Raw genomic sequence first — 57,671 nt, forward strand, 5'->3', positions numbered from 1 at the left:
ACTTTTTTAATTTCAGAGTGAACAGACATAATTTATCTATTTTTAAAAGTTAAAAAGTCGGCCTTGAGCCGACTTAAGTTTTTGTATGATTTATAAAACTACGTGACCGAGTTTCATGAGTTTGTCGTGATTTAAGATCTTGATATTTCTTCCGTCCACTTCAATCAGACTATCCTGTTTGAATTCCGAGATCAGACGGATGGCACTTTCTGTAGCAGTACCAATAATGTTGGCAATTTCTTCTCTCGTTAAGGAGATTTTAATAAAACCTTCAGGATCTACACCCAACTTCTGTTCAAGAAGCAGCAGAATTTCTGCCAGTCTTTCTCTTACTGTTTTTTGTGCAAGGAAAGTAATGGTGTTGGAAGATTCTCCTAATTCATAAGAAATTTTCTGAAGCATTACGAAGGACAGTTGTGGATCTACTTCCAGAAGATACATAAAGATATCTGCAGGTAAGAAAACACATTCAATATCTGTCATTGCTTCTGCTTTGGCCTGGAAGTTTTCCCCGCAAAGCAAAGAACGATAGCCGATGATATCCCCTTCTTTGATAAATCTTAAAATCTGATCTTTCCCGAAAGCTCCTGACTTTGAAAGTTTGGCAGCACCTTTTTCCAGGACAAACACTCCTTTTGGAGTTTCCCCATCCTCGAAAATAGTTTCATGTTTCTGAAAACTCAGTTTCTTTTTGCCATTAATATATTTTTCAAAATCTGCGCTAGAAAGTCTTTCTTTAAATGATTTATCATTAAAAACTCTGGCGAACCTCTCTTCAATTGCTATCTGTTGTTCCTGCGGCATTTTATATGATATTTATCACAAAAATAGAACTTTTTAACGCGATAAACAAAAAAATTTGTTATAATTTTGTAGTTCAATATTTTATGGGGTGAGCGAGAACTGTTTTCATTGTGGTCAAGGTATAGAAAAAGAGAGAATTTTATTTGATGAAAAGACTTTCTGTTGTAATGGATGTAAATCCGTTTACGAAATTCTGAATTTAAATAATTTAAGCAATTTCTATGAGCTTAATAAAGGAGCAGGAATTCGTCCGAATGATGAAAATTCTACTCAATTTGATTACCTGGACACGCCGGAAATCTTCGAAAAAGTGACTGATTTTTCTGAAGGAAGCACCAGCCTTGTTACCTTTAAAATCCCTGTAATACACTGTTCTTCATGCATCTGGCTACTGGAAAGTCTGCATACGTTAAATAAGCATATCAAATATTCTCAGGTTAACTTCACAAGGAAGACTTTGCAGATTTCATTCAACCATAATGATCTGAAATTGAGCGAACTTGCTAATTTCTTAACCAATCTGGGATACAAACCTGTTATCAGTCTTGAAACTGCTGAAAAAAACGTAGACCACCTTGATAAATCTTTGCTGGTAAAATTTGCTATTGCAGGTTTTGCCTTCGGAAACGGTATGTTTCTCGCCTTTCCCGAATACGTAGGAGGAGAAGATTACTGGATGGAACATTACAAGGGGCTTTTCAGAACACTGATGTTCTTACTGGCATGTCCTGTAGTATTTTATTCGGCTTCAGATTATTACAAATCCGCATGGTACGGATTAAAAAATAAAATCGTCAACATAGATGTTCCTATTGTACTGGGAATTTTTGTTCTTTTCGGGAGAAGTATCTATGAAGTGGTGACGGATTACGGTCCGGGATATTTTGATACCCTTTGCGGTCTTCTTTTCTTCATGCTGATGGGGAAAATTTTTCAGAAAAGAACGTACAGTGCTCTTTCTTATGACCGAGACTATAAATCGTTCTACCCAATTGCCGTAACGAAGGTAGACTTTGAGGGAAAACAGGAAAATATCCTTCTTTCCGCAGTAAAAGTAGGAGACAGAATTTTAGTTAGAAATCAGGAAATCATTCCGGTAGATGCGATTCTTATTAACGGAGAAGGAAATATCGACAACAGCTTTATTACCGGAGAAAGTGAAAGCATCAGTAAACAGCCGGGCGATAAAATCTTTGCCGGAGGTAAGCAGATCGGGTCATCTCTGGAGCTGGAAGTTATTAAAGATGTAGACCAGAGTTACCTTACTCAGCTTTGGAATAAAGAAGCTTTCAAAAAACATGAAACCGGGCTGGATACATTGACAAACAGCATCAGTAAATATTTCACATTCATCATTTTAGGTATTGCTCTGGCTGCTGGAATCTATTGGGCATTTATTGATTTGGAGAAAATGTTTCAGGTTATTTCTGCCATTCTGATCATTGCATGCCCTTGCGCACTTGCACTGTCTGCGCCGTTCACTTTCGGTCACATTATGAGGATTTTAGGCCGAAATAAGTTTTATGTAAAAGATACTTTAACGATTGAAAAAATCGCGAAACTTGATACGATTGTTTTTGACAAAACAGGAACCATTACACACAGAAAGAAATCAAACATCAAATACGAAGGATCTGAGATCATCGAATTTGACTCTTTGAATATCAAAACTTTATTAAAAAATTCCAACCACCCGCTTTCAAAATCATTGTACGAATTTATAGAGGTGAACGATGAATATTTCCCTGTAGAGAAGTTTGTTGAAATTTCAGGAAAAGGATATGAAGCCAGTGTAAGAGGAAATCTTTATAAAATTGGTTCAGCACGTTATAATAACCAGGAACCTAAAAACCTTGAAACGGCGGTTTACATTAGTAAAAACGGAGAATACCTGGGTAAATTCATCTTTAAAAACGAGTATCGTCCAAGACTGAAAGAACTTTTCACTAAACTTACCCACTACAAAATATTTATCCTGAGCGGAGACAACTCCTCAGAAGAAAACCAGCTTAAAGAGCTTATTCCTAATTACAAAGGAATGGCCTTTAATCAAAGCCCGGAAGACAAACTGAACTATATCAAATCCCTTCAGGATCAGCATTTAAAAGTGGCAATGCTTGGAGACGGACTTAATGATGCAGGAGCCTTAAAACAAAGTAATGTAGGAATCGCCATTGCTGATGATACAAACAGTTTTACTCCATCTTCTGATGTCATTATGAACGGAGATAAAGTAGTTACTCTTGACAACTATCTGAATGTTTGCAAGGGTTCCATCACGATTGTGAAAATGACATTTATAATCAGTTTTCTATACAATATTGTCGGTTTAAGTTACGCTGTTACAGGGCATATGCATCCGCTCTTCGCAGCAATCATTATGCCAATCAGTTCGATCACAGTGGTTACCTTTACTACAGTTTCAACCTGGATTTTAGGTCGTAAATATTTCAAAAAACAGGCGTAAAAGCCCTTATTTAGACTGATTTTAAATTAGCTGAAATCGGCATTTCGTGATGAATGTCATTATTTTTCACTAAATTTGAACCCCGAAAATAGGTTAATTTTGTTGTCCAATGGATATTCTATATTTAATGATCCTCTGCAGTGTTTCTTTGGCTGCGATTTTCTTGGTCGTATTTATAGTGTATGCCCGAAAAGGACAGTTTGAAGATGATGAATCTCCGGCTGTCAGAATCCTTTTTGATGACGAAAAAGTTGAAGAAAAAGATGAAACCGGCAACAAAAATAAAGACGAAAAAGAAATAGGAGAAAATAATAAAAATTGAGAAAAATAGTGAATAGTTGATATGGAAACACAGAAGTTTAGTTATGACAATAGTATTGTCCGTGCGTTCCTTTATGCGACCTTAGTTTTCGGTCTCATCGGATTTACGTTCGGGCTTACGGCGGCATTAATGCTTTTCTACCCTGAATTACCTGAATTCTTTTTCGGGACGGATGACACAACCATTAAAAGTTTGGCATCTGGTAATATTGAAGGGTTAATAAACACTCATGGTGCATTTGGTTTTGGTAGAATCAGGATGCTGCACACCAATACCGTAATCTTTGCATTCGTTTGTAACATCGTTTACACGGGTATTTATTACTCATTACAAAGATTATTAAAAACAAGAATGTACAGTGACACCTTGTCTTGGCTACATTTCTGGACCTGGCAGTTTATGATCGTTGCTACGTTCGTTACATTCTTTATGGGGATTAATACCTCTAAAGAATATGCTGAACACGAGTGGCCGATCGACATATTGATCGCATTCTCATGGATCATTTTTGGTATCAATATGTTCCTGACTATTTCTAAGAGAAGAGTGAGACACCTTTATGTAGCCATCTGGTTCTACATCGGTACCTGGATTGCAGTAGCAATGCTTCACATCTTCAACAACCTTGAAGTACCTTTATCTTTCACGGGCTGGAAATCTTATTCAGCATATGCAGGGGTAAAAGATGCTATTGTACAGTGGTGGTATGGACACAATGCGGTTGCATTCGTATTGACGACTCCGGTTCTTGGTTTAATGTATTACTTCCTTCCGAAGGCTGCAGACAGACCGGTATTCTCTTATAAACTGTCTATTATTCACTTCTGGTCATTAATTTTCGTATATATCTGGGCTGGTCCTCACCACCTTCAGTATACAGCTCTTCCGGCTTGGGCTCAGGCGGTAGGAACAGGTTTCTCTATCATGCTTATTGCACCATCATGGGGAGGTATGTTAAATGGTCTTCTTACGCTGAGAGGAGCTTGGGATAAAGTAAGAGAAAATCCTATCCTTAAGTTCTTCGTAGTAGCTGTTACCTGTTATGGTATGGCAACGTTTGAAGGACCGCTTTTGGCAACTAAAAACATCAACAAAATTGGTCACTTTACAGACTGGGTTATCGGTCACGTACACTTAGGAGCTCTTGGATGGAATGGTTTCATGGCATTCGGGGTTATCTATTACCTGGTACCAATCATGTGGAGAACAAAACTTTGGTCTGTAAAATTAGCTAACTGGCATTTCTGGTTAGGTACTTTAGGAATTATCTTCTATGCAGTTCCAATGTATATTTCAGGATTTACACAAGGATTAATGTGGAAGCAGTTCAACCCGGATGGAACCTTATTATGGAAAAACTGGTTGGATACGGTAACGGCAATTATTCCTTACTTCAAAATGAGATTCGTAGGAGGTTTATTCTATATCTCAGGATCTATCCTGATGATTGTAAACGTAATTGCTACAGTAAGAAAAGGATCATTCCAGAAAGAAGTTCCTGCTGAAGCTCCAGCGTTGGCAAACATCAGCAAAAACAGAAAAGAAGGAGAAGGTACTCACCTTTGGCTGGAAAGAACTCCTGTATTATTAGGTATCTTATCTTTCATCACGATATCAATCGGTAGTTCAATTGAAATTATTCCAACACTATCTCTTAAGAAAAGTGTACCTACGATTTCTGCGGTAAAACCTTATTCACCGCTGGAACTTGAAGGTAGAGATATTTATATCCGTGAAGGATGTAACGCTTGTCACTCTCAGATGATCAGACCGTTCAGAGATGAGATCACAAGATTCAACGGTAAAAACGGACAATACTCCAAAGCTGGAGAATTCGTATACGACAGACCATTCCTATGGGGTTCTAAGAGAACAGGACCGGATTTACATAGAGAAGGAGGTAAAAACCCAAGTTCTTGGCACTACAAACACATGTATAACCCAAGATCTACTTCTGCTGGTTCTATCATGCCTCGTTACCCTTGGTTAATTGCTACTGACTTAGACAGAACTAAGATGGTAGACAAGATGAAGCTGATGAAGAATGTGTTTGATGTACCTTATACTAAGGCTGAAATCGATTCTGCAGACAAATGGGCTAACAACCAATCGGCAAAAATTGTGAAAGATATCTTCTCTGAAGCTAATGACCTTAAGCAGGCTTATGCTAAGAGACCTCAGGGAGAACTAGAGAAAAAAGAAATTGTAGCTCTTATTTCTTATCTTCAAAGATTAGGTACAGATATCAAAACAACTGAAATCAAAACAGCAAGTAATAACTAAAAAACATTAAAAAGTTCATACTATGATTCCTCAGAACTTTAAAGATATATTATCCAATACTGAAAATGCTGGCTTCTACCAGACACTGGCTCTGATTTTCTTTATGCTGTTCTTCATAGCTTTAGTAATCTATGTTTTTAGCAGACCTAAAAAATATTACAAAGAAGAAGAAGAGGCACCTCTTGGGGATGATGAAGATGACGATTTTAATTTAAAAAATTAAACTATTTTTTATGAAACAAAGAACACCTGTTGTTATAAACATCTTAATAATAATCGGACTTTTAATAGTTTTTTATTATTTATTTGTACAGAGCTACGCGTTCCTTTCTTCACCTTACTTCTGGGGAACTGTTGTGATCGCTGGTATCCTGGCTTACATTCATGGAGCTATCGGAGACCTTATTGAGAACAACAAATTCAAGAAATTATCTCCTGAGGAAAAGGCAGCTTATTTAGCTGAAAAGAAAGTTCCTTATTTCAAAAGATTGTACCAAAGTGCATTCAAAAAGCAATCTGCTTCTGAAGAAAAGGATATCCTTATCGACCACGGTTTCGACGGAATCATGGAGCTGGATAACCAATTACCAAAATGGTGGGTAGGTTTATTCTATTTTGGGACCGCTTTTTGTATTGTATATATTGCAGCTTACTCTTTCACAGACTTCGCTCACCCGTTAAGCGAATATGAAAAAGAATATAAAGAGCAGTTGGCAAGTATTGAAGAATATCAGAAATCTCAGCCTCCTGTAACGATTGAAACAGCTAAGTATTCAGCTGATAACATTGCAGAAGGTAAAGAATTATTCAAAACAAACTGTGCATCTTGTCACAAAGAAGACGGTAGTGGAGGTATCGGGCCAAACCTTACTGATAACTACTGGATCAACCAGCCTGAGAAAACGTTATTCAAAAACGTATTCCATATGGACTGGAATGGTTCTCCTACTAACCCTGCCATGAGAGCATTCGGTAAAAACGGAGAAGTTTCAGGTGCAGAGATTGAGAAGATTGCAGCGTATGTATATCACATCAACCAGGAACAACCACCAGTGACTCCGGCTCAGGGAGGAGCAGCTCCTCAGGGAACTGAAGCACATTGGGAAAAAGAATAATTTAAAAAATTAGAAAACATATGAAAAAAACATAATTTGTTATTAGATTAAAATAGTAACGAATTATGTTTTTTCTTTTTTAAAACCTATTATATATGTCAGACATAGAAGATATAGAAGTACGCGGCGGACAGGGACAGGTTCTGGACCCTGAGACTTACAGAGATTCTATAGGGACAATGGAGCAATCCGGAAAAAGAAAATGGGTCTTTCCAAGAAAACCTAAAGGAAAGTACACCAACTATAGAAATATTGTAAGTTATTTACTATTAATTATTTATTTTACATTACCGTTCATCAAAATCAATGGTAATCCATTGCTGATGTTTAATGTAATCGACAGGGAGTTTTTCATTTTTGGACAGCCTTTCTATCCACAGGACTTTTTTATCCTTACTTTAGGTGCTATTGCCTCTTTGATCTTTATTATTGTTTTTACGATTGCGTTCGGAAGAATTTTCTGCGGGTGGATCTGCCCTCAGACAATTTTTATGGAATCGATATTCCGTAAAATCGAATACATGATTGAAGGTGACAGAAATAAGCAGATGAAGCTGGACAGGCAGGAGTGGAACAGTGAGAAGATCTGGAAAAGAAGTTTGAAATGGACTATTTATGTCATCATTTCACTCATTATTACCCACTTTATGTTTATGTATATCGTAGGATATGAAGAAGTATTTAAAATTGTTGGGGAAGGGCCATTTGCACATCCTACCAATTTTATTGTAATGATTCTTCTTACCGCAGCATTTTACTTTGTATTTGCGTGGTTCAGAGAGCAGGTTTGTACATTGGTTTGTCCTTACGGAAGACTTCAGGGTGTATTGATCGATAAAGATACCATCAATGTTTTCTATGACTTCAAAAGAGGAGAAAACAGAGCAAAATGGAGAAAGGGTGAAGATCGTAAAGCTGCAGGAAAAGGAGATTGTATCGACTGCCACCAGTGTGTTGTGGTATGTCCTACCGGAATTGACATCAGAGACGGACAACAGCTGGAATGTATCAACTGTACAGCATGTATTGATGCCTGCGATGAAGTAATGGAAAAAGTAGGCCTTCCGAAAGGATTGATCCGGTATGCTTCTGAAAATGAAATTGAAAAAGAAACTCAGTTTAAGTTTACAGGAAGAATGAAAGGGTTCTCCATATTCCTGTTACTTCTTGTAGGGTTCTTAGGCTATCTCCTGTACAGCCGTGGTGAAATGGAAGCTAAATTCATAAAACCGGCAGGTAGTACATTCTTCGTAAGAGACGGTAAAATTACCAATACTTATAATTATACCTTCCTTAATAAAACGAACGATAAAAAGATTGTTACCATTAAAGTGATTGATCCGGCACATGGTGAAATTACTTACAGTGCATCAAGCAAGATTCAGGTAGACAGAGATAAAATTTCCAAGGGAACCATCAATATCAGCTTCCCGGAAAATGATATGAAACTCTCTAAACAAAATATTACTATCGGTGTTTACGATATGAAAGGTAAGCTGATTGATTCATACCAGACTTATTTTGAAGGACCTTTTAAACTGCAATTTTAATTAGAAAAAGATGAAGAACTTTAGTTGGGGACATGGTGTTGTAATTGCACTATTAGCATTTATAGTTTTTATATTATCCATGATGTTTCTTTTCCCGAACGGACAGAAGAATTCTGAAATGGTAACCGATAATTATTACGAAGAAGAATTGAAGTATCAGGATGTGATTGACGCTAAGAAAAAAGCAGATGACCTGCAGGAAAAACCTGTATACAGCCAGGATACCAAAGGCATTACCATCACTTTTCCAAAAGAATATAATAATTCTAATACTACGGTAAAATTTGTTTTAAACAGAACCGACGACCAGAATTTAGATATTAAAAAATCTGTACAGCTTGATGCCAGCCAGTCTTTCACCATTCCTGCACAGGTATTGAAAGTAGGAAACTATACGTTAAGATTAAGCTGGACAAAAGATAAAACAGATTACCGAATGGATTATGATGTGATATGGAAATAGGACTTATTGTATCGGCTATTGCTTTAGGCTTTGCTTCCGGTTTTCACTGTATCGGAATGTGTGGCCCTATTGCTTTATCGATGGGATTAACCAAAAAACAAGCTGCCAATTTCTATCTTCAGAACCTTACCTACCAATTCGGAAGAATTTTCACCTACTCATTATTAGGTGCTCTTCTGGGGATTATCGGGCAGGGATTTGAAATGGCAGGATTTCAGAAATATCTTACCATTACTGCCGGGGTTCTTCTGATCATTATGGCTGTATTTTCATTTGGTGGAAAAGATTTTGCTTCAAAAATTCCTTTCCTATCCAAGTTTCTGTACAGTGTAAAAATGAATTTAGGAAAATTACTTCAGAAAGCAGATTACCGTTCAAGATTCTCTACAGGGCTTCTTAATGGTTTTTTACCATGTGGAATGGTTTATATGGCACTTACCGCCAGCCTTGCAGGCGGAGGAATATGGCAGGGAGCTTTATATATGGCTTTATTTGGATTGGGAACCCTTCCGTTCATGTTCGCTATAGTTCTGGCCGGAAATCTCATGAATCAGGCCTTCAGAGTAAAAGTTTTAAAAGCAGTTCCTGTGATTATGATTATTTTGGGAGGATTATTCATTCTAAGAGGTCTTGAGCTGGGAATACCGTATGTTTCTCCGAAAGCAGAAGCTATGACGATTATGAAAGATCCAAATGGAGCTGTTAACTGTCATTAATCCGTATTTTAAATAAACCATGAAGAAAATTATTGTCTTATTTCTGATAGGCCTTTTCACATTGCAGTCCTGCAGTGTGAATTCTGAAATTGTTTATCACAAAGATGCCGCTTCCACTTCTGTCACCGATATCGATACAAAAGAATTTATGTCGGAAATGATGGCAATGACACCGGATTCCTTAAAGCAGAAAGAATTCGGGGAAATGGATAAGCTTCCGACTACCTGGACAAGTATGTATGATCTTGCCAAACAGGAAGGAAAATTGAAAACTGAAAATCCGGATTCGATTCGGATTATGAAAAAGGTCTTCATGAAATCAACAAAGGAAGATCAGAAGCTGGCTGGATTTTCTTTCAAAATGGAGCATTTTACTGCGGAAGATTATCAGGCTCTGAAAAACTTCACGAAAACTGAAAAAATGCCTCTGGATCAGAATATTTACAATAATTGGGACGGAAAGACTTTAACGATTAATACAGATAATTTTAATCTTAAAAGTATTGAAGAGGCTATCAAAACCAAAAGCTCAAAAGAAGAAGCTGAGAAAGTAGCTGGAATGATGATGATGTTTTTCAAAAATATAGGAACTACATTAAAGTTTGAAAATAAAATAAAGTCAATTTCAGGAAAGCATGACTGGGTAACACAGATTGATGATCATTCCATAAGAATAGAATATGATCTGAAAGCTATTTACGATAATGATACAAAACTCAAAAACGCTGATAAAAAGATTATCATCGTTACTGAATAAAACAAAGACCACCGGATTATGGTGGTCTTTTTATTGTTACTAAAAATAGATTAATTTAGTTGATCAAATCAAATCTTGCATATTCCGCAACCTTCTTAGGAAGCTTGATTCCTTCCGGTGTCTGGTTATTCTCCAGCAATGCAGCCATAATTCTTGGTAATGCCATTGCAGATCCGTTCAGAGTATGAACCAGCTGAGATTTACCATCTCCTTTGTAACGGCATTTCAATCTGTTGGCCTGGAATGTTTCAAAGTTAGACACTGAACTTACTTCCAGCCACATTTCCTGAGCGGCACTCCAAACTTCAAAGTCATAAGTCATGGCAGATGCAAAACCTGTATCACCTCCACAAAGTCTTAATACTCTGAACGGAAGTTCAAGATCTGTAAGAATTTCTTTGATGTGTTCTACCATTTCTTCCAGCACAGCATAAGAATTTTCTGGTTTCTCAATTCTTACGATCTCTACTTTTTCAAACTGGTGAAGACGGTTCAGACCTCTTACATGAGCTCCGTAGCTTCCCGCTTCTCTTCTGTAGCACTGAGAGAATGCTGTATTCTTAATCGGAAGATCTTTCTCATCAAGTAATACATCGCGGTAAAGGTTTGTTACAGGAACTTCTGCTGTAGGGATCAAATATAATTTATCTTCATTAATATAGTACATCTGTCCTTCTTTATCCGGCAGCTGTCCGGTTCCAAAACCTGAAGCCTCATTCACAACGTGAGGAGGATTCACTTCTGTGTATCCTTTTTCCACATTTTTATCTAAGAAATACTGAACCAAAGCTCTCTGTAATCTTGCTCCTTTACCTAAATAAACAGGAAAACCGGCTCCGGCAATTTTTACTCCTAATTCAAAGTCGATAAGGTTGTATTTTTTTGCCAGTTCCCAGTGAGGGATTGCTCCTTCACCAAGACCTTCTACCGGATGAGACTGGAAAATGATTTCGTTATCATCCGCAGAAGCACCACTCTTTACCAATTCATTTGGAATGTTGGGAAGCTGATACAGAATATTCAGTAAGTCGTTTTCTTTACCTTCTAACTGGGATTTCAATTCTGAGCTCGACTCTTTGTATTGTGCTGTTTTAGACTTTGCAGATTCCGCTTCTTCTTTTTTTCCTTCTTTCATCAAAAGACCGATTTCTTTCGAAATTTTGTTGATTTCGGAAAGCTGGGAATCTAGTTCAAACTGGATTCTTTTTCTTTCGTCATCGGCAGCGATAGCCTCGTCTACCAACTCAAGATTTTTGAATTGTCTTTTCTTAAGACCTTCTAAAACGCGTTCTTTGTTGTCGCGCAAAAAATTGACTTGTAACATTTTATTTAGATGTTAAATATTAGATATTAGCTTATAATCAGCTAACTGTTGTACAAATTTAAAAATTATTTTGTGACCGTGACAGTATTTATCGAAGTTGGTGCATTGGCCTCTTTTGAAAATACCGGAACTCTGTTATACAAAACTTTTGAAACCTGAAATACCGTTGGGGTATTGCGATACTGAATTTCCAAAGTATCAATCACATTATCGCTTGCATTTGTGCTTTTTGTATACGTAATCTTCATTCTGGAATAATAGGAATTTCCCGTACCTGGTTGATCCGGGCTGATGGAATCCAGTCTTCTTCTTTTGGCTCCAGCCAGATATTCCATATAAAATAATGAATCTGTAGTCATTTTCAATGAAATGTTGATCGGAGCAATATCTTTAGTCCCAAAAATATCATTCACAGAATACCCTGTAAAAGATCCTGTTTTCTTACTGTTCAGCAAATCCTGACCAGCACTGTTCCTGACATAGATATTCATTAACTGATCTATTCTCTGCAAAGAATCATCATCACTTTTACAACTGATCAGTGCAAAAACCGCTACAAGTATACACCAAAAATATTTCATCATAAATACAAAGGTAAAATATTAATCTTTAGGCTCATTCTTTATTTTTCAAAATATTTCTGATACCACAACTCAAAAGTAACCAGCTGCCAGATTTTTACCCAGTCATACTCATGTTCCTGGTGATTCCACCACTCATCAATCACCGCTGCATTAAAGAAGTTTCTCTTTTTTAAACTTTCAAGATTTTCAGTAATAAATTCTCTTACTCTTTTTTCGTTTTTAATGAAATGACTGACAGGAAATGAAAATCCTTTTTTGGGCATATTCAAAACTCCCTGAGGAAGATAATTCTCTGCTGTTTTACGCAATAGAGGTTTATTCTGAATTCCATTAAATCTGATGTTTCCAGGAAGTGATGCTACATAGTCTATTAAACTGTTGCTTAAATAGGGATAACGAAATTCTACGCTGTATTTCATCGCACTCAGATCATCCCGGAAAACATGGTGGGAGGATAGTGAGTATTTCATGTCATATTCAAAATATCCCACATAGTTTTTTGCTTCTGAAAGGTGGTATTTTGAAAGATGTAAATCTATTTTACTATAAATATCCGGGTTTATAAGGCTTTTAATTTCCAGCGGTCTCATACTGATCTGGCTCTGTCTGAAAAAATCAAACATATGATCCTGGGAAAAATAATTTTTTACGCGCTGTGAAAACTTGTCTTTCGTAAAGATGAAAGGACTTATACAATTAAAATTCCTCATGAAAAGCCATCTGTTCAGCTTCAGTGTATGAGAATAACCGGCAAAAAGTTCATCAGCGCCATTTCCGCTTAATACGACTTTAAAATTCTGATCATGTGCATATTTTGCGGCATTGATTAAGACTTCAAAACTGCTGTAAGGTTCTTCAAAGTGCTGGATATTTTCTTTAAGATCTTCCAGCGCTTCTTCGTCACTCACTTCTTTCACCGCATGCGAAACACCAAAATGTTTAGATGCTATAGATGCATTTTTCACCTCGTCTTCAGAAAAAGGATAAGATATGGTGTATGTATTAATATTGGTATTAAAAGATTTTGATTTTGATGCAATTAAAGTAGAATCAATTCCTCCGCTCATCATTACTGCTACAGGAACATCTGCATATAACTGTTCTGAAATACTTTCAGAAAGCAGTTCATCTATTGTTCTTACAGCTTCTTCCTCAGAAATATTTTTTTGAGACGGCGAAGGCAGCTTCCAGAATTTATCTTTGGTGATGTTCTGATTGTTTAAATCAACAGTCATGATGGAAGCTGGTTCAAGGGATAAAATATGCTGAAAACAGGTTTGTGGAGCCAATGTTGTCTGAAAAAGAAAATTCGTATAGACTCCGTCCCAGTTGATTTCAGGCTTTACCAGCTCATTCTTCAGCAATGATTTTATTTCTGATGCCCAAACCAATCCCTGTTCGCTTTGATGGTAAAAAAGAGGCTTCATCCCAACTCTATCTCTTGCTAATATAAGTTTCCGACCGGAAAGATCAACAATACAGATGGCAAACATTCCATCTAATTTTGCAAACGTAGAATTTCCCCACTCCTGATAGGCTTTGAGAATAACTTCAGTATCAGAACTGCTATGGAAAGAATATCCCAAAGACTCAAGTTCTTTTCTTAATTTTTTAAAATTATAAATCTCTCCGTTAAATGTAATAATAATCTGCTCATTCTGTGAAAGCATAGGCTGATGGCCTTTTTCGGACAGATCAATAATGGATAATCTACGGAAACCTAACGCAATATCAGAATTTTTCTCTTTTAGAACCGGAAACTGTTCTTTAATTTTTTGTGTGGAATCGTTCCCCGAAAAAGAAGCTCCCTCTCCGATACTATACATCCAGAACCCTTCATCATCCGGTCCGCGGTGTCTGATGGCCTGATTCATTTCCAGAATATTTGTAGAGGAAATACTTTTATGAAATGAATAATAACCGGTGATTCCGCACATAGTAAAAGATTAATAGATATGTAAAAATAGGAAAAATGACATTATTTTAAGGGGAGCTATCAAGTAATTATTTCTTTACAAATTTTTGCTTTAAAAGCTGTATTTCTTCTTTTGTAATCATATAATCTTTCAAAGTAAACGGAGTAGAATTATAAAACTTTCTGAACAACAGAAAAGCAGAAACAAAATAGGACGACGTAGTGGCAACACAAGCGCCTATAATTCCCCATTTTGGTATCGCAATGAAAGAAAATACAACGGTAACCACAAGGCCTACAATTGATTTGACATTAAGAATTTTCAGTTCTCTTATTCCCGAAAAGTAATGCCCAACCATATCACTTACAGCAATAGCAAAAATTCCCGGTGATAAAAGAAGCATTATTTCCTTGGTATCTTTAAATTCTTTCCCGAAAATCAACTCGTAAACCTGAGAGGGTATGATTATGATTCCCAGCACAAAACCTATCATCAGAAAAAAGGTCAGTTTTAAGGATTCTTTGGTTTTCCCTATAGATTCTTCACTGCTTTTACTATTGACTACATCTGAGTATAAAATCACAGCAATACTGCGGGTAATGGTCCATATCGCTTCTGAGAAAGTAACCCCGATGGAAAATATCCCTACACTCGCTAAACCTTCAAAATGTTCTAAAAAATAAAATGAAAGCCTGTAATTCAAGAACTGAACAAAAGCACTCAGCTGGGTCTTCCACCCATATTCAAACATATTCCTGCCTACATCTTTACAGAATGATATCTGAGATATATTGCATTTTTTAATGATCTCGAAAAAACTGGTAAGAAAAAGAAGTGCAAGACATATAATCTGGGCGAGAAAGTATACGGAAACATCTTTCTTTCCGAACAGATAAACCAATATTCCAATAAATACAATATGTACAAGCTGCTGCAAAACAGTATACATATTGAACCTTTTAATATCCTGTGTTCCAATAAACAAGCTGATATTAGTAGACAAAAGTGAAGAAAAAACGGAAATTCCGATAAGGTACAGGAGATATTCACCCTGAATAGAAGCAATACTGAATAAAAATGGGATTAAAAGACCCGTCAGGAGAGACCACAGATAGGCATACAATAAAACCTTTTCTATTTTAAACCTTGATGCGAAATAAGAAGCACTGCTTCCGGAAAAGATATTGCTGAAAAAACTTACTGCTGCTGCATTGGCCACCACAATAGAAATGGTTCCTTTCCCCTCACTTCCCCACATATTCGTAGAATAGATCACCAGTCCGAAACTCAGGATCAGAATAAAAAAACGTGAGACAAAGGTTTTAATGATAGTAAGCTGCATGATGATTATGGATCAATAGATTTTTTTACAAAATCAACGAAGTTATCTTTTATAAGTTCCCAGTTATATTTTTCTTTAAATTCTTTTCGTGCATTGAGAGTATGGGATCGATACAGCTCCGGATTCCTGATATAATTGATGATAATATCCGAGATTGCTTCTGCATCATGAGGATCAACAAGACTTCCAAACGAAAGCTCTCCCATATGCTCCCTGATCCCTTTCAAATCTGAATAAATCACAGGCTTTCCTGCTCCCATAAAATAAAACAGTTTTATCGGCAGCGAATGATTGTTTTCAAAATTAATTTCCCGAAGATCAAAACAAAGGTCAGCTTCTGCAAACGCTTCTGTAAACTGTTCAAAACCAGTCGGTTTTATAATATCTATATTTTCAAAAGAATAGTTCTTTACTAATGTTCTAAAATACACATCATCACTTTCGTGTATTGCTGCTCCTATGATCAGGATTTTAATATGAAGATCAGGAACTTTTTGACGGAGAAGGTCTACGGCTTTAAAGAAATTTTCAATTCCTTTATCTTTGGAGATCTGACCCGTGTAACATAATGTGATGCTTCCCGGAGTGAGTTTTTTTATACTTTCATTAATATAAACAGAAGCCGGATAATAAGGCAGAATCATTTGTTTTTTAAATCCAAAAAAATAGGCCAAAGGGAATTTCTTGGTGGTTTCACCAAAAATAAAATGCGTACTTAAAAACCCTGCATACAGCTGAATAAGAGTAAATTTCACCGCCTGAAAAATTTTAGCAGGAAAGCGATAATTTTGAAGCATTGACATGGAAGGATACCATTCTGTAACATCATAGATACAGCTTATCCTGTGTTCTTTTACAAACTTCTTTACTGCCACAACAGCCAATGGTTCAGAGCAAATGATACTATCCGGATGAAAAGTATCACAAACTTTACTGAAAGTTTCCATTTTCGTTTTTATACTTTCTTCAAGAACAGCAAAAGATTCTATTTGTATCCCATCGATAAAACCTTTATACTCTGCATATAAGCTGCATATTTTTATTTCATACCCATTATCTCTAAGAGCTTTTGCCTGATGATAAAAAATGCGGTCATCATTATAGCTGTGGGAAGTCGTTAAAAAAAGTACTTTAGGCATTAGTCACTGCTCGAATCTATACAAATATACATTAAAACAAAAAAGTGGAAATATATTTTCCACTTTATGATTATTCTTTTGTATCAGCTTAACAGGGACTATTTTATAGAAGCCGCCCAGCTCTTCTCCAAAGGAAGAAGGAAATGGCTCAAAAAGTCCAGATACGTATTTTTAGAGAAATCAAAAACCTGGATATCACCTGAAAGCTCTCCGTTTCTAAGCTTTGTTTTGAAATCCATTAATTTTAAAGTTTTCACTTCACCATTCTCTACAAAACTTGCTTTCATCCTGTCGAAAAGGCCTAGCTGATATTCTTCGTCAATTTCTCTCATTACCTTCCCTAATGCATCAATGCTGCATCCTGAAGCCATTTCCTTTTCTTCGTCCACACATACGATGATAAACTGGTTCTTTTCAATTTTAAAAGAAGAAGAAAGAGGTTTTCCATGAGCGGCCCATGTTGCAAGGAAATCAAATAGTTTCTCGGTAATGGCTTTTGCTTCTTTTGTTTCGAAAGGTCTTGAAGCCGGATATATAATGACTCTGTAGTCGTTGGTTTCTACAATATTAGATTCTTCGATTTTCATAATGTAAATATTTATTTTTCAAGATATTAAACAATCAATCTTTATTTTACTTTCCATTGAATGCTCCTATCATTGTAAAGACAAAATTACGCAATTTTCCCGAGTTTAAGATCATTGTATTTTTTACTCAGTACATAGAGCATCATAATGAAAACCGGAAAGATAAAAGGAAAGAAGAATCTTAAAGCTGCCGACTGCGGAAAGAAAAAGAATTTTATATAAACATTCACCAGGAAAAGAACCGAAATTATTCTCACCCATGCATCTTTAGAGCACCAGAAGATCACTCCGATCATAATAGCCAGTGATAAAGTGACTTTTTTAAAATAAATGATTTTGATGTAAATAATACTCAGATAGTCCATTAAGCTCACGTCTATCGGGTGTGTAGAAATAATAGGCCTTCTATCGATAAAGGTATCATAAAAAAGATCTTTCCATCCGGGATAATGATAAAACTTAATGATGGCGAGATACATGGCAAGAAGTACGATTCCCTGTGCAATAAAAGAAATATCAATTTTCTTTTCCCGGAAATAATGGAAAAAGAAAACAGTGATAATATAAGTCAGGGTAAATGTAATATAGTCCGGCCGTATAAAGGTAATAGCGAATAGAAGTACGAACATTGCCCATTGGTTCCATTTTTTGAGTAACCCAATCATAAAGATCAGCATAAACTGGAAAATAAACATATCCGGTGTAGAAACCCTCGACATGTAAGTCATTGGTGGCAAAAGCATGGCGGCAATCGTTAATAGTACCGCAAGCCAGTATTTCTTTGGAAACAGGAGTTTCAGAATATAAAATAATAATATTCCTGAAAAAAAATAAGAAATAAGACTGGTAAATAATACGGCCATTGGCGATGATAATCCAAGCTTATAAAAAAGGGTGATCACAAGAATATACCCTACTTTGATCTGAAAATAGGGTAATTGTTCTGTAAAAGATTGGGTATTTTTTACGAAATACTGCCTGGGAATGTCCCATTGATTTATTCCGATAATGTCTGTATAATGTTCTGCTGGAGCCTCTTTCTTGATTTCCTCATAGGTCAGGATTCGGACTTTATCAGGAGAATTCGGAAACTCGGAAGTATACATACATCCCATATAGCCCGGCATATCCCAGTCATATACTCTGTTCTGATAATTCCAGAATGTAAGAAGAGCAAGTACCGAAATGATAAACAAAAAGGAGAGTTTCCATTCCCGCTTCATACGCCTGTATAAGATTACAATTATAAGTCTTCTGCTTCAGCAAGAAGTTCTACGATATCTTTTACGGCTACCTCAGTATTTTTATTAAAATGTTTTACTCCATCCGTCATCATGGTGTTACAGAAAGGGCATCCTGTAGCAATTACCTTAGGCTCAAAAGATAATGCTTCTTCTGTTCTTTCAATATTGATGTCTTTATTTCCTTTTTCAGGTTCTTTAAACATCTGTGCGCCTCCTGCTCCACAACAAAGACCATTGGTTTTGCAACGCTTCATTTCTACAAGTTCAGCATCCAGCTTTTCAAGAAGCATTCTTGGCGCTTCATATTCGTCGTTGGCACGTCCCAGATAACATGGATCATGGAAGGTAATTTTTTTCCCTCTGAATGCACCTCCTTCAATTTTCAGTCTTCCTTCCTCCATTAAAGTTTTAAGGAACTGAGTATGGTGAACTACTTCAAAGTGTCCTCCCAGGCTGGGATATTCATTCTTCAGGGTATTGAAACAGTGTGGGCAGGCCGTTACAATTTTCTTTACTTCGTAAGCATTCAACACTTCGATATTGGTAAGCGCCATCATCTGGAAAACGAATTCGTTTCCGGCTCTTTTTGCAGGATCTCCGGTACAGCTTTCTTCCTGTCCCAGAACGGCAAATTCAACGCCTATTTTGTTTAATATCTTACAGAATGCTTTTGTAATTTTTTTGGCACGGTCATCAAAACTTCCCGCACATCCAACCCAAAATAAAACTTCAGGGGCTTTTCCTTCGGCAGCATATTCTGCCATTGTTTTTATATTGAAATCCATTCTAAATCAAATTTATCAATATACCAATGTAACAGTTTACCAATGATTGTTACATCGTTACATTATTTACATTGTTACATTAATTTTCGTTTGCCCAGTTCAGACGGTCTGCCTGATTGTACTGCCATGGAGCAGCGTTGTTTTCCACGTTCGTCATCATCAGGTTCAGTTCCTGTGGAGCAGCAGACTGTTCCATCACCAGGAATCTTCTCATTTCAAAAATAATGGAAAGCGGGTCAAGCAATACCGGACAGGCTTCTGTACATGCATTACAAGTGGTACAGGCCCAAAGTTCTTCTTTTGTGATATAATCGTTCAACAGTTTTTTACCGTCATCTACGAATTTTCCGTTTTTATCGATGTTTCTTCCTACTTCTTCCAATCGGTCTCTGGTCTTCATCAGGATCAATCTCGGAGAAAGTTTTTTACCGGTAATATTAGCCGGACAAACAGAAGTACAACGTCCGCATTCTGTACAGGAATAAGCATTCAGCAATTGTACCTGGTTCAGATCAAAAATATCTTCTGCCCCAAATTTGGAAGGAACGTCGGCTTCAGCTCCTTCAGCTGGTGTAGCGTAAGGATCTGCATTAGGGTCCATCATTAATTTGATCTCCTTTGTTACAGATTCAAGATTGTTGAATTTTCCTTTTTTCTCAAGATTTGCATACCATGTACTTGGAAATGCAAGAATAATATGTAAATGCTTTGAATAATAAAGATAATTCATGAAGAAAAGAATCCCTACAAAGTGGAACCACCAGGCAGCTTTCTCTGTGAACATCAAAAATCCGTTATCAAAATTGAAGACTTCCAAAAACGGAACCAATGTCATTTCACTGATCGGGAAACTTCCATGTACTGGTAAAACTCCTCTTGACTGCAAAATAAAATCTGAGGCATTCATTTTAAAGAAAGCCATCATCAGGGCAAATTCGATGATAAGAATCCAGTTGGCATCTTCTTTCGGCCATCCGAAAAGCTCCTTCATTGTTAATCTTTTAACCCCGTAAAAGTTTCTTCTGATGAAAAATATAACTACACCTATTACAACCAGAAGTGCAAGCACTTCTAATGTAGCTGTAAAGAAGCTGTAGAATCCGTGTCCCAAAACCGAGGCCAGAAAACGGTGGGTACCAAACAGTCCATCAACAATTATTTCAATGAGTTCAATATTAATGATGATAAAACCAACATAGACAAAAATGTGTAAAATTCCTGCGATAGGACGTTTTACCATCTTACTCTGTCCCATGGCCACATTAGCCATGATACTCCAGCGTTCAGATTTTCTGTCACTTCTATTGATTTCACGACCTAGCCTGATATTTCTGTAGATCTTCTGCAGGCTTTTGGCAAACAGCCCGAACCCGGCTACTAATAAAATCAGGAAAATAATGTTATCGATGTACTGCATAAGGCGTATTAGTCTTTGTTATTTTTACCGAAAACCGAGAAGTTGATATATCTCTTCGGATTCGCTTTCATATCTTCGATTAATGTATTCAGATTGGAAGAAGCTGAATTCAGGTTGTTGTACAGTTGATCGTCCTTCATCAGTTTACCTAAACTTCCTTCTCCTTTATCAATACCTCCAATCACCTGATTCAATTTTCCTACTGTAGCATCTAAACTTGCAATGGTAGCATTCAACTGTTTAGTGTCGATACTTTCTGCAAGATGTCCGTATTTATCTAGTGTTACTTTTCCGCTTTGCATAGTAAGACTTGCATCATCCAACACTTTTTGCAGTTTTGGATCATTGTGTCCTACAAGCGTATTTACACTTCCTGCTGTGGATTGTAATGCTCCTACTGTTTTATTAAGGTTGGCTAGTAAAGCTTTTATTTCGGCTCTGTTCTGAGCATCAAAAACCTGATTGGCATTCGCCATTAAAGAGTCTACTCTATGTAAAACCACCTGTAGCTGATCTTTTACCGGACCTACCTGCGAAGAAAGACTTCCCAGCGTTCCCAGCTTGAAAGCACCTTTTAAAGTGTCACCGTCTTTTGCAGTCGGCCCACCATACATAAGGTTTACTCTCATTTCTTTACCAGACATTAATCCCGGCTCAAAGATCTCCAATGATGAGTTTTTTGAAAATTCGAATTTATTGTCGACGGTAACTTTTACGACAAAATTAATTTTTCCATCTTTTGAGGTGATAGGAATAATTTTATCTACCTGCCCTACTTTCAGACCATTAATAGAAACTGCCGCAGACTGCGCCAGACCTTCTACATTGTCATATTTTGCGTAAAATATATTGTCGGTAGTAAAAAGGCTTTTCCCTTTCATAAACTGAAACAACACCACAAAGCCTACGATAGCTAGAAGTGCAATCACACCAGCTTTTAATTCTTTACTGAACTTCACTTGCTAATTTTTTTCTAATAAGCAAATATAATACATTTTAAATAAATCTTTTCCTTTATTATTCTGCCATAAATACAAAAAAAGCGACAAAAAATTTTGCCGCTTTTTATATCATTGAAATGAATTTCTTATTGTTGCTGATTCCCCAGCTTGTTCCAGATCTCGATTCTGTAATCTTCGATATCTGCATTATCCTGAAGACTCTTCATCCAAGCCTGTCCGAACATTCCAGCACTTCTCTGAGTAAGAGATTCTGTAAACTGCTTAAGATCTCCAGGCTGCTTGTTTACAGTTTCTGATTTTTTGATCAGAACATAAACTCCTGTTCCCCCTTCAACCGGGTTAGAAAGTTTACCTTTTGCAACACCGAACGCTGCACCGGCAACTTTAGGCTCCATAGCCCCTGCTACAGAAGGATTCAACAGATTCACCTGAGCTGATTGTTTTGGAGCTGCAAATAATTTGGCAATCTGATCTAAGCTTGAAGCTTTTGCTGCTGCAATTTTATCAGAGATTTGTTTTGCTGCCAGTTTATTTTTAACGATAACTTCAATCTGATCTCTTACAGATTCAGGATCTGCAAGACCTGCTTCCTGTTTTCCGTTCAGATATACTACAATTTTATCACCTGTTCCGTCTACTGTAAATAATTCAGTATCTCCTTTTTCTCTTTTCTTATCAAAAGCCCAGGTAAGGATATCAGCATCTTTTTCAGTACCTAAGCCCTGAAGCTGACCTTCAAATCTTTTTGCTGCTTTTGGATTGGAGAATTGGTAGTTTCCTTTTTTAGCAATGTTCACAAAATCGTTGAAAGATTTTCCTTGAACCTGCTGAATGAATTTTCTTGAGTTTTTATCTGTTTCAGCTTCAGTAGCATCTGAAGGTTTGATTGCTTTCACAAGGTTAGCAACTTTATACCCCATTGATCCTGATTTCTTATCTTCAATATTGATGATATGGTAACCGAATTGTGTTTCTACTACCCCTGTAGCTCCTTTAGGATTGTTTGCAAGATAAGCAAGGAATTCAGGAACGAAAGGCGTCTCTGGCGTTGTCCATCCAAGGCTACCTCCCTGAGCTGCAGAATTCGGATCACTTGAAAGTTTAAGGAATTCTGTAAATTTAGCTGGAGTAGCTTTTACAATAGCTCCAATAGAGTCTGCCAATTTCTTAGCCTGCTCTTTGGTTCTTGTTACCCCTTCACCTGCAGGGCTTCCTTTGAATGCAATAAGGATATGTCTTGATAAAGTAGAATCTGAAGGTCTTTTACCTACCAATTTAGAGACTACATATACATCTTGTTCTTTATAAGGACCAAAAGTCTGACCTACAGCTGCTGTTGTGATCTGATCTTTGATTGTTGGAGGCAATTGTGCAGGATTCAGATACTGAGGATTGAATGGTGCATCAGAATTTGCTGCTACAAACATAGAATCGTTTTTAGTATTCTGGAAGTTTTCAGTTCCTCCACTAGCATCCGTACCTCCTGAATATAATTTTGTAATTTCTTTCAGAGCTGCTGCATCATCTGCCGCACTAGGTTTAGATGGGAAAAATACAATACCGATATTTCTGCTTGGCTCAGCTTTGAACATTACAGGGTGCTTCTTGATGTAATCAGCAAGATCCTGTGTGGTTACATTGATCTTTGTTTTTTGAAGATAAGCTGCGTAATCTACCTTTACAAAGTCGATATCTGCAAGCTGATCTCTCTGCTTCATCAATTCTTCAGCTTCTTTCTTACCTGTAGTAATCCCTGCTGAAATATTGGTAAACACCTGTCTCGCCATTAGTCTGTACTCGATTGTCTTTCTTGTTTTCAACCATTGAGTATATCCCTGAGGATTAGTGTTTTGTAATGTTTCAATTTCTTTTTTAAGCTCTTGAGTTTTAAAGTTACCTTTCTCATCAAAGAACTGCTGATTCTGAGCAAACATCTGATCGTACTGGATTTGATTCCAGAAATAATCATCAGTCATTTCAAAGCCCAGTTTCTCAAACTGCTGTTTGATAAGTTTAGATTGTACAAGTAACTGCCAAGCCTGCTCTTCAAGACCGTTTTTCGGACGACCTTGCTGTTCAGCCTGCTGCTGCAGCACGAAAAGCTGATCATTGAACTCTTCGCGGGTGATTTTCTCACCGTTTACTTTTCCTAAAACATCAGGATTCTTACCAAAAACCTTGTCGATACTATCGGGGTTCACCAGGAACGCCAAAAGCGCTAAGGCTATTACTCCCATTAAAAGCCAAGGCTTACTCCTAATCTGTCCTAAAATTGCCATTTTATAAATTATAGTTTTTTATCAGTTTGCGAAAATACACATTTTTAAGAAATTACAGAAACAGAACTGCTTTATTTTGATTTTTAATGCAAAGATTATCTAAAAAAGGAAATTTTGACCGTATTTTTAAGTAAAAAACAAATGGCATAAGTATTGTGCATTTTTAGAATATTATAATATACCACACGTTTTCAGAGTATATTATAAAAAATTCCTTTAACGATAAAAAACGAAAATGACAATTTGTCATTCGATTGACTATGACAGAATTTGAAGATATAAGTTTAGAAGAAATGATCAGTGACGGATTTGATATCGTAACTGAAGAAATCAATCTTTCCGACTTCGCAGAGACTGATAAAAATTCCGAACAGAAAATATTCCCTATACTTCCTGTAAGAAATATGGTAATGTTCCCCAACGTGGTAATTCCTATTACAGCAGGGAGAAAGACCTCTATACAGCTTCTTGAGGAGGCACAGAAAAACGGAGATTTTATTGGAATTGTAAGCCAGAAAAATTCGGATCTGGAACAACCATCCGAAAAAGATATATATACTACCGGAACTCTGGCAAAGATTATTAAGATTATTAAGCTTCCCGAAGGCAATATTACAGCTATTACCAAAGGATTTCACAGATTTAAGATTAAAAAAATCATTGATACACGGCCTTATTTTAAAGCTGAAATATCAAAATTAAAAGACACCCAGCCTAAAGACCGTGAAGAATATGAAGCATTGCTGGAAAACATCAAGGATCTTGCCTTAAAGATCATTGAACTGGATCCTAATATTCCTAATGCCGCCAACTTTGCGATCAAAAACATTAACAATAATGATGATCTTCTGAATTTCATCTGCACCAATGCTAATTTCTCTTCAATTGCAAAACAAAAGCTTCTTGAAGAGAAAAGTCTTATGACAAGAGCCAACCAGTGCTACGAGCTGATGCATGAGGATTTCAGAAAACTGGAACTGAGAAACCAGATTCATCAGAAAACTTCAAAAGATTTAGATAAGCAACAGAGAGAATATTTTCTGAATCAACAGATCAGAACCATCCAGGAGGAACTGGGCGGCGGACCTGAAAGTGATGTTGAAGATCTTATTGCCAAGGCTAAAACAAAAAAATGGAGCCAGGAAGTAGAAGACCACTTCCAAAAGGAAATCAGCAGACTTCAACGTCAGAATCCCAATTCCCCGGACTATAATGTACAGAGAAACTATCTGGATTTCTTTACAGATCTTCCATGGGAAACCTATACAAAAGATATTTTTGATATTGCAAAGGCTGAAAAAGTACTTGACAAAGCACATTTCGGTCTGGAAGATATCAAGAAAAGAATTCTGGAGCACATGGCCGTTTTAAAATTAAAAAACAACATGAAATCTCCTATCCTGCTATTGGTAGGGCCTCCGGGTGTGGGTAAAACTTCTTTAGGAAAATCTATTGCAGATGCTTTAGGAAGAAAATATGTAAGATTGTCATTGGGAGGACTTCATGACGAGAGTGAAATCCGTGGACATAGAAAAACGTATATCGGTGCTATGGCGGGAAGAATTTTACAGTCCATCAAAAAATCCGGTACTTCAAATCCGGTAATTGTTCTTGATGAGATTGATAAAATCGGACAGGGACTTCATGGGGACCCGAGCTCAGCACTCCTAGAAGTTCTTGACCCAGAGCAAAATAAGTCTTTCTATGATAATTTCCTGGAGATGGGTTATGACCTTTCAAAAGTAATGTTCATTGCTACTGCCAACTCACTTTCAACCATACAGACTCCTCTTTTAGACAGAACCGAAATTATTCAGATTGCCGGCTATACTTTGGAGGAAAAGATTGAGATTGCCAAAAGACATTTGATCAAGAAACAACAGGAGGAAAATGGTCTGGATGCAAAATCATTCAAACTTGGAAATGCAGAACTCAAACATATTATAGAAGCTCATACTTCAGAAAGCGGAGTGAGAACTCTGGAAAAAAGAATTGCAGCCATTGGAAGATGGGTAGCACTACAGACTGCTTTGTTAAAGGAGTATGATCCAAAAATCTCAGTAGAAAAAGTAGATGAAATTCTTGGTGTTCCAAGACCGAAAAGTTTATCTGAGATCACCGGAGTTCCCGGTGTTGTAACAGGTCTTGCCTGGACAAGTGTAGGAGGCGACATCCTTTATATTGAAAGTATTCTAAGCAATGGCAAAGGAGCGTTAACGATGACCGGAAACCTGGGAACGGTAATGAAAGAATCGGCTACTATTGCCCTGGAATATATTAAAGCGAAGCATGATGAACTGGGGATTCCACAGGAAGATCTGGATAAGAAAAACATTCACGTACACGTTCCTGAAGGAGCAACACCTAAAGACGGACCTTCTGCGGGTATTGCAATGCTGACATCAATGGTTTCCTCATTTAAAAACAAGAAAGTAAAACCTCACCTTGCAATGACGGGTGAAATTACTTTAAGAGGAAAAGTACTTCCTGTAGGAGGAATCAAAGAAAAGTTACTTGCTGCAACAAGAGCAGGAATCAAAGATGTTATTCTTTGTGAGGCCAACAGAAAAGATGTGGAGGAAATCAAAAAAGATTATCTGAAAAATCTGAGAGTACACTACGTCAACAGAATGGAGGAAGTCATTGACATCGCCATTGAAGAATAAAATAACTTACAACATATTAACTTCTCAATAAAGAAACACGCTCTGGTATCCGGAGCGTGTTTTCTTTTTATAAAAAAGCGTACAATTTTATCGGCTGGAATAAAATTTGCAACAACAGAAGAAAATCCCGGAGAGTTGAATAAAAAATTTTTCAATTCAGATGGGTTTTCTTATTTTTATTCCACACTGCAGATTTTTAGATTATGAATTTTCTTAGACTTCCTTTCCTTGTCAAGCTTACACTCGTGGTGGTTTCCATCATTGGTCTTGGTTATCTACTGGCATTGGGACAGAGCATTTTAGCTCCGTTTTTCCTGGCATTCCTCATGGCCATGCTGTTTTTACCGGCTGCCAGTTTTATGGAAAAAAAGTTGAGATTTCCGAGATCTATGTCTACGATGACTTCAGTATTTATTATGCTGATGATTTTAGGCGGAATTATTTATTTCTTTACCAATCAGCTGTCTGACTTCAGTAAGGATCTACCACACCTTAAGGAACAGTTTACTACAGTTTTTAACAGCCTCCAGCATTGGGTTTCCAAAACATTTAATGTGAAAGTGGATGAACAGGTGGATTATATCAACCAGGGATTAACTAAACTGCTGTCTTCTTCGGGAGTCATTTTAGGATTTACTTTTGGAATATTTTCAACCGGATTCGGCTTCATTATATTTTTCACCCTGTTTTTTATCTTTATTTTAAATTACAGAAGACTTTTAAATAATTTTATCGTTACTGTTTTCAACGAAAGACATAAAACAAGTGTACAGGAAGCTGTAAACGAAATTAGAATCATGACCAAGAAGTATATCTTCGGGCTTTTTCTTCAGGTGATTATTGTATCTGTTCTTACTTCGGTCCTTCTTACGATTCTGGGAGTAAAATATGCTATTCTTTTAGGAGTTTTGACCGGGCTATTAAACGTCATTCCCTATCTGGGAATCTTTATTTCTCTGTTAATTTCCTGCTTTATAGCATTCGCCACTTCTACTCCATCAACATGTATATACGTTGCTTTGGGCTATATTGCCATTCACGCTGTAGACGGAAATATTGTCCTTCCATTTGTAGTAGGTTCCAAAGTAAAAATCAACGCTTTATTTTCTTTTATTGGTATCCTTCTGGGAGAACATCTTTGGGGAATTGCAGGAATGTTCCTGTGCATTCCAGCGATTGCGATTATAAAAATTATCTGTGAAAGAGTAGACGATCTAAAACCTTGGGGAAGATTGCTAGGAGAAGAGCCCAAACCTCATAAGAAGAAAAAAAGCTACAAAATTTCCAAGAATATCACTTTGAAGGAAATGGACTAGAATATGAGTAATGAGTAATAAGCAATGGGGACTCATTGGTATACTCGTAACTTTAAATAAAAAGACTGCCTCTTTCGAGACAGTCTTTTTTATATTATTTATGGAAGAGCACACAAAGGACTCATTCCATTTGGACACGTTTCCGTACAAAGAATATAAGATTGGCTGTCAGGACAATATCCATAAGAAGGTCCACTAGGATCTCCACCCGGGCCACCTAAACAAGGATCACCAGGTGGAATTTTACAAGGACATCCTATAGGTCCTATATCACATTTTCCAACACCTCCGCCTCCTTGGATTTCTCTCAAATCCGTACGGTTTAATTTTTTAAGATTTTTCAACATAATAGTATTAGTTTAGTTTGAATATCAAATATAAACAATGAAATTGTCCAAAACACAACATTAACCTATCATTAACATTAATTATACATTTTTTATAAAAATACAATCAAAGAATCCTATTTTTATTTTACATTTGATATAAAATCATCAATCATGAAAGTAATAAAATTCATCTTATGTCTGCTTTTCGGGCTTATGTTTATTAATGCCGGATTAAACAAGTTTTTCAATTATATGCCCATGGAGAAACCCACTCCTGAGCAAATGAAACTTTTCGCTGCTTTCGGAGAAATCAGCTGGCTGATGCCTTTAGTCGGGATTGTAGAAGTCATTGGCGGGTTATTATTTATTTTCCCAAAAACAAGAGCATTAGGTGCCATTGTTATTTTACCTGTCATGGTAGGAATTGTCACGCATGTTTTCACAATGGATAAATCTCCTATGGGAATGGGTATTGCCGGAGTAATGTTTCTGATCAATCTTTGGATGATTATTGACAACAAGGAAAAATATAAACATTTAGTTTCATAAGGCGGCAGATGATAGGTTGCAGGTTGCAGCACCTACAACCTATTACCTGCCATCTGCTACCTGTCACCTATACGAAAGCACTGAAACCTGTTATCGATCGTCCTACGATGAGCGAGTTGATTTCTTTTGTTCCTTCGTAAGAATAAATGGCTTCTGCATCGGCAACAAACCGGGCCACATCGTACTCAAGCAGAATTCCGTTTCCTCCCATTACTTCTCTTGCTCTGGAAACAATGTCTCTTGTTCTGAGAGTACAGAAAACTTTGGCTAAAGAAGCATGTTCGTCTTTCAAAATTCCTTCATCCTGCATTTCAGACAGTCTGAAAACCATGGTCTGCATGGCGGTAAGATTAGACAACATTTCCACCAGATGTCCCTGAATCATCTGGAATGAGGCAATAGGTCTTCCAAACTGTTCTCTCTTTCGGGTATAATCCAAAGCACTTTCGTAAGCTCCGCGTGCACAACCTGTGGCCATCCATGCTACTCCAGCTCTTGTCATTCTCAGTACTTTACCTGTATCTTTAAAGGAATTGGCATTCTGCAGACGGTTTTCTTCGGTAACGAGACAGTCTTTTAAGGTAATCAATCCGTTCTGAACAATTCTTAACGCCATTTTTCCTTTGATCTTTTCTACGGAATATCCCGGATTATCTTTTTCAACAATAAAACCTTTCACTTCTCCGCTATCCAGATCTCTTGCCCAGATAATGATCAGGTCAGCGAAAGTAGCATTCCCGATCCATTTTTTCTGGCCATTAAGAATCCAGCCTTCAGGTGTTTTTTTACAGGTCACTGTAAGTCCGCCTGCTGCTCCTGATCCAACTTCGGGCTCCGTAAGTCCAAAGGCACCAATTTTTTCAAATTTCTGCATCTGCGGAAGCCATTTTTGCTTCTGTTCTTCCGATCCGCAGATATAAATAGAACCCATCGCCAGTCCGGATTGTACACCGAAAAAAGTGGCAATAGAAGCATCTACTCTTGCCATTTCCATCGCAATAACACCTTCCATCAGGAAAGGCATTCCCGGACAGCCATAGCCTTCATAAGTAACACCACAAATATCCAGTTTTTGAAATTTTGGAATCAACTCAAAAGGAAATTCATCTCTGAGCCAGTAATGATTGACCAGAGGTTTTACTTCTTTTTCCATGAATGCTCTTACTTTCAGCTGAATTTCACGCTGTTCCGGAGTAAGAGTATGGTAGATATCATAAAAATCTCCGTCAATGGGCGGAAGTTCTTTCTTTTTCTTTTCCGGATCAAGCATTTTCATAAGCCCGGAAAGCTGTTTATCATCCAGTTTTGAGAAATTTTGCATCAGTTTTGGCAAGTCTACTTTTTGAGAAATGGCGCTCAGCTGATCAAAATCTATAGATGTGAATAATCCTATTGCGTTTCTGATTTTGGAAAAAGTATTTGACATAGTGATAGATTGTAGTTTTGGTTTGTAAAAGATAAGCAAAAACTGCTCCGAAAGCAATGATTAAGACTCCAGCCTATTTTACAAAACACTAAATTTCAACTTATTATAAATGAAAATTTTATTTACAAGCTTTTTACTTTTGATTTTCAAATGTTACAAAATATCCTGGCTGAACTTTGACTCAAGCAAAACAACAAAAATCAGCGCTATGAAAACCACTTACATTAAATTATCTCTGTCAGCTATACTTTTATTAGGAATTTATTCATGTAAAAAAGGAGAAGTAGCTTCAACAGACCTTGAAGCATATGCTACAACAGATTCTGCTTCTGCTATTGTTTCCGACAGTATTTCATCCGTTGCAGAAATGAAAGTAAAAGACAAACAGTTCATCAAAACAGCTGATGTGAACATGGAAGTAAAAGATGTGTATAATGCAACGATTGCTATTGAAAAATCGGTTCAGGAGCTTGGAGGATTTGTTACCAATAGTAATCTTCAAAGTAACGTTGTTTCTGAAAACACCTACAACACATCCAATGAAAAGGCGATGCTGGTTAAAAAATACCAGACAGAGAACAGAATGCAGGTTCGTATTCCTACGGAAAAACTGGGAGAATTATTGACAGCGATCAATACCAATAAATTATTTCTTAATTCAAGATCCATCAATGCTGAGGATGTTACGGCCAACATCAAGTATTCTGAACTGGAAGGAAAGAGAAATCAAAAAACTTCTGAGAACATCAGCAAGCTGAAAACAAATAAAGATAAAGTAACGCTGGATGATGAGAATATGTCTGAAGGAAATCTTCAAAAGCTTTCCAGCATGAACATGACGGATGATCTGAAATACAGCACGATTGACATTTACATCAAAGAGCCTCAGTTGCGTATTGCAGAAATTGCTGTCACCAACACCACAAGTATTGATAATAAGTATAAATACAATTTCATCTATGATGCTAAAGATGGCTTTGTATACGGTTTTTATCTGATTCAGAGAATTATTGTGGGGCTTATCAATGTATGGCCTCTCGTATTAATTGCTGCTGCAATCCTCTATTTTTTAAAAAAAAGAAAAATTTCAAAACCTGATTATTCAAAAAATCAGGAATAAAAAAACTATCCTAACCAATTGGTTATCATCATAATTTTAGATTTTACAGCCTCCTGTTTTCAGGAGGTTTTTATTTTTTTTGAAAAAAAACTGTAACGATTGTAATGCCTGTTTTACCTACTATTTAAAAGAACAGAAAATCAAAAAAATACTATGAAAAATTTTATCAAACTTGGATTTGCAGCATTATTGTCATTGAATTTCATAACGTCCAATGCACAAGATAAAAGCAGCAACAAAGAAAACAGCCTGCTTTGGGAGGTTTCCGGAAACGGTCTTTCTAAGCCCTCTTATATTACCGGGACTTTTCATATCTTATGCAGTAAAGATTTTGAGATTAAACCTAAAGTACTGAAAGCTCTTGAGAGTTCTGAAAACCTTGTTATGGAAATCAATTATACAGATCCCGCTGAAATGATGTCATTACAGAAAATGTTTAAAGCAGATAAAAAAATATCGGATCAGCTTTCACCTGAAGAAGCTAAAGAGCTGAATACGATTCTCGGTAACTATGGAACAGACCTGAAAAGTATTGATTCTTCAAGCCCGCAGGCGCTTTATGCATTACTTTCCACTAAAGCCATTCCATGTCCTCAGACTGAAGTAAAACTTTACGAGATGGAACTTCTTCAGAAAGCAATGAAAGATAAAAAAAGCATCAAAGGACTGGAAAAAGTAGAAGATCAGATGAAATCCATCAATGAAGCTTACGACCTGAAGAGCATTATTGCTCAACTTAAAATGGACAAAGAATATCAAATATTATTCAGACAGATGATTGAAGCTTTTAAAAATGAAAATGCAGAATCCCTTTACAGTCTTTTTAAGGATGAAAGATTTATGAATGCCCAACAGGAAAAGGCCATGCTTACCAACAGAAATCAGAACTGGGTAAAAGTAATGCCGGACATAATGAAAAAAGAAAGTTCTTTCTTTGCTGTCGGTGGATCTCATCTTATGGGTAAAAACGGAATTATCCCTCTTCTTCGGGCCAAAGGCTACACCGTAAGACCTGTATCAAGCTTATAACTATAACCAAACCATGAAACGATTTTGAGCAATCCAACTGAATCTGCTTTTTTAAAGCTTGTCAACCAGCACAAAGGTATCTTATACAAAGCCTCACGGATCTATGCAGATTCTGTAGAGGACCGGGAAGACCTTCAGCAGGAAATCCTAATCCAGCTTTGGAAGTCCTATCAGAACTTCAAAGGTAACAGTGAGTTTTCTACCTGGATGTACCGGGTTGCTATCAATACTGCCATTACCTATTTAAAAAAAGAAAAACAGAGATCCGGTAACCATACGGATGCTCCTCATCATTTTGAAGTTCAGCAGGAAGATTATAATCCCACCAAAGACAGGCAACTGGAAATTTTCTACAGTGCCGTTCAGGAATTGAATCCTTTGGAAAAAGCCGTCATATTTTATTTTATGGAAGGGATGTCACATAAAGAAATCGGAAACAATTTAGGTCTCAGTGAAGGTAATGCCCGTGTAAAACTCAACAGAACAAAAGAAAAAATACAGCAAATCATAAAAAAGTCAGGTTATGAATTTTGATCAATTAAAAGAACAGTGGAATAAAGAAGACAGTGATGTCCATATTCCTGATACCATAAAGCAATTAAAGGAAAGCAAACACCCTATAGAAAAAATCCAGAAAAATATGAAAAGAGAGTTCCCTATGCAGATTCTTGCGATCATTCTCATAGCTCTTTTTCCCCTTCAGTTTCAGTTTCCTTCTTCACAGTATATTATTTATTATGTGTCTTATACCGTGATGGTTGTCATATCATCCTACTACCTGTTAGGATTTTATAAATTCTACAAACAGACGGAACTTTATACAGGAAACACCAAAAACAGTCTTTGGAAAATATATCATGAACTCCGGCTGAATATGGAACGATATCAGTCTTTCGGATTTTTATTACTTCCTCATTTTCTGGTAACAGCAGGATTGGTGATTTACAATGCGATGGAAAAACAAGGAAAATCTCTGGCAGAACTTACAACTTCTCATCAGCAGGGATTAATTATCGCAGTGCTCATCGGAACTTTAGCCATCATAACAAGTATCGTTGTGTGGACAAAATATATCTACGGAAGAAGTGCCAAAGAACTTGAAAATATTCTGAACGAAATGGATGAATAGCATTGAAAACTCTTATCACAAAACACATTTTACAAAACCTCAGGCCTGTTCTGAGGTTTTGTTTTTTAAAAAATCGTTATTTATCTTCTTCAAATTTATCTGAGGTTTTATTTTTCCGTAAATTTGCAGATCAGAAATAAATCATTATGGATGATTAACCATTTTCATCCGATACATGATCTTCTGAATGATAAAAATTCTGTAATATGCTATCAAAAATAAATCCAACACAAACCAACAGCTGGAAAGCACTTGACGAACACTTCGGTGGAAATGACTTTGATCTTAGAACTCTCTTCCAATATAACCCGAACCGTTTTAACGAGTTTTCCCTGCAAAAGGACAACTATCTTTTTGATTATTCTAAAAACCTGATCGATTCCAGAACCAAGGATCTTCTGTTACAATTGGCAGAAGAAAGCCAGTTAAAAGATGCTATTTCCAGAATGTTCTCCGGAGATAAAATCAATGAAACTGAAGGAAGAGCTGTTCTTCACACCGCATTAAGAGATTTTTCAGACCGTGAAATTCTGGTGGATGGAGAAAATATCAAACCACAGATCAAAAGAGTTCTTGAGCATATGAAATCTTTTTCTGAGAAAATTATTTCAGGAGAACATAAAGGTTTTAGTGGAAAAGAGATCACAGATGTAGTCAACATCGGGATTGGAGGATCGGATTTGGGTCCTGTAATGGTTTGTTCGGCTTTAAAGCATTTTAAAACAAGATTAAACGCTCACTTTGTTTCCAACGTGGACGGAAATCATATCGCAGAAGTAGTAAAAGATTTAAATCCTGAAACTACTTTATTCATCATTGCTTCCAAGACTTTTACAACTCAGGAAACAATGACGAATGCCAATTCAGCTAAAGACTGGTTCCTGAAAGCAGGAAAACAGGAAGATGTTGCGAAGCATTTTGTGGCTTTATCTACTAATATTGAGGAAGTTAAAAAGTTCGGAATCGCAGAAGAAAATATTTTTGAGTTCTGGGACTGGGTAGGCGGAAGATATTCTCTTTGGAGTGCTATCGGATTAAGTATTGTTCTTTCTGTAGGATATGAAAATTTCGAGCAGCTTTTAAAAGGTGCTTTTGATACAGACCAACACTTCCAGACTGCAGAATTCTCTGAAAATATTCCTGTATTAATGGGGCTTCTGGGAATCTGGTACCGTAATTTCTATGCAGCAACTACTTATGCCATCTTACCTTATTCTCAATATCTGGACAGATTCGCTGCGTATCTTCAGCAGGGAGACATGGAAAGTAACGGAAAATGTGTAGACAGAAATGGTGAATTCGTAGAATATGAAACGGGGCCGATCATCTGGGGAGAACCTGGAACCAATGGACAACATGCATTCTATCAGTTAATCCATCAGGGAACAGAATTGATTCCGGCAGATTTTATTGCCTATGCAAAAAGCCCGAATCATGTTTCTGATCACCAAGACAAATTATTAGCGAACTTTTTTGCTCAGACTGAAGCACTTGCCTTCGGAAAACTGGAAGAGGAAGTAGAAGAAGAGCTTAGAAATTCCGGAAAATCTGATGAAGAAATAGACAGGCTGATCAATTTCAAGGTCTTCCATGGAAACACTCCAACTAACTCTATATTATTCAAGGAATTAACTCCTTTTTCATTAGGTCAGTTAATCGCCCTTTACGAACACAAAATTTTCGTCCAGGGAGTAATCTGGAATATTTTCAGCTTTGACCAGTTTGGAGTGGAATTAGGAAAAGTATTAGCCAACAAAATCCTTCCTGAGCTTGAAAATAATGAAGCAATAAGCTCTCATGACAGCTCAACCAACGGATTGATCAATTACTATAAAGAAAATAAATAGTAAGTAAAAAGAAAGTAAAAGTAAATCTATAAAGTAAAAAAGTAAAAATGGCAGAAATTCTTGACGGACTTAAAGTATCCAAGGAAATTAAAGCGGAGATCAAGGTTGAAGTAGAAAAGATTCTCGCAAGCAAAAGAAGAGCTCCGCATTTGGTGGCTATTCTTGTAGGAAATAATGGAGCTAGCAAGGCCTATGTAAACTCTAAAGTAAAAGACTGTGAGGAAGTAGGATTTCAATCCAGCTTAATTAAATTTCCAAGCACTGTTTCTGAATCTGAACTATTGGAAAAAATTGACGAGCTTAATAAGTCTAAAGCAGTAGACGGATTTATCGTTCAGCTGCCTTTACCGGATCAGATTGATCAGGAAAAAATCATCAATGCTATTGACCCTAGAAAAGACGTGGATGGCTTCCACCCGGAAAACTTTGGAAAAATGGCTCTTGAAATGGATACTTTCTTACCGGCAACTCCTTTCGGGATTTTAACATTATTGGAAAGATATAATATTGAAACGAAAGGAAAAGACTGTGTCATTATCGGAAGAAGTAAAATTGTAGGAAGACCAATGAGTATTTTGATGGGAAGAAAAGATTTCCCTGGAAACTCTACTGTTACCCTTACACACTCATATACGAAAGACATCGAAGAATATACAAGAAAAGCAGACATCGTCATTACCGCTTTGGGAGATCCGCATTTCTTAAAAGGAGATATGATTAAAGAAGGAGCTGTAATCGTGGACGTGGGTATTACAAGAGTAGACAATGATTCTCCAAAAGGATATTACCTTGCAGGTGATGTAGATTTTGACAGCTGTGCTGCCAAAGCAAGCTGGATCACTCCGGTACCTGGAGGAGTAGGCCCAATGACAAGAGCGATGTTGATGAAAAACACCATCATTGCTTACAAAACTTCGGTCTATAACGACTAATTTAAAATGAATAAAGAAGAAGATATTTTATTAAAAGAAGGTAAAATGCTCCCTGTGATGGAGCATTTTTACACTTTACAGGGAGAAGGAGCACATACCGGAAAAGCCGCCTATTTTATCAGGCTGGGAGGTTGTGATGTAGGATGTCACTGGTGTGATGTAAAAGAAAGCTGGGATCCGGAACTCCACCCTTTGATGAATGCAGAAGAAATTGCAGAAACAGCTGCCAGACATTGTAAAACAATAGTGCTGACCGGCGGTGAACCTTTAATGTGGAATTTAGATATCCTGACCTCCAAACTAAAAGAACTAGGATGTACAGTACATATTGAAACTTCAGGAGCGTATCCTATGAGCGGGCAACTGGACTGGATTACTCTCTCCCCTAAGAAAACAGGACTTCCTAAAGAAGAGATCTATCAAAAGGCCAATGAGCTTAAAGTCATTATTTTCAATCAGCATGATTTTACTTTTGCTCAGGAACAAGCTGCAAAAGTTTCCGAAAACTGTAAACTTTATCTTCAGAGTGAATGGAGCAAAAGAAACGACATGTATCCTAAGATCACAGATTTCATTCTGGAAAACCCTGAGTGGCAGGCTTCTGTTCAGACTCACAAATATCTGAATATCCCGTAAAAAAGTGTAAATTAGCCGTGCTTATCCGCTATAATACCGATAGATGCAGAGAATTCGATACTCTAGATACCTGAAATCAATCATTATGTTGCTTGACCTCATGGTTATTGCATCTATCTTCATATTCTTTTTTATAAGCAGAAACGAAAGCTTAAAATACAATAAAGAAACCTGGTACCAGAATAGTTTTTCTCTCATTCTGTTGTTTTTGTTCTGGGTGCTCCTTAGCGGTAGGACAAAAATATACAATATCCCGAGAAACCTTACTTATACCCTGTTTCTTGAACGGCTTTTAATTCATTTCCTGTTTTTTATACTGGGAGTGCTGCTTATAGGAAAGGTAAGTAAAAATGTGTTTTTCAATTCGGATATTTACTGGCTTTCACTTTACCTTTTTATTTCTATTTTTCTGGTTAAATCATTAGTGTATTTTGCCATCAAGTATTTACGATCTCTTGGTGCCAATTACAGGAATGTTATGTTTTTGGGAGATGAACATTCTACGGAAATTCTGAAGAATATCTTTACAGAACGTAAAGATTATGGATACCGGATATTTGAATACGAACATACCGGGGTGAAGATCAGTGAGCTGGTGGCTTTCTGGAAAAAGAACGGAATCCACACTTTGTTTTTATCTATGGAAAACTCCTATGACGAAGCGATGGAAAATGAAATTTTCAGACTGGCCGAAGATCATAAGATTCACATTTCACTGATTCCAAGTATCACCCAAAGTGATTTTTTCCTTTATGACCTTGGATATATACAGACCCAGCCGGTACTTAATCAGGCCAGGTACCCGTTAGATTATTATTCTAATTTCCTGATGAAAAGGACATTTGATATTTTCTTTTCTGTTATTATATTGGTCTTCATCTGCTCTTGGGTATTTCCAATCATTGCGATTTTAATTAAAACAACTTCCAAAGGACCTGTTTTTTTCTTTCAGAAAAGATATGGCTTTCATGAGGAGGTTTTTAGTTGCATTAAATTCAGAACAATGGTTGTGAATGATGAATCTACCACCAAAACCACCTCAGTAAATGATTCCAGAATTACCAAAATAGGTAAATTTTTAAGAAAAACAAGCCTTGATGAACTTCCTCAATTCATCAATGTGCTGAGAGGAGAAATGTCTGTGGTAGGCCCGCGTCCTCACATGCTGGCTGTCGACAATTATTACAAACCTAAAATCGGCAGATACAGCCTGAGAAGTATGGTAAGTCCTGGTATTACCGGTTTAGCACAGGTGAACGGACTGCGAGGTGACTTCGGAAATGTGGAAGTAGAGATGAAAAAAAGAGTTCTTGCTGATGCATTCTATGTAAGAAACTGGAGTTTCGTACTTGATCTGGTTATTATTTTAAAAACCGTTCTATTGGTTATTGGAGGAGATAAAAATGCAAAATAAAGAACAGGATAAGATAATATTGAAATAATTTTAACACAAAACCAAGCTTTGGTCTTATTCTTGACTGTAGCCCAATTAAATAAAAAAGTCTAATTTAGCAGTATGTTAAAAAAGTTTTTCACAGCAATAGGGGAATATATTATCCTCTTGGGAAAATCCCTGCAGAAACCTCAGAAAATGAGGGTTTTCTGGAAGCTGTTCATGAGAGAAATTAATGATTTGGGAGTAAATTCTTTCGGGCTCGTAGTCTTCACTTCTATTTTCGTGGGGGCTGTAGTTGCTATTCAGATGTTCAACAACTTTGATGCTTCTTCTTTTCCTATTCCTACTTCATTTGTAGGATACGCTACAAAGGCTGTATTGGTTCTGGAATTTTCGCCAACCATTATCAGTCTGATTCTTGCGGGTAAAGTAGGGTCTTATATTGCATCCAGTATTGGAACAATGAGGGTTTCCGAACAGATTGATGCTCTGGATATCATGGGAGTAAACTCTCCGAATTTTCTGATTTTCCCTAAAATTGTTGCCTGTGTTCTCTTTAACCCTCTTCTTATTGCTATCAGTATAGTATTTGGTATCGGCGGAGGATATATTGCCGGAATTCTGACCGGAAACTGGACCGAGAACGATTATATAGTGGGAATCCAAATGTATATGCCCAATCTGTTTATCTATTATGCATTTATCAAAACAACTGTTTTTGCCTTCATCATTGCCACAGTACCTTCTTATTTCGGATATAACGTAAAAGGAGGATCATTGGAAGTAGGTAGAGCCAGTACACAGGCGGTAGTATGGACAATGGTATTCATTATCATTTCCGAATTAATTTTAACCCAATTAATATTAAGCTGATGATTGAGGTAAAAGATCTTAAGAAAAGTTTTGGAGATGTTGAAGTATTGAAGGGAATTTCAACTTCATTTGATAAAGGAAAGGTAAACCTGATTATTGGACAGAGTGGTTCAGGAAAAACTGTGTTTTTAAAAAGTTTACTGAATGTATATATGCCTTCATCAGGAGAAATTCTGTTTGATGGAAAAGATATCAATACGATGACCAGAGATGAAAAACAGCATCTCCGTTCAGAAATCGGGACCGTCTTTCAGGGAAGCGCATTATTTGACTCTTTAACTGTTGAAGAAAACATTATGTTTCCTCTTGACATGTTTACCAATCTTACCTACAGAGAAAAAAAGAAAAGGGTTTTTGAAGTAATAGGAAGAGTACACCTTGATAAAGCTGAAAAGAAATATCCTTCTGAAATTTCAGGGGGAATGCAGAAAAGGGTTGCTATTGCGAGAGCAATTGTAAACAATCCCAAATATTTGTTCTGTGATGAACCCAATTCGGGACTTGATCCCTATACATCAAAAGTAATAGATGATCTTCTTTACGAGATCACAAAGGAATACAATACCACAACCATTGTCAATACCCACGATATGAACTCTGTAATGACGATTGGCGAGAAAATTGTATACCTAAGACTGGGAATCAAAGAATGGGAAGGCAACAAAGACATTCTGATTACTGCAGGCAATAAAAACCTGATTGACTTCGTTTATTCTTCAGAACTGTTTAAAGAGCTGAGAGAATATTTACTTGAGAATAATAAAACGATTGAAACGACAAATACAAAAATAGACGATAATGAAAAAGGTACTTAGTATAGCGTTATTAGGGTTTTCAATGTGGGCTTCTGCACAGATTTCACTGGCAGGTAAAGCCAACTTAATTTTTCCGACAGGCTCTCCTTCATGGTCCAATATCAAAGGAACAGTGAATGATGCAATTGAAGGAACAGGTAAAAATAATGTAGGTTTCAACGTTGGGCTTTCATTAAAAGTAGGTCTTCCTACTTCATTGTTTGTGATGCCTGAAATCTATTACACTCACTTCAAAAATGAGTTTACAACAGAGAACACTACTTTTGATGTAAAAAGCAACCGTATCGATGTTCCGGTTCTTTTAGGATATAACCTTTTAGGGAATATGCTGGGCGTTTTTGTAGGACCTGTAGGAAGTTTTAACTTAAATAAAGACAATACTTACAACGATTTCAAAGAAAATGCTAAAAATGATTTTACTGTAGGATACCAGTTTGGTGCACAGCTTGAAATCAAAAAACTTATTGTAAATGCAAGATATGAAGGTGCTTTCAGTAAAGACGAAAGAAATTTCATCAACAGAGTTTCCGGTACGGAAATCAGATATGATAACAGGCCTAATCTGTTTATGGTAGGTTTAGGATATAAATTCTAATTTAATATCGAAAATAACAACTTTAAACCCTCAAATTTAAATTTGAGGGTTTTTATTTTGTGCTTCAAGCTCAGCCTGGCGTTTTGCAATTTCTGCCGCTTGTTTTTCAAGCTCTTCTTTGTCTTTCTGCAGCTGTTTGAATTCTTTTCTTTTCTGTTCCGCTTTGATAGCGCTTCCTTTACTTACATATCCTACCATTCCTCCAATGATAAGTCCTATACCTATTCCTGCCATTATTCCCATAATGTGGGAAATTTTTATTTGTTCTACGGCAAAATCGGTTGTCAGATAGAAAAGTAATGCAGAAACTGCTAAAAGTATAAGTCCGGTAATTGATAAACTCTTCATAATATTGTGTTTAGGTGTTTATAAAAAAAGCCTTACCAAATTTACTAAAAATTTAATAAGGCTTTACTCAAGATTAAAATTCTCATTATAATTTTCCTCCCGCAGCCTTATAATATTCTAAAGCTTTCGGAAGATCTTTATTGATATCTGAAATTCTTGTTTCCGGGCTTGGGTGGGTAGATAAGAATTCAGGCTGCCTTGCTCCCGAAGAAGCTGCTTCCATTCTGTTCCAGAAAGGAATGGCTGCTCTTGGGTCATATCCGGCCATAGACATCAGATAAAGTCCCATTTCATCTGCCTCAGATTCCTGCCCTCTTCCGTATTTCAGTAAAGCCACTTGCGATCCGATAGGATATACCTTCTGGAAAACACTGGCCCATTGCGCATTGGAGATGGTTCCTCCCAGGATTGCACCTCCGTACTGGGCTACCATTGCCTGAGAAATCCTTTCGTTTCCGTGGCCTGCCAATGCGTGGGAAACTTCATGTCCCATTACAACGGCAAGTCCGTTATCGTCTTTTGTTACCGGCAATATTCCGGTATAAACTGCTACTTTACCGCCAGGCATACACCATGCGTTCAGCTCGTTGCTCTGCAATAGATTAAACTCCCAGCTATAGTTGGCAAGATCCGCTGATCTTCCAATACTCTGATAATATCTTTCTGCTGCATTTTTGATTCTGTTTCCTACATTTACCACTCTCTTTGCATCTGCCGTACCGGTAATCACTTTACCTTTAGACAATGTCGTTCTATATTCCTGTGAAGACATTGTTAAAATTTCCGAATTGTTGGCCAGTTGTAAAGAAGATCTTCCTGTAATCGGATTTGTAGTACAGGCAACAGCCGACAGAGCAATAGCTCCCATTCCTAATAGATGTGTAACTTTCATAGTTTGAGTGTTAATAATTCAACCTTAACAATTTTTATTCCAAAATATTTCTTAAAGAAAATATTTGCATACATTTTGCTGTTTAAAATTAATAATTATCTCATTATGAAAAAGTATATTTCTTTACTGATGATTTTTGGATTCCTGTTCTTATTTCAGAGCTGTGCATCACAAGGTTCATTAGATTCGAAAACAGTGGATACTTTAGTAAATTCCCAGGAGTTTACCTTCTATGCACAACGAGCCAATCCTACCAATTATGATGTTATCAATGTCATGAACTCTATGCCCAATGCTACTGCAACGAGAATGCTTAATCTGAATGGAGATTATACCATTGATGTAAGTAAAAATACACTGGATGTGGTACTGCCTTATTTTGGAAGGCTTTTCAATCCAACTTACGGAAGTACAAGTGATAACAGCTACAGATTTACCTCAAAAGATTTTACGGTAACTAAAACTCAGAATAAAAAGGGAACCTGGACTTTAAAATTCAAGCCTAAAGATGCAAGAAATGTAGATGAAGTGAATATAGAAATTTTTAAAAATGGTAAAGCCTTCGTATCGATGAGAAGCAGCGACAGGCAGCCCATTACTTATGACGGATATATTTCAAAAACTGAAGTAAAACAGGAAAAAGAGAAGCTTTAATCCTTTAATCCCTTTTTTGATCAGATAAAAATTTTTCAACAAATAATTTTGCTTCAGTACTTGGATTGGAAACCATGGCTGAAGCATTTTTTTTGTGCATATGATAAGCTTCCTCTACCGAATTGCTTTTTTTCATCAGGGATAAAATATATTCCTGGACCCAATATTCGAATCGCTTTTCAGCCTGCTGAACACGGATTTCTTCAAAACGGCCGCTTTTCTTTTTGAGATCAATAAATTCAAATATTTTATCGTAGACATCCTGCAGTCCTTCGTTATGAAGAGCAGAGCCTAATAGCACAGGGATCTTCCAGCCTTTTTCTTTAGGAGGAATAAAGTCCAGAGCTCTTTTCAGTTCAAGCCTTGTATTTTTTGCTTTCTGAAGGTTATCCAGATCCACTTTATTGATAAAAATAACATCCACCATTTCCATGATTCCTCTTTTTATGCCCTGAAGTTCATCTCCGCCTCCAATGATTTTAAGGAATAAGAAAACATCGGTAATATCAGCAACCAGTACTTCTGACTGTCCTACTCCAACGGTTTCTATTAAAATATAATCGTATCCTGCAGCCTCGCAGATCATCATGGTTTCAAAGGTAGTATTGGCTACTCCTCCCAAAAACCCGGAACTTGGGGAAGGGCGTATGAATGCATTTTCTTCTTTGGCCAGTTCTTCCATTCTGGTTTTATCCCCTAAAATACTTCCTTTGTTGATTGCCGAGCTGGGATCTATGGCCAAAACTGCCACTTTTTTACCTTGGGCAATAGCCAGGCGTCCAAAGTTTTCTATAAAAGTAGATTTGCCGGCTCCTGGAACTCCCGTTACTCCTACTCTCACAGAGTTTCCGGTATGAGGCATAATTTTCTTCAAAAGTTCTTCTGCCTGTACCCTGTGCTCTGCTTTTTTACTTTCAACCAATGTAATAGCTTTTGCAATCAGGCGCTTGTTTCCTGATTGTATTCCCTCTATTAATTCTTCTGTAGAAAATTTCATTGATTCAAAATTAATAATTAAAATGGGAATGGTCAATAGCCTATTCATAATGATGAGTTAAAAGACATCAATTATCTTCATTTGTAATTCCCTATCTCGTATGAATTCAATTTTTATTTCTTCTAAATTAAAACTAGAACACCCTGTATCAAAGGCTTAAGGAATTTATTACATTTGTTATATCTCAAAAAAAGAAACATGAAAAAACTCATCGCTGCGGCTTCGTTTACCGGTATTCTACTGGTTTCCTGTACGCCGAAAGCTGCTACCTCTACTGCTGCTGCAGGAACTTCAACGTCTACTGCAGAACAGATTGCTCAAGGGAAAACTATTTTTGAAAATTCCTGTGGAAGATGTCATAAATTGCCGGATCCTGCTTCACATACACCTGTACAATGGGTAGGAATCATGAATTCTATGGCTCCAAAGGCAAAACTGACGGATGAGCAGCACCAATGGGTTTATGATTATATTGTTTCTGTAAAGAAGTAATTCATCAAACAAAAATAGATATGAAAAAATTCATTTTAACAGGTATCGCGGCATCAGCATTTCTGGTATCGTGCGGACCAAAAAGTGTGGCTGTAACCGGGCCAAAGTATACCTCATCTGAGCAGCTGGCGCAGGGAAAGACCATTTTTGAAAATTCCTGTGCAAAATGCCATAAATTGCCGGAACCAACAAAACATGACGACAAAGGGTGGATCAACACTTTAAGCAGAATGGCTCCAAAGGCTAAGCTTACTGATGACCAGCATCAAATGGTGTATGATTATCTGATTTCTGTGAATAAAAAATAAGCTTTCTAAGGAAAGCTTATTTTTTATTCACCCAATTGGTACCTGCTGCTATCTTACGATAAGTTTTTCAACCTGAGACTGATTCCCCTGGCTGATATGAACCATATAAACTCCTTTTTGTAGCCCTTTTACAGAGACAGCTTTCTTCGACCCTGATTCTCTGGAGTCCGTCAATACTAATTTACCAGACATATCAAACATCGTAATTTTAACTTCTTTAAGGGATTGCTCTATATTTCCTACGAAAAATTCATCATAAGCAGGATTTGGGAATACAATAAACCTGGATCCTGTTTTTTTAATTTCCTGAGTCCCCAAAGCTGTGCTGCATTCAGCGGGTATCGTAAAGTCTTCTACCTGATCATTAGCAACCGTTTTGGAGCCTGCGGATGCATTCACCCCAAGTCCTCTTCTTGCAAATACATTCCAGATCAGGCATTTATCATTCCCTCCATTTCCTATTACATCAGCCTGCAGAATAGCATCCCTTCCATCAATAAAAGTGGGGCTGCACGGCTGCAGTTTAAGCCCATCAATGACAATCTGAAGAACCTTTGCATTTCCGGAAGTATTGCTGGCCAGTAGATCATTATTGTATCCATATTTTTCGATATACTTCCAGGCCAGGTCCCAAAGCATTGTTGCCCATATAAACCCTATCTGATGGACTTCTGTATTTGTATTTGTTTTTCCGTAAGTATAATTATTAATACTAAAATCAGGAGAATATTTCGCTAATCTGTTGCCATTTCCTGTTATAGGCTCGTTTTTCGTGTAAGTTGAATGTCCTCTGGGAACAGCTGAAGTGTCTCCGGGTCTGGCAGTCACCATAAGCCCAAAGAAATCAGACCAGCCTTCACCCATCTGCTCTGTGCTGTTGGTAGATGAGAGACAACTGTATCCCTGCGCGGTCATTCGGTTGGATATTCCATGTCCATACTCATGGGCCATAGTGCCATTATCAAAACATGCATTCTTGAAACCACTATAATCAAAATTAAGAGTTACATTAATTATATTTCCGTTGTTCAACTGCCCGGTCAAGTATAAACCTTCTGTTTTTCCTATACTGATAGTAGGAATGGTGACCTGTCCTCCATAAGTACCTGCCGCCAATGAATTTGGTATATCGGAAGAAGGTTTATACATAATGACACCCAGAGCTCCTGCGTTCTGTGCGTTGAGGGCTTTAAGACTATATTCACAATTAGCAGCTGTGATGACTGCAATTTTATTGGTCAGGCTTCCGACGGCCGGTGCAGTACAGGCATCAGCAGGTACCGGAATAGCAAGATCTCCTGTTACGGGAGCTTGATACAAAGGGCCAAACGATGCTCCGGCTGTCATTACTTTAGGTCTGCTCGCAACAGAAGCAGGAGAATTGTACTGATACCTTACTACGGGGTCATCTGCTGTTTGCAGCCTGTCATATAGATACATCTGCATTCTACCTGCCTTCACCTGTGGCTGTCCGTTGACAATTTTTTCATAGCCAGGGCTAAAATTGGCATTGTTAAGACCGCTTCCGTCAAAAGCTTCTGCATTAACAGCATCTCCTCCCATACCGCCATTTCCAAAATTATTGGTCTGGAAGTTTCTGGCAGATTCTGTAAATCCGAATTTATAAAACAGATCATGCATTTTATTATTCATATAAAATAAATTGGTGATAGCAGCATCTTTATAGGTGAAGGGATTATCATATCTTCCGTCAGCAAAAGGAAAATCAAAAATACGTGAGCTTCCGCCGTCCGGAGAGTATCCCGCTGTATTGGTATCATTCTGATCAGAATATGCGTAAACATTATTTCCCCGTGTTATGGTATAGCTGTTGGTTCCGTCAGAATGCCAGCCTTCGGGAGATGCTGTAAGATCCCATGGGTTACTGATTATAGAGCGGGCTCCAAATGTAGGAGCCTCTACCGGTAACGGAAACACGTTATAAGATGCATTATCCGGAACCTGCTTTCCGGGTATTTTTATATATTCCTTTCTTTCAGCGGGTGCCATATATGCCAGGTGAGACATTGCCGGTTCTTCAGAACTATTATCTTCATACTCAGCTCCCTCAAAACGACAACTCACTGTCATATTATCTTTAGTGAGTATTTCACCTGTATTTGCGTCAGCTATTACATGCCATACATCGGAAGAATTCTTGTCAGAAACAAATAATTCTTTTGCAAGTTTGTATACCTTATTATTCTCGAAGTAGACATCATCAGAGTAATTTATTTCAGAAATATCTTTCAGCCCCAGCTTACTTTTGATAAGATCATCTGAAAATTTTGCAGTGATATTTTTATAGCTATCAACAACAATATTCCTCTTAAATTCATTTTCTCAGAAATAATTTTATTTTCCCTGATAACTACTTTTCCCATAGCGTTATAGACTCTAAGCCCATTATAGGTTTGCTGCACATCTACAATTCTGGCTCCAAGACTTTTGGAAAGATCTTCGTTCAGAATAATAATTCCTGATGCATCACTTTTACTCTTTTGTGATATCTGCCCGTTATTGTGATAATACTCCTGAATAAGTTCCGAAGAATTTTGGCCACAAACATTTTCGGAAGCAAAAAATGCTGCCACCGAAAACGGTACTAGAAAAAAATTTTTTTTCATATTTGTTTTTTTAGGTAGATAAATATATAAAACACTACCTGCTAACAACTTATAAAAAAAATAAAATCATGAAAAACATCGATATCTCGATATTTTTGATTTTTTTTAATCATATTATTTATTTTTTTAAAGTTTTTGTTTTATAATTTTAACTTTTGAAGGCGCTCATTTTTTAATAAATGCATACATAATCAGCTATTTTTATCAAAGAAAGGAGATTTATTTAGTCTCCTCCTTCTTTTTAATCCTTCTAGCCGGCATTTTACCTTCAATCATCTTTTCTCTATCTTCAAGTACTTCAAGTGCTGCCCGGCTGTAAGCAAATTTCTTAGCTTCTTTAAGGGTCGCCACAGCCTGTTTGTACTCAAAGTTTCTTTCATGAAGAAAAGATTGGCAGTTCAGAATTTCTGATTTGTCAATACCTTTTAATTTCAGAGCAAAATCAATCAGTTTTTCTGCTTCTTCATAATCTTCATTATTCAAAAGACATTCAATATAATATTTGGGAGTATTGATATTCCCGATATTACTTTGCATGGCTTCATTAAAGTACTTCTTTGCTGTTTCATAATCCTTTAATTCTTCAGAATATACTCTTCCCATCAGACAAAGGCTGTCTGCATCTTCAGGTTCATAAGATAACGCGTAGTTCAGTGCATCCATGCATTCAGAAAGATTGAATGGAAAATAGTCTAACGCTTCAAAATAATATTTGCTTTTAGTTAAGGTCATTGTTGTAGTTTTTAAGTTCATTTTTCAAGGCATTCCTTTGTTTTTTGAATGTCCTGTCTTCATAATTCTTTTTAAAATCTGTTCCTGAAAATGTACGAACCGGATTTCCACGTTCCACCTGTATCTGCATAGACCAGGTTTCTTTCAGCTTTCTTTCCAACTGTTGAATATAAACCGCCATTACCTTTTCTTTTAATCTGATAACCGATAACTTTTTATTTTCAAGTTGTGAGCGGGAATCCTGCACAAAAACAGTTTCTTTCGTGGGAATATGAGTGGCGCGTACAGCAGTATTCACTTTATTTACATTTTGCCCTCCGCTTCCCTGACTCCTCGCAGTCTGAAATCTGATATCTTTTTCATTGAAATCAATCATTTTAACATTTTCCAATTCAAAAATTCCGATAAACCAGTTGCTTCTTTTATGCAGCTTCCTGAAGGTACTTTTTCCAATCCAGCAAATGCTTCCCAGCCAGCTTTTCAGAAACGGGTTTACATCTTTTCCTTTTAAAAGTACAGTTACTGATTTTAAGGTCAGATTTTCATCACCGCTTTCACGATGAATGATCTCATACTCTATTGTATTTTGTTTTGCCTCTTCAAGAAAGGTCTTCAGGACCTTGGCTACCACCCACTGGCATTCCAAAGGACCTCTTCCTGAAGTGATCTGTATTAATTTTTCCATTTTTTTGTTACATTTTACTAAACCTTACCGGTTTTTGAAACCTGTAAGGTTGTAAAGTATTAGATTAATTACCTGTCCATTCTCACAATTCGTGGCTGGAATGTTCCCAGGATGTCTACCAGCTCACTCTGTGCATTCATCACTTCATTGATGTCTTTGTAGGCCATTGGTGCTTCTTCAGCATTTCCACCCATCAGTGTGACATTTTTCAGCTTCAGTTCTTTTTTGATATCATGCTGGGTGAAAAGGCTTCTGCATTCCCCTCTTGAGTGCGCTCTTCCGGCTCCATGAGAGGCAGAGTTCAGCGATTCCGGGTTTCCTTTTCCACGAACGATAAATCCTTTCGCCGTCATGGATCCGGGAATCATTCCCAATTCATTCTCATTGGCAGGAGTGGCTCCTTTCCGGTGAACAATCACTTCTTTTCCGTTATGGATTTCTTTCCACGCGAAGTTGTGATGGTTTTCAATTCTGGCTTTTACTCTTCCACCGACCGCTTTCACCAGCCTTCTGTGAATATCATCGTGGCAGGCTGAAGCATAATCTCCGGCAAGGTTCATTGCCGTCCAGTATTCCAATCCCAGGTGGGTACTGAGGTCCAGCCATGCGAAGTTTTGTGCTTCTTTTGGTAATGGACACTGTTCTGTTGCCACTCTTGAGTAATACTGGGCTATTTCAGCTCCAAGACCTCTTGAGCCGCTGTGAGAAAGTATTCCCAGATATTTTCCTTTAGGCAGGCCAATCTGTTCATCTTCTTCGGTGATTTCCACTTCCCCGAATTCTACGAAGTGATTTCCTCCGCCTGAGGTTCCCATCTGTTTGATGGCTTTTCCCTTTAATCTTCTTAAGATCGGGATCATATCGAATGTATCTCTGTCGAAAATCTCGTGATCTATGTGAGATTTATGGGTCTCATACATTCCGAATTTTGTATGTTCAGCAAGCGCTTTTTCATACTTATCTCTCGCTCCTTCAAGATATGAAACGGGCGTATCCAGAATACTGAGGCTCATTCTGCAGCCAATATCCATTCCTACTCCATAAGGGATTACTGCATTTTCCACCGCCAGAACTCCACCGATAGGAAGGCCGTAACCACTGTGGGCATCTGGCATTAATGCTCCCTGAGTTGAAATTGGCAGCTTCAAGGCAGTGTATAGCTGATTTTTTGCCTCCTCTGAAATGTTAGTACCAAAAATCTGAAATGAAGCCCGCTGGGAATTCAGCATCCGCTTTTCAGTTTTTTTGGATGAAAGCAGGGTTTCTGCAATCTGTCCGAAGGTGAGATCTTTTTCAAATTCTTCCGGATTCAGCAGGATTTCCTTTAAAAGAGATTTTACGTGGTTAATATTCTTCGTTGCAAAATTTCTTTTCATGACTTCCAATGCTACGTTTACGCTTTGATTATTTGGATAGCCCAGTTTTAATATATCTTTTCCTTTTAGTTTTAAATTTCCCATTGTTTTTGTTTTAAATAACAGTAGGACTTATAAGTCCTGTAAGCTTTCCGCAATCTCTGTTGCAGACATTTTGCAGGTAGCATATTTCCTGCTTTTAATAAGTGGAATATCTTCTCTTTTGCTTTTCCATGAAGATGACTTACCATACATTGTTTTGTTGATAATTCCTACAATTTTATGCTGCCCTAAATAATCGTCCAGTTCTGCACACTCTTTTTCCAATTCAAAGTTTACAGGTTTATAATGGGTGATCATATTAGGTCTTGTACGCAGTGTAAACCTCCATGGTTCAATAAATTCGTAGTAAGGAACATAAGACTTCCGGGCCGGGCAGTATTCTTCCTGTTTCAAAAAATACTGTCTTTCTCTTGCTGTAAGTCCCAGCTTCGGGTCATTCCAGGAATATGAAGAAATATGCTGGAGTTTCTGTACTCTCTCTACATATATTCTCCGCCCGAATTTTCTTTTCTTTTTTAAAAACCGGCGGCTTTCCGAATACATGTAGGTATTAATTTTCTTCAGTATTCCTTCAAAGAATTCTCCGTCTTTGGATCTCATGACATCTTCTCTTACCACAAAGAATCTTACAAATCCTCTTTGATAAGGTTTATCCAAAAGAATCCATGGGGTATTTCGTCTGATTTCCCAAAGTTCTTCACTACGTCGATATTTTTTTCTTATCTGCTTTTCTACATCTTTTCTAATTGCTCTTTTTCTGCTTCTCACACTTCTCAGGCGGGAGAACAGAAGATTATCATTTTCCATTGTTAACAGAAGCCTTGTGTGAGATCTTAATTTTTATCTCACACAGCTTTTAATCAACTAAAATACTAGTTGAATGGATTAATAATAGACGAAATAGTTCTGAGGAATATTTCTCATCTTATTTTGCCTTTAATGACACTAAAAAAGATTTCGGGGAAACTTGAAGTTTGAAATATTGCGCAATAAAAAAACCCGAAATCTCTACGACTTCGGGTTTTGATATTTCATTGTACTGTTATTCTAAGAATGTACCAAACCGCGAAGCCTTACCACCATAAGTGGCAATCCAACTGTAGAATTCTGTTTAGTTCTGAACATTGCTTCGTCGTTTTTTATTGGTTAAACTTGATTTTCAGGTGCAAATATAGACATTTTTCTGAGAATCAAAATATTTTTTAATAAAAAGACTGGTTATTTCTTTAACCAGTCTTTTATTTATTGTGAAATTAATCTTTTGAACCCAGACTATCCATTTCGTCATCCATTCCTTTCACCTGATTGGAATGATAGACTCTTTCTGATCCGAGAAAGTAAAGATTATGTCTTGCTTTGGCAATGATACCATTATATTCATCCTCAGTCATACCCTCCGGAATGCTGTCTCTTTTTTCTGAAGGTTTTCGGTAGACTTCAAGAGCTCCATATTCATTTAATACTTCTTTGGCTGCTTTTGCCTGTTCAAGATTATCGGTATAAACAATAACATTGCTTCTGCCTACACTGTGTTTACGGTAAGCGTCCAACATTTCTGCATCGTGAGCAAAAACATAGTCAAAAAAATCCTGTGTCTGTTTATCTTCCTGATACTGATCAACAGACATACCACTTTCTACTCTGGACTTTGAAATAATGATGTTTGCTTCGTCAAAGCCTTTTTCTTTTAATCCTTTTTTAATTCCCTCTGTATCTACAGTCACCGGAAATACTGAAACTACTGTATAAGCCATAATGAAATTTTTTCATTAAACTATACAAAAGCCATGCAAGTTATTCTCTACAAATAATTAATTTAGGAATTTTTCCAGAATTTCTACGGCACATTTCGGCAGGTTGGTTCCGGGCCCGAAAATAAAATCGGCACCGTTGGCATACAAGAATTCATAATCCTGTTGTGGAATTACTCCACCTACAACGATGGTAATATCATCTGCTCCCAGCTTGGATAACTCTTCCACCACCTGCGGAACCAGTGTTTTGTGTCCTGCTGCCAATGAGGAAACTCCTAAAATGTGAATATCATTCTCCACAGCCTGTTTAGCAACTTCTTCCGGGGTCTGGAATAAGGGAGCCACATCCACATCAAATCCCATATCGGCAAATGCGGTTGCCACTACTTTTGCACCTCTGTCGTGGCCATCCTGTCCCATTTTGGCTACCATTAGTCTTGGACGTCGTCCTTCTTCTTCTTCAAATTTCTGAGTCAGGGTAAGGGCTTTTTCAAAGTATTCATTTTTACCGGCATTCATTGCGTATACACCAGAGATTGTTTTAATATTTGCTTTATATCTTCCGAAAGATTCTTCCATGGCATCACTCATTTCGCCAAGGGTAACTCTTCTTCTTGCGGCTTCAATACATAATGCCAGAAGGTTTCCTTTTCCTGTTTTTGCGCTTTCACGGATGTCATTAAGGATTTGTTCCACTGCTTCTGTATTTCGTTCTGCTTTGATGGTATTCAGTCTTTCGATCTGCTTTCTGCGAACTTCTGTATTATCAATATCTAAGATTTCTATCTGCTCCTGTTTCAATGAGGATTTGAATGAATTCACTCCGATAATGAATTCTTCTCCGCTATCAATCTTAGCCTGTTTTTTAGCGGCAGCTTCTTCAATTCTCATTTTTGGAATTCCGGCTTCGATAGCTTTGGTCATTCCTCCTTCCTGTTCTACCTCATCAATGTACCTCATCGCTTCTTCAATCATTTGCTGAGTAAGGCTTTCCACCAGGTTACTACCTCCCATCGGATCTACCACATCACATATTCCGCTTTCCTGCTGAAGAATGATCTGCGTATTTCTTGCAATTTTTGCTGAATAATCGGTGGGAAGTGCAATGGCTTCATCCAGTGCATTGGTGTGGAGAGACTGTGTTCCTCCTAAAGCCGAAGACAACGCTTCAATAGCTGTTCTTGTAATATTATTGAAGGGTTCCTGCTCTGTCAGAGACCAGCCGGAAGTCTGAGAGTGGGTTCTTAATGCCAGAGATTTCGGGTTCTGAGGATTAAACTGTTTTAAAAGGGTTGCCCAGATATATCTTGCAGCACGCATTTTAGCAATTTCCATGAAATGATTCATTCCGATTGCCCAGAAGAAAGATAATCTTGGGGCAAAATCGTCTACATTCATTCCTGCTTTGATTCCTGTTCTTACGTATTCAAGGCCGTCTGCCAGTGTGTACGCCATTTCAAGTACGGGTGTAGCACCAGCTTCCTGCATATGGTATCCGGAAATAGAAATTGAGTTGAATTTCGGAATGTTTTGCGAGGTATATTCAAAAATATCTGCGATGATCTTCATAGAAGGTGCCGGCGGATAGATGTACGTATTTCTCACCATGAATTCTTTCAAAATATCATTCTGAATGGTTCCTGAAAGCAGCTCCTGTTTTACTCCCTGCTCCTCTGCCGCTACGATGTAGAAAGACAAAATTGGAAGTACCGCTCCGTTCATGGTCATGGATACTGAAATCTGATCCAGTGGAATCTCATTGAAAAGAATCTTCATGTCTTCTACAGAGTCGATGGCAACACCTGCTTTTCCTACGTCTCCCACCACCCTTGAATGGTCAGAATCATATCCCCTGTGTGTGGCCAGGTCAAATGCTACGGAAAGCCCTTTCTGGCCGGCTGCAAGGTTTCTTCTGTAAAAAGCATTGGATTCTTCAGCTGTGGAAAACCCGGCATACTGACGAATCGTCCATGGCTTCTGAACATACATGGTGGAATACGGCCCTCTCAGATAGGGAGCAATTCCTGGTGAAGTCTGCGTTAATGATTCATCTTTTACATCTTTTTTTTCATAGGATGATTTGAGTTCAAGGCCGTCTTTTTCAAAATTGTAAATCTCTCTTTCCTGAGGTGATACACTAAAATCCGGGTTTTTCACAGAAATTGTCTTTCGCATTCCAATTATTTTTGTCCCCGTAAAGTTAATTTTTTTGAACGAAACATGAAACTTCTGTTAACATTCTGTTTTTCTTGATTTTAGCAAAAGAAAAAGGCCAGACATTTGTCCGGCCATTCTTATTTATAAATAGTGTGCTTATTTTTTGATAAGCTTCGTATTGTAAGTATTTTTGTCATCTTTTATTGTGATCACATACATCCCTTTGATTAATGAAGCAACATTAATTCTTTGTCCGTCAATCTGACCTTCCTGAGCTAATCTTCCGTCAGCAGTATAGATTTTATAATCTGCTTTTCCTTTCAGATTTTTCACTTCTACGAAAGTATCTGCAGGGTTCGGATAGATTGAAATCTCAGTTGATTTTACATCTTTTGTTTCATTTACAGCAAGGGTTTCTGCAATTTTTACAGTAAAGTCTCTGAAGCCTCCAGTAGAAATAACTCCTCCTCCCTGTACCGGAACTGATGAAACACCACATGGTCCTGTGGCTGCATTAAAGAATGTACTTGCAACTCTCATTCTCAATGATTTATCGCCTGCATATGCAGTTGCGGGTACAGTAAATGTAATTGTTCCATCATGGAAGCTAAGCTGGTTTGCTGCATTGTATACAGGGACAGCTGAATGAGATCCTACTTTTTCTGTAGATTCAAAAATTCCATTTCTATTATAATCGATCCAGATTTCAAGGAAGTCACTGTATGTACCCAAATCATGCCCTAAATTTCTAAATGAAGCTGTATACTGGGTTCCTTTTGTTAAATTAATTATTTTCGTTGGATCATCACTGAAATCAAGATAAGTTTTTGCTGCAGTGGCTAAATTACCTGAGAAATAGGCAAGATTAGATAGGTTAAGCTGAATAAGACCGCTATAATATGGGGCATTCAGGTTATTTCCCCCTGTACTCATCAGACAATAATCTGCTCCTGTAGTTAAACCTTTTGTTTTAAATGCATAGTTTGCTGAGAATGTTCCCGGAACACTATTCACAACAGCCGCAACCTGAGCTTCATAATTAGTTTCATCCTCTAAACTACTTAATAAAACAGAGTTTACAGAGCTTGTTGTATTCTGCCAGTTTGTTTCTCCTACTTTTCTATAGTTAATAGAATAAGTAGCTCCAGGCACGTTATTCCAAGACAATCTTGCTGTAGTTTTTAAGATTTCAGAAGCTAAAGCAGATACTCCTGTAGGAGCTGCTGTAGTAGATGTAGGGGCTGTGCCTACAGTTACTTGTGGAGATACTGCATAGAATACGTTTCCTATAGCTGAAATTTTTAATTTGATTGCTCCTGTCAGATTTGCAGGCATCTGTACTGTATAGGTTCCTGTATTTGGAGTGGAAGCCACTAATTCTGTCCATGCAGATCCATTAACAAGGTCTGTAGTATACTCAATCTTTACATTACTTGCATTATATGGTGCGGCATTGGTATTGGCAACATCCCAGGTAATTGTATTTGATGCATTATTGTATAGGGTTGTCGAAGAAGTAATTCCATTAAATTTAAATGGTCCGTCATTTCCTACAGTAAGGGTTGTTTCTGAAGATACAAGCATTGGTCTCAAAGCATTTTCATCTCTAGCAGTTACCGCATAGTGAAGTATTCTCGGTATGTAGGAAACTGTTTCCCAGGTAGCTTTATTAGTAAGTTTTCCAGCCATTACAAGTGGTAAACTCGGGAAATATCTTCTTCCGCTTGCTGTTCCGAAGAAAGATCTTGCAATCGAGCCTTGTGCATTGTATCCCCAACCACTGTCTCCGGAAATAGAAGCAAGATTATTGACACTGTCATATTGCTCCCAGGTATATTTTATTGCATCGCCTTCAGCATCGGTAGCAGATGCATCCAGGTAATAAGGAGTACCCTTTGGAATAGTGTATGCTGTAAGGGCTGCAATAGTAGGTGCTGTATTATTTGTAATATTTTCAGATGTCCCACAAGTGGTCTTGGCGTCTAAGCTATTAAGAATCTGATTAATTGAAGAATAATGGAAATAAGCATCCGAATTAGCCTGTACATTGTCCTGAGTAATTCCGGCATATCCCATAATTGTTGTTCCTCCACCCGGCTCAACATTTACACCAGAACCTTCCGTAGCATGTGAAAAGGTATGGTTTCCTCCAAGCTGGTGTCCCATTTCATGCGCAACATAATCAATATCAAAAAGATCTCCTGTTGGATTGGTATTCTGTGTAAACGCAGATCCTTTTGCTAATGAAGTAGCTGTAGCAGGATCTACACATGTAGATCCGATAGATCCGGCATTTCCGTTACCACCGGCAGCATTGAATACATGCCCCATATCATAATTCGCATTCCCTACTTGAGCTGTTAAGGTTTGCTGAAGCTGTAAGTTTAAGTTTCCAGTATAAGGGTCTGTTGCAGGATCTGTATATATAATGTTAGGAAGATCCTGAATAATCAGTTTAATTGCAAAATCTTTTTGAAAAACGCCATTTACACGGGTTATAGTAGCATTCATCTGAGTAACGGTATTGGTTACTCCACCAGTCGGATCAAATTTCTTTGTATATTCTCCCGTAGTAGAGAGAGCCAATCTGTAAGTTCTGAATTTTGTACTTGCCGGTCTGCTTGTAATTCCTACATTAGAAAGATTTTTTTTTCCGAAGGCTTCTAATGATTTAATATCTTTGAAATTTTTCTCTTCGGTAGTACATTCAAAACCATGATCTGCCTCTGTTCTTTTTGTTTTATAGAAAACACCATACACCTGCTTATCAGCAGTAATAGGCTCTATAAACTGAAACTTCCCGTCTTTGATAATCATCGACTGCATTTCGGTAGGTGCAGTACTGAATCTTACATATTTGCCAGGATCATCAACCCCTACTCCTACATAAGATCCCAGCTGATATCTGTCTGCCATGGATTTCTCCATCACAGGATCACTATATACAGCAAATTTTTCAATTTTTCCTTCTGCTGTAGGCAGAGATACGATCACAGCCTGAGCTCCTTTACCTGTTTCTACAGCATCTTTCAGAATATTTCTAAGAGACTGTAAATCAAATCTGTAAGCATACTGAACTTCGACTTCTTTTCTGATCTCTGATGTTCTTTGTGAGGCAGGTTCCCACCTCTGCGCATTAAGGCTGGATAGCCCAGCAGCCAATGCACAAACCAGTAAAATTCTTTTTTTCATAATTACCTAATTAGTTTAGAATTAATAAACTTTAAATATCCGCCTTAAAAATAAGAATTATAAACATAACAACATAAAAAAAACAGTCAATTTTAAATAAAATCGACCGTTTGTTTAAATATTTTACTTTTTTAAAATTATTTCTTTATTCCCATCTCAAACAATGCAAATGATATAAGATCTGCATTTTCACTGATCACCTGATCTGTAGATCTTCCGGCGCCGTGTCCTGCATTCTTTTCAATTCTTAAGAGAATAGGGTTTTTACATGCCTGTTTTTCCTGAAGCTCTGCACCAAATTTGAAAGAGTGTGCCGGAACAACCCTGTCATCGTGATCACTTGTGATAATCATTGTGGAAGGATAACAAGTTCCTGCTTTTACATTGTGTACCGGAGAATAAGATTTAAGGTATTCAAACATTTCTTTACTGTCTTCTGCAGTACCGTAATCATAAGACCATCCTGCTCCGGCTGTAAATTTATTATACCTCAGCATATCCAGAACTCCAACTCCGGGAAAGGCTACTCGGGCAAGATCAGGCCTCATCGTCATTGTCGCTCCTACCAGTAATCCTCCGTTTGATCTTCCTGACAGCGCCATGTATTCTTTTGAAGTATACCCTTTACTTTGAAGATATTCTCCGGCAGCGATAAAATCTTCAAAAACATTTTTCTTCTGCTGTTTAGTCCCGGCATCGTG

54 protein-coding genes (2 of these 54 running past the window's edge) are annotated in these 57,671 nt (G+C 37.3%); 26 read left to right on the forward strand and 28 right to left on the reverse strand.

Going from position 1 to position 57,671, the window contains the following annotated elements:
• Positions 1 to 29, reverse strand: partial view of a 3-methyl-2-oxobutanoate hydroxymethyltransferase gene (gene panB / locus AC59HC_RS09705; RefSeq protein WP_110009902.1) — the 5' end (the start) only. It extends 787 nt beyond the left edge of the window; the window shows 29 of its 816 coding nt (coding positions 1-29); the start codon lies at positions 27 to 29; the stop codon falls past the left edge of the window.
• A 61-nt stretch (positions 30 to 90) separates the two neighbouring features.
• Complete coding sequence (locus AC59HC_RS09710) at positions 91 to 804, reverse strand: Crp/Fnr family transcriptional regulator (protein ID WP_047424695.1); 714 nt, start codon at positions 802 to 804, stop codon at positions 91 to 93.
• An 88-nt stretch (positions 805 to 892) separates the two neighbouring features.
• On the opposite strand from AC59HC_RS09710, the gene AC59HC_RS09715 reads away from it, so the two are divergent.
• From AC59HC_RS09715 to AC59HC_RS09755, 9 genes are all read left to right on the forward strand, one after another.
• Positions 893 to 3,271, forward strand: a complete 2,379-nt coding sequence (locus AC59HC_RS09715; protein WP_429812180.1) for a heavy metal translocating P-type ATPase — start codon at positions 893 to 895, stop codon at positions 3,269 to 3,271.
• A 109-nt stretch (positions 3,272 to 3,380) separates the two neighbouring features.
• The gene (ccoS, locus tag AC59HC_RS09720) at positions 3,381 to 3,593 is read left to right on the forward strand and encodes a cbb3-type cytochrome oxidase assembly protein CcoS (protein ID WP_110009904.1); all 213 of its coding nucleotides are present in this window, start codon (positions 3,381 to 3,383) and stop codon (positions 3,591 to 3,593) included.
• A 21-nt stretch (positions 3,594 to 3,614) separates the two neighbouring features.
• Positions 3,615 to 5,876 carry a cytochrome-c oxidase, cbb3-type subunit I gene (gene ccoN, locus AC59HC_RS09725; protein WP_076595424.1) on the forward strand — a complete coding sequence of 754 codons (2,262 nt, stop codon included), beginning with the start codon at positions 3,615 to 3,617 and terminating at the stop codon, positions 5,874 to 5,876.
• Positions 5,877 to 5,898: 22 nt separating this feature from the next.
• Entirely contained in the window at positions 5,899 to 6,099 is a 201-nt protein-coding gene (locus AC59HC_RS09730; RefSeq protein ID WP_002983870.1) for a cbb3-type cytochrome oxidase subunit 3, read from the forward strand.
• Between the two features lie 10 nt (positions 6,100 to 6,109).
• Positions 6,110 to 6,991, forward strand: coding sequence for a cbb3-type cytochrome c oxidase N-terminal domain-containing protein (locus tag AC59HC_RS09735; RefSeq protein WP_062676011.1), 882 nt, complete (start codon positions 6,110 to 6,112; stop codon positions 6,989 to 6,991).
• Positions 6,992 to 7,086: 95 nt separating this feature from the next.
• The gene (gene ccoG, locus AC59HC_RS09740; RefSeq protein ID WP_227942647.1) at positions 7,087 to 8,541 is read left to right on the forward strand and encodes a cytochrome c oxidase accessory protein CcoG; all 1,455 of its coding nucleotides are present in this window, start codon (positions 7,087 to 7,089) and stop codon (positions 8,539 to 8,541) included.
• 10 nt (positions 8,542 to 8,551) lie between these two features.
• Positions 8,552 to 9,004: a FixH family protein gene (locus tag AC59HC_RS09745; protein WP_227942648.1), complete on the forward strand. Its 453-nt coding sequence runs from the start codon at positions 8,552 to 8,554 to the stop codon at positions 9,002 to 9,004.
• A complete protein-coding gene (locus tag AC59HC_RS09750; RefSeq protein ID WP_227942649.1) occupies positions 8,995 to 9,720 on the forward strand; it encodes a sulfite exporter TauE/SafE family protein in 726 nt (241 codons plus the stop codon). The genes AC59HC_RS09745 and AC59HC_RS09750 overlap by 10 nt, the downstream gene beginning before the upstream one ends.
• Positions 9,721 to 9,739: 19 nt before the next feature.
• Complete coding sequence (locus tag AC59HC_RS09755; RefSeq protein WP_429812172.1) at positions 9,740 to 10,477, forward strand: hypothetical protein; 738 nt, start codon at positions 9,740 to 9,742, stop codon at positions 10,475 to 10,477.
• A gap of 55 nt (positions 10,478 to 10,532) precedes the next feature.
• Here the strand turns inward: AC59HC_RS09755 and serS are convergent, their stop codons facing one another.
• The 11 genes from serS to AC59HC_RS09810 form a co-directional block, all read right to left on the reverse strand.
• On the reverse strand, positions 10,533 to 11,801 hold the full coding sequence (serS, locus tag AC59HC_RS09760) for a serine--tRNA ligase (RefSeq protein WP_110009911.1): 1,269 nt from the start codon (positions 11,799 to 11,801) through the stop codon (positions 10,533 to 10,535).
• 65 nt (positions 11,802 to 11,866) lie between these two features.
• Entirely contained in the window at positions 11,867 to 12,385 is a 519-nt protein-coding gene (locus AC59HC_RS09765) for a hypothetical protein (RefSeq protein WP_496558502.1), read from the reverse strand.
• Between the two features lie 38 nt (positions 12,386 to 12,423).
• Positions 12,424 to 14,322 (reverse strand): asparagine synthase (glutamine-hydrolyzing), encoded by a 1,899-nt coding sequence (gene asnB, locus AC59HC_RS09770; RefSeq protein WP_496558503.1) that lies wholly within the window; start codon positions 14,320 to 14,322, stop codon positions 12,424 to 12,426.
• Positions 14,323 to 14,389: 67 nt separating this feature from the next.
• Positions 14,390 to 15,643, reverse strand: a complete 1,254-nt coding sequence (locus tag AC59HC_RS09775) for an MATE family efflux transporter (RefSeq protein ID WP_202839998.1) — start codon at positions 15,641 to 15,643, stop codon at positions 14,390 to 14,392.
• A 5-nt stretch (positions 15,644 to 15,648) separates the two neighbouring features.
• Positions 15,649 to 16,782 carry a glycosyltransferase gene (locus AC59HC_RS09780; protein ID WP_202840000.1) on the reverse strand — a complete coding sequence of 378 codons (1,134 nt, stop codon included), beginning with the start codon at positions 16,780 to 16,782 and terminating at the stop codon, positions 15,649 to 15,651.
• 98 nt (positions 16,783 to 16,880) lie between these two features.
• A complete protein-coding gene (locus AC59HC_RS09785) occupies positions 16,881 to 17,369 on the reverse strand; it encodes a hypothetical protein (protein WP_202840002.1) in 489 nt (162 codons plus the stop codon).
• Between the two features lie 86 nt (positions 17,370 to 17,455).
• Positions 17,456 to 18,592, reverse strand: coding sequence for a glycosyltransferase family protein (locus AC59HC_RS09790; protein WP_496558504.1), 1,137 nt, complete (start codon positions 18,590 to 18,592; stop codon positions 17,456 to 17,458).
• A 20-nt stretch (positions 18,593 to 18,612) separates the two neighbouring features.
• Entirely contained in the window at positions 18,613 to 19,398 is a 786-nt protein-coding gene (locus AC59HC_RS09795; protein WP_047428861.1) for a (Fe-S)-binding protein, read from the reverse strand.
• 79 nt (positions 19,399 to 19,477) lie between these two features.
• A complete protein-coding gene (locus tag AC59HC_RS09800) occupies positions 19,478 to 20,815 on the reverse strand; it encodes a 4Fe-4S dicluster domain-containing protein (RefSeq protein ID WP_429812165.1) in 1,338 nt (445 codons plus the stop codon).
• Positions 20,816 to 20,823: 8 nt separating this feature from the next.
• Entirely contained in the window at positions 20,824 to 21,774 is a 951-nt protein-coding gene (locus AC59HC_RS09805) for an MlaD family protein (RefSeq protein WP_062676024.1), read from the reverse strand.
• Between the two features lie 128 nt (positions 21,775 to 21,902).
• Entirely contained in the window at positions 21,903 to 24,056 is a 2,154-nt protein-coding gene (locus tag AC59HC_RS09810) for a SurA N-terminal domain-containing protein (protein WP_429812161.1), read from the reverse strand.
• 260 nt (positions 24,057 to 24,316) lie between these two features.
• Between AC59HC_RS09810 and lon the strand changes: the two genes are divergently transcribed.
• Together lon and AC59HC_RS09820 are read left to right on the forward strand one after the other, a co-directional pair.
• On the forward strand, positions 24,317 to 26,722 hold the full coding sequence (lon, locus tag AC59HC_RS09815; RefSeq protein ID WP_496558505.1) for an endopeptidase La: 2,406 nt from the start codon (positions 24,317 to 24,319) through the stop codon (positions 26,720 to 26,722).
• 203 nt (positions 26,723 to 26,925) lie between these two features.
• Complete coding sequence (locus AC59HC_RS09820; protein ID WP_496558506.1) at positions 26,926 to 28,038, forward strand: AI-2E family transporter; 1,113 nt, start codon at positions 26,926 to 26,928, stop codon at positions 28,036 to 28,038.
• Positions 28,039 to 28,136: 98 nt separating this feature from the next.
• Here AC59HC_RS09820 and AC59HC_RS09825 read toward each other — a convergent pair whose 3' ends face one another.
• Positions 28,137 to 28,385, reverse strand: coding sequence for a bacteriocin-like protein (locus AC59HC_RS09825; protein WP_062676028.1), 249 nt, complete (start codon positions 28,383 to 28,385; stop codon positions 28,137 to 28,139).
• A gap of 153 nt (positions 28,386 to 28,538) precedes the next feature.
• On the opposite strand from AC59HC_RS09825, the gene AC59HC_RS09830 reads away from it, so the two are divergent.
• On the forward strand, positions 28,539 to 28,916 hold the full coding sequence (locus AC59HC_RS09830; protein ID WP_202840016.1) for a DoxX family protein: 378 nt from the start codon (positions 28,539 to 28,541) through the stop codon (positions 28,914 to 28,916).
• Positions 28,917 to 28,983: 67 nt separating this feature from the next.
• On the opposite strand, the gene AC59HC_RS09835 is transcribed toward AC59HC_RS09830, so the two are convergent.
• Positions 28,984 to 30,342: an acyl-CoA dehydrogenase family protein gene (locus AC59HC_RS09835; protein ID WP_343639330.1), complete on the reverse strand. Its 1,359-nt coding sequence runs from the start codon at positions 30,340 to 30,342 to the stop codon at positions 28,984 to 28,986.
• A 208-nt stretch (positions 30,343 to 30,550) separates the two neighbouring features.
• Here AC59HC_RS09835 and AC59HC_RS09840 point away from each other — a divergent pair, with 208 nt between their 5' ends.
• The 11 genes from AC59HC_RS09840 to AC59HC_RS09890 all read left to right on the forward strand — a co-directional run bounded on the left by AC59HC_RS09840 (position 30,551) and on the right by AC59HC_RS09890 (position 40,714).
• Entirely contained in the window at positions 30,551 to 31,462 is a 912-nt protein-coding gene (locus AC59HC_RS09840) for a DUF4349 domain-containing protein (RefSeq protein WP_496558507.1), read from the forward strand.
• 153 nt (positions 31,463 to 31,615) lie between these two features.
• The gene (locus AC59HC_RS09845; RefSeq protein ID WP_496558508.1) at positions 31,616 to 32,491 is read left to right on the forward strand and encodes a TraB/GumN family protein; all 876 of its coding nucleotides are present in this window, start codon (positions 31,616 to 31,618) and stop codon (positions 32,489 to 32,491) included.
• 24 nt (positions 32,492 to 32,515) lie between these two features.
• Positions 32,516 to 33,025 carry an RNA polymerase sigma factor gene (locus AC59HC_RS09850; protein WP_496558509.1) on the forward strand — a complete coding sequence of 170 codons (510 nt, stop codon included), beginning with the start codon at positions 32,516 to 32,518 and terminating at the stop codon, positions 33,023 to 33,025.
• The gene (locus AC59HC_RS09855; protein WP_202840025.1) at positions 33,015 to 33,620 is read left to right on the forward strand and encodes a hypothetical protein; all 606 of its coding nucleotides are present in this window, start codon (positions 33,015 to 33,017) and stop codon (positions 33,618 to 33,620) included. Before AC59HC_RS09850 ends, AC59HC_RS09855 begins: the two co-directional genes overlap by 11 nt.
• A gap of 206 nt (positions 33,621 to 33,826) precedes the next feature.
• Positions 33,827 to 35,467: a glucose-6-phosphate isomerase gene (gene pgi / locus AC59HC_RS09860; RefSeq protein ID WP_343639321.1), complete on the forward strand. Its 1,641-nt coding sequence runs from the start codon at positions 33,827 to 33,829 to the stop codon at positions 35,465 to 35,467.
• A gap of 47 nt (positions 35,468 to 35,514) precedes the next feature.
• Complete coding sequence (locus tag AC59HC_RS09865) at positions 35,515 to 36,399, forward strand: bifunctional 5,10-methylenetetrahydrofolate dehydrogenase/5,10-methenyltetrahydrofolate cyclohydrolase (RefSeq protein WP_034692667.1); 885 nt, start codon at positions 35,515 to 35,517, stop codon at positions 36,397 to 36,399.
• Positions 36,400 to 36,405: 6 nt separating this feature from the next.
• Positions 36,406 to 37,035 carry a 7-carboxy-7-deazaguanine synthase QueE gene (locus AC59HC_RS09870; RefSeq protein WP_110009928.1) on the forward strand — a complete coding sequence of 210 codons (630 nt, stop codon included), beginning with the start codon at positions 36,406 to 36,408 and terminating at the stop codon, positions 37,033 to 37,035.
• Positions 37,036 to 37,078: 43 nt separating this feature from the next.
• Positions 37,079 to 38,449, forward strand: coding sequence for an exopolysaccharide biosynthesis polyprenyl glycosylphosphotransferase (locus tag AC59HC_RS09875; protein ID WP_496558510.1), 1,371 nt, complete (start codon positions 37,079 to 37,081; stop codon positions 38,447 to 38,449).
• Positions 38,450 to 38,551: 102 nt separating this feature from the next.
• A complete protein-coding gene (locus AC59HC_RS09880; protein ID WP_110009930.1) occupies positions 38,552 to 39,304 on the forward strand; it encodes an MlaE family ABC transporter permease in 753 nt (250 codons plus the stop codon).
• Complete coding sequence (locus AC59HC_RS09885; protein ID WP_002983922.1) at positions 39,304 to 40,119, forward strand: ABC transporter ATP-binding protein; 816 nt, start codon at positions 39,304 to 39,306, stop codon at positions 40,117 to 40,119. Before AC59HC_RS09880 ends, AC59HC_RS09885 begins: the two co-directional genes overlap by 1 nt.
• Complete coding sequence (locus AC59HC_RS09890; protein WP_202840036.1) at positions 40,103 to 40,714, forward strand: outer membrane beta-barrel protein; 612 nt, start codon at positions 40,103 to 40,105, stop codon at positions 40,712 to 40,714. Before AC59HC_RS09885 ends, AC59HC_RS09890 begins: the two co-directional genes overlap by 17 nt.
• 36 nt (positions 40,715 to 40,750) lie before the next feature.
• Here the strand turns inward: AC59HC_RS09890 and AC59HC_RS09895 are convergent, their stop codons facing one another.
• The gene (locus AC59HC_RS09895; RefSeq protein ID WP_110009932.1) at positions 40,751 to 41,062 is read right to left on the reverse strand and encodes a hypothetical protein; all 312 of its coding nucleotides are present in this window, start codon (positions 41,060 to 41,062) and stop codon (positions 40,751 to 40,753) included.
• 85 nt (positions 41,063 to 41,147) lie between these two features.
• Complete coding sequence (locus AC59HC_RS09900; protein ID WP_110009933.1) at positions 41,148 to 41,954, reverse strand: M48 family metallopeptidase; 807 nt, start codon at positions 41,952 to 41,954, stop codon at positions 41,148 to 41,150.
• Between the two features lie 105 nt (positions 41,955 to 42,059).
• On the opposite strand from AC59HC_RS09900, the gene AC59HC_RS09905 reads away from it, so the two are divergent.
• Positions 42,060 to 42,608, forward strand: a complete 549-nt coding sequence (locus AC59HC_RS09905; RefSeq protein WP_110009934.1) for a DUF4251 domain-containing protein — start codon at positions 42,060 to 42,062, stop codon at positions 42,606 to 42,608.
• A 4-nt stretch (positions 42,609 to 42,612) separates the two neighbouring features.
• Here the strand turns inward: AC59HC_RS09905 and meaB are convergent, their stop codons facing one another.
• Positions 42,613 to 43,605: a methylmalonyl Co-A mutase-associated GTPase MeaB gene (gene meaB, locus AC59HC_RS09910; RefSeq protein WP_496558511.1), complete on the reverse strand. Its 993-nt coding sequence runs from the start codon at positions 43,603 to 43,605 to the stop codon at positions 42,613 to 42,615.
• A 198-nt stretch (positions 43,606 to 43,803) separates the two neighbouring features.
• Here meaB and AC59HC_RS09915 point away from each other — a divergent pair, with 198 nt between their 5' ends.
• Both AC59HC_RS09915 and AC59HC_RS09920 read left to right on the forward strand, forming a co-directional pair.
• Entirely contained in the window at positions 43,804 to 44,097 is a 294-nt protein-coding gene (locus AC59HC_RS09915) for a c-type cytochrome (protein ID WP_137904801.1), read from the forward strand.
• Positions 44,098 to 44,117: 20 nt separating this feature from the next.
• The gene (locus AC59HC_RS09920) at positions 44,118 to 44,405 is read left to right on the forward strand and encodes a c-type cytochrome (protein ID WP_227942672.1); all 288 of its coding nucleotides are present in this window, start codon (positions 44,118 to 44,120) and stop codon (positions 44,403 to 44,405) included.
• A gap of 48 nt (positions 44,406 to 44,453) precedes the next feature.
• Here AC59HC_RS09920 and AC59HC_RS09925 read toward each other — a convergent pair whose 3' ends face one another.
• The 10 genes from AC59HC_RS09925 to AC59HC_RS09970 form a co-directional block, all read right to left on the reverse strand.
• Positions 44,454 to 46,727, reverse strand: coding sequence for a T9SS-dependent M36 family metallopeptidase (locus tag AC59HC_RS09925; RefSeq protein WP_496558545.1), 2,274 nt, complete (start codon positions 46,725 to 46,727; stop codon positions 44,454 to 44,456).
• Positions 46,655 to 47,032, reverse strand: coding sequence for a hypothetical protein (locus tag AC59HC_RS09930; RefSeq protein ID WP_496558512.1), 378 nt, complete (start codon positions 47,030 to 47,032; stop codon positions 46,655 to 46,657). Before AC59HC_RS09930 ends, AC59HC_RS09925 begins: the two co-directional genes overlap by 73 nt.
• A gap of 219 nt (positions 47,033 to 47,251) precedes the next feature.
• On the reverse strand, positions 47,252 to 47,764 hold the full coding sequence (locus tag AC59HC_RS09935) for a tetratricopeptide repeat protein (RefSeq protein ID WP_496558513.1): 513 nt from the start codon (positions 47,762 to 47,764) through the stop codon (positions 47,252 to 47,254).
• On the reverse strand, positions 47,751 to 48,449 hold the full coding sequence (gene prfH, locus AC59HC_RS09940) for a peptide chain release factor H (protein ID WP_395971944.1): 699 nt from the start codon (positions 48,447 to 48,449) through the stop codon (positions 47,751 to 47,753). Before prfH ends, AC59HC_RS09935 begins: the two co-directional genes overlap by 14 nt.
• Positions 48,450 to 48,517: 68 nt before the next feature.
• Positions 48,518 to 49,909, reverse strand: coding sequence for an RtcB family protein (locus AC59HC_RS09945; protein WP_496558514.1), 1,392 nt, complete (start codon positions 49,907 to 49,909; stop codon positions 48,518 to 48,520).
• A gap of 27 nt (positions 49,910 to 49,936) precedes the next feature.
• Positions 49,937 to 50,674: a hypothetical protein gene (locus AC59HC_RS09950; protein WP_395971948.1), complete on the reverse strand. Its 738-nt coding sequence runs from the start codon at positions 50,672 to 50,674 to the stop codon at positions 49,937 to 49,939.
• A 446-nt stretch (positions 50,675 to 51,120) separates the two neighbouring features.
• Positions 51,121 to 51,621, reverse strand: a complete 501-nt coding sequence (locus tag AC59HC_RS09955; RefSeq protein ID WP_395971950.1) for a P-loop NTPase family protein — start codon at positions 51,619 to 51,621, stop codon at positions 51,121 to 51,123.
• 57 nt (positions 51,622 to 51,678) lie between these two features.
• A complete protein-coding gene (scpA, locus tag AC59HC_RS09960; protein WP_202840055.1) occupies positions 51,679 to 53,796 on the reverse strand; it encodes a methylmalonyl-CoA mutase in 2,118 nt (705 codons plus the stop codon).
• Between the two features lie 138 nt (positions 53,797 to 53,934).
• Positions 53,935 to 56,970, reverse strand: coding sequence for a reprolysin-like metallopeptidase (locus AC59HC_RS09965; RefSeq protein ID WP_202840057.1), 3,036 nt, complete (start codon positions 56,968 to 56,970; stop codon positions 53,935 to 53,937).
• 137 nt (positions 56,971 to 57,107) lie between these two features.
• Positions 57,108 to 57,671, reverse strand: partial view of a prolyl oligopeptidase family serine peptidase gene (locus AC59HC_RS09970; protein WP_202840059.1) — the end only. 1,539 nt of this gene lie beyond the right edge of the window; the window shows 564 of its 2,103 coding nt (coding positions 1,540-2,103); its start codon lies beyond the right edge, outside the window — the gene reads right to left on this strand; it ends in the stop codon at positions 57,108 to 57,110.

This window comes from Chryseobacterium sp. DZ-32 (genome assembly GCF_059587025.1).

Excerpts from the sequence above, each read along its gene's own strand:
- AC59HC_RS09830 (WP_202840016.1), top strand. The coding sequence starts at position 28,539 with ATGAAAGTAATAAAATTCATCTTATGTCTGCTTTTCGGGCTTATGTTT.
- AC59HC_RS09835 (WP_343639330.1), bottom strand. The coding sequence starts at position 30,342 with ATGTCAAATACTTTTTCCAAAATCAGAAACGCAATAGGATTATTCACA.
- AC59HC_RS09780 (WP_202840000.1), bottom strand. The coding sequence starts at position 16,782 with ATGCCTAAAGTACTTTTTTTAACGACTTCCCACAGCTATAATGATGAC.
- AC59HC_RS09945 (WP_496558514.1), bottom strand. The coding sequence starts at position 49,909 with ATGGGAAATTTAAAACTAAAAGGAAAAGATATATTAAAACTGGGCTAT.
- AC59HC_RS09810 (WP_429812161.1), bottom strand. The coding sequence starts at position 24,056 with ATGGCAATTTTAGGACAGATTAGGAGTAAGCCTTGGCTTTTAATGGGA.
- AC59HC_RS09880 (WP_110009930.1), top strand. The coding sequence starts at position 38,552 with ATGTTAAAAAAGTTTTTCACAGCAATAGGGGAATATATTATCCTCTTG.
- AC59HC_RS09900 (WP_110009933.1), bottom strand. The coding sequence starts at position 41,954 with ATGAAAGTTACACATCTATTAGGAATGGGAGCTATTGCTCTGTCGGCT.
- AC59HC_RS09730 (WP_002983870.1), top strand. The coding sequence starts at position 5,899 with ATGATTCCTCAGAACTTTAAAGATATATTATCCAATACTGAAAATGCT.
- AC59HC_RS09890 (WP_202840036.1), top strand. The coding sequence starts at position 40,103 with ATGAAAAAGGTACTTAGTATAGCGTTATTAGGGTTTTCAATGTGGGCT.
- prfH (WP_395971944.1), bottom strand. The coding sequence starts at position 48,449 with ATGGAAAAATTAATACAGATCACTTCAGGAAGAGGTCCTTTGGAATGC.
- AC59HC_RS09750 (WP_227942649.1), top strand. The coding sequence starts at position 8,995 with ATGGAAATAGGACTTATTGTATCGGCTATTGCTTTAGGCTTTGCTTCC.
- ccoG (WP_227942647.1), top strand. The coding sequence starts at position 7,087 with ATGTCAGACATAGAAGATATAGAAGTACGCGGCGGACAGGGACAGGTT.
- AC59HC_RS09785 (WP_202840002.1), bottom strand. The coding sequence starts at position 17,369 with ATGAAAATCGAAGAATCTAATATTGTAGAAACCAACGACTACAGAGTC.
- AC59HC_RS09965 (WP_202840057.1), bottom strand. The coding sequence starts at position 56,970 with ATGAAAAAAAGAATTTTACTGGTTTGTGCATTGGCTGCTGGGCTATCC.
- AC59HC_RS09865 (WP_034692667.1), top strand. The coding sequence starts at position 35,515 with ATGGCAGAAATTCTTGACGGACTTAAAGTATCCAAGGAAATTAAAGCG.
- scpA (WP_202840055.1), bottom strand. The coding sequence starts at position 53,796 with ATGCGAAAGACAATTTCTGTGAAAAACCCGGATTTTAGTGTATCACCT.
- AC59HC_RS09905 (WP_110009934.1), top strand. The coding sequence starts at position 42,060 with ATGAAAAAGTATATTTCTTTACTGATGATTTTTGGATTCCTGTTCTTA.
- AC59HC_RS09800 (WP_429812165.1), bottom strand. The coding sequence starts at position 20,815 with ATGCAGTACATCGATAACATTATTTTCCTGATTTTATTAGTAGCCGGG.
- pgi (WP_343639321.1), top strand. The coding sequence starts at position 33,827 with ATGCTATCAAAAATAAATCCAACACAAACCAACAGCTGGAAAGCACTT.
- AC59HC_RS09885 (WP_002983922.1), top strand. The coding sequence starts at position 39,304 with ATGATTGAGGTAAAAGATCTTAAGAAAAGTTTTGGAGATGTTGAAGTA.
- asnB (WP_496558503.1), bottom strand. The coding sequence starts at position 14,322 with ATGTGCGGAATCACCGGTTATTATTCATTTCATAAAAGTATTTCCTCT.
- AC59HC_RS09875 (WP_496558510.1), top strand. The coding sequence starts at position 37,079 with ATGCAGAGAATTCGATACTCTAGATACCTGAAATCAATCATTATGTTG.
- AC59HC_RS09795 (WP_047428861.1), bottom strand. The coding sequence starts at position 19,398 with ATGGATTTCAATATAAAAACAATGGCAGAATATGCTGCCGAAGGAAAA.
- AC59HC_RS09855 (WP_202840025.1), top strand. The coding sequence starts at position 33,015 with ATGAATTTTGATCAATTAAAAGAACAGTGGAATAAAGAAGACAGTGAT.
- AC59HC_RS09895 (WP_110009932.1), bottom strand. The coding sequence starts at position 41,062 with ATGAAGAGTTTATCAATTACCGGACTTATACTTTTAGCAGTTTCTGCA.
- serS (WP_110009911.1), bottom strand. The coding sequence starts at position 11,801 with ATGTTACAAGTCAATTTTTTGCGCGACAACAAAGAACGCGTTTTAGAA.
- AC59HC_RS09915 (WP_137904801.1), top strand. The coding sequence starts at position 43,804 with ATGAAAAAACTCATCGCTGCGGCTTCGTTTACCGGTATTCTACTGGTT.
- AC59HC_RS09935 (WP_496558513.1), bottom strand. The coding sequence starts at position 47,764 with ATGACCTTAACTAAAAGCAAATATTATTTTGAAGCGTTAGACTATTTT.
- AC59HC_RS09790 (WP_496558504.1), bottom strand. The coding sequence starts at position 18,592 with ATGAAGCGGGAATGGAAACTCTCCTTTTTGTTTATCATTTCGGTACTT.
- AC59HC_RS09735 (WP_062676011.1), top strand. The coding sequence starts at position 6,110 with ATGAAACAAAGAACACCTGTTGTTATAAACATCTTAATAATAATCGGA.
- AC59HC_RS09950 (WP_395971948.1), bottom strand. The coding sequence starts at position 50,674 with ATGGAAAATGATAATCTTCTGTTCTCCCGCCTGAGAAGTGTGAGAAGC.
- AC59HC_RS09955 (WP_395971950.1), bottom strand. The coding sequence starts at position 51,621 with ATGGCTTATACAGTAGTTTCAGTATTTCCGGTGACTGTAGATACAGAG.
- lon (WP_496558505.1), top strand. The coding sequence starts at position 24,317 with ATGACAGAATTTGAAGATATAAGTTTAGAAGAAATGATCAGTGACGGA.
- AC59HC_RS09845 (WP_496558508.1), top strand. The coding sequence starts at position 31,616 with ATGAAAAATTTTATCAAACTTGGATTTGCAGCATTATTGTCATTGAAT.
- ccoS (WP_110009904.1), top strand. The coding sequence starts at position 3,381 with ATGGATATTCTATATTTAATGATCCTCTGCAGTGTTTCTTTGGCTGCG.
- AC59HC_RS09775 (WP_202839998.1), bottom strand. The coding sequence starts at position 15,643 with ATGCAGCTTACTATCATTAAAACCTTTGTCTCACGTTTTTTTATTCTG.
- meaB (WP_496558511.1), bottom strand. The coding sequence starts at position 43,605 with ATGAAATTTTCTACAGAAGAATTAATAGAGGGAATACAATCAGGAAAC.
- AC59HC_RS09840 (WP_496558507.1), top strand. The coding sequence starts at position 30,551 with ATGAAAACCACTTACATTAAATTATCTCTGTCAGCTATACTTTTATTA.
- ccoN (WP_076595424.1), top strand. The coding sequence starts at position 3,615 with ATGGAAACACAGAAGTTTAGTTATGACAATAGTATTGTCCGTGCGTTC.
- AC59HC_RS09920 (WP_227942672.1), top strand. The coding sequence starts at position 44,118 with ATGAAAAAATTCATTTTAACAGGTATCGCGGCATCAGCATTTCTGGTA.
- AC59HC_RS09825 (WP_062676028.1), bottom strand. The coding sequence starts at position 28,385 with ATGTTGAAAAATCTTAAAAAATTAAACCGTACGGATTTGAGAGAAATC.
- AC59HC_RS09820 (WP_496558506.1), top strand. The coding sequence starts at position 26,926 with ATGAATTTTCTTAGACTTCCTTTCCTTGTCAAGCTTACACTCGTGGTG.
- AC59HC_RS09745 (WP_227942648.1), top strand. The coding sequence starts at position 8,552 with ATGAAGAACTTTAGTTGGGGACATGGTGTTGTAATTGCACTATTAGCA.
- AC59HC_RS09930 (WP_496558512.1), bottom strand. The coding sequence starts at position 47,032 with ATGAAAAAAAATTTTTTTCTAGTACCGTTTTCGGTGGCAGCATTTTTT.
- AC59HC_RS09765 (WP_496558502.1), bottom strand. The coding sequence starts at position 12,385 with ATGATGAAATATTTTTGGTGTATACTTGTAGCGGTTTTTGCACTGATC.
- AC59HC_RS09710 (WP_047424695.1), bottom strand. The coding sequence starts at position 804 with ATGCCGCAGGAACAACAGATAGCAATTGAAGAGAGGTTCGCCAGAGTT.
- AC59HC_RS09755 (WP_429812172.1), top strand. The coding sequence starts at position 9,740 with ATGAAGAAAATTATTGTCTTATTTCTGATAGGCCTTTTCACATTGCAG.
- AC59HC_RS09870 (WP_110009928.1), top strand. The coding sequence starts at position 36,406 with ATGAATAAAGAAGAAGATATTTTATTAAAAGAAGGTAAAATGCTCCCT.